Raw genomic sequence first — 55691 nt, 5'->3', positions numbered from 1 at the left:
TCAGGCCCGTCTCGCCGCCGTACGGGCGGAAGACGCCGTCGCCCGCGGCGGCCGCGCGCTTCTCGGCCGTGGCCGAGACGGTGTGCTCGGTGATGCCGATGCCCTGCTCGCGCAGTTCGCCGGCCTGCTGTCCGGTGAGGTAGAGCTCGACGGTGGCGGTGCCCTTGTCGGGCACCTGCTCGCTGAGTTCATGTCCGTCGGCGCCCGCCGCGAGGATCAGCGGAACCTGGGCCTTGGTGACTTTCGCGTGCCATACGGAGAGTCCGTCGTCGTCACCCCCCTGTTCCGCCTGGGCGATCGGCGCGGCCGCCAGTCCGGCCACCAGCAGTGAAGCCGCAGCGAGGATCGATCTCGCTCTGCGTCTCATGAGCCTCCCTTTTCTTTTGTGTGCCACGAAAGTGGACAGACGCCAGGCTCATGACACTTCATGATCATGTCAAGAGCATACAAATAGACATAACGCCGCTGTCGGCGCCGGGAAGGCGCCGACAGCGGTGGGTCGATCACAGTGCTGGACATTCAGCCGGAACTCCGTCGGGAATCAGGCGGGACTCAGCCGCGGCTCAGACGGGACTCAGCAGGGACTCAGCCGACGAGACCGTCGGCCATTTCCTCGGTCAGATTGGACTCCGTACCCGGAATGCCCAAGTCCTGGGCCCGCTTGTCGGCCATCGCGAGCAGCCGGCGGATACGGCCCGCGACCGCGTCCTTGGTCAGCGGCGGGTCGGCCAGTGCACCCAGCTCCTCGAGCGAAGCCTGCTTGTGCTCCATCCGCAGCCGGCCGGCCGCGGCGAGGTGCTCGGGCACCTCCTCGCCGAGGATCTCCAGCGCGCGCTGCACCCGGGCGCCCGCGGCGACCGCGGCGCGCGCCGAGCGGCGCAGATTGGCGTCGTCGAAGTTGGCGAGGCGGTTGGCGGTGGCGCGCACCTCGCGGCGCATCCGCCGCTCCTCCCAGGCCAGCACCGACTCGTGCGCCCCGAGGCGCGTCAGCAGCGCGCCGATCGCGTCACCGTCGCGCACGACGACGCGGTCCACGCCGCGTACCTCGCGCGCCTTGGCGGCGATGGAGAGCCGGCGGGCCGCGCCGACCAGAGCCAGAGCTGCTTCCGGGCCGGGGCAGGTGACCTCCAGCGAGGAGGAACGACCCGGCTCGGTGAGCGAGCCGTGTGCCAGGAACGCGCCGCGCCAGGCGGCCTCCGCGTCACAGGTGGCACCGGAGACGACCTGCGGGGGCAGCCCACGGATCGGGCGGCCCCGGCCGTCGACGAGACCGGTCTGGCGGGCCAGTTGGTCACCGCCGGCCACGACTCGTACGACATAGCGCGAGCCGCGGCGCAGCCCGCCGGGCGCCATCACCATCAGCTCGGAGCTGTGCCCGAAGATCTCCAGGATGTCTCGCTTCAGCCGGCGCGCCGCGATGCCGGTGTCCAGCTCCGCCTCGATCACGATGCGGCCGCTCACCAGGTGCAGCCCGCCCGCGAACCGAAGGATCGCCGAGACCTCCGCTTTTCTGCAGCAGGTCCGGGTGACGGGAAGCCGGGAGATTTCGTCCTTCACCGCTGCCGTCATCGCCATGGGCCGATCCTTCCATGCATCCGAAAAATACGGTCGTACGCGGCGGCCAACAGCTCCGGATCATGCTTCGGAACGCCGTCGGGCGAGGCCACGGGAGCCAGCTCGACCGCGGCGCCGAGCCGCGTGGCGGCATCGGCGAGGGACTCACGGTCGGGCACGGCGGCCTCGTCGGCCAGCACCACGTCCAGGGCGAGTTTAGGCGCGTGTCGTCCCAAAACCTCCAAATGACGCTGCGGTGAGAAGCCATCTGTTTCGCCGGGCTGCGGCGCGAGGTTGAGCGAGAGGACCCGGCGGGCCTTCGTCTCGATCAGCGCGTCCAGCAGTTCTGGCACGAGCAGATGCGGGATCACCGAGGAAAACCAGGAACCCGGGCCGAGCACCACCCAGTCGGCGTCAAGGACGGCGGCGACGGCCTCGGGGACGGCGGGCGGGTCGTGCGGGACGAGGTGCACCGACTGCACCTCACCGGGCGTGAGCGCGACGGTCGCCTGGCCGCGCACGGTCTCCACGTCGTTCGGGCGGGCTGGATCGTGGCCCCGGACAAGCGCCTGCAGCTCCAGCGGGACGGCGGACATCGGCAGCACCCTGCCGTGCGCGCCGAGCAGCTTGCCGACCAGGTCCAGGGCCAGAACATGGTCGCCGAGCTGCTCCCACAGCGCCACTATCAGCAGATTGCCGACCGCGTGTTCATGCAGGTCGCCCTTGGACTGGAAGCGGTGCTGGATCACCCGGGCCCAGGTCTGGCCCCAGTCGTCGTCGCCGCACAGCGCCGCCAGGGCCTTGCGCAGGTCACCGGGCGGCAGCACGCCGAGCTCGTCGCGGAGCCGGCCGCTGGAGCCGCCGTCGTCGGCGACGGTGACGACCGCGGTGAGGTCGCCGGTGATACGGCGCAGGGCCGTGAGCGACGCGGACAGGCCCATGCCGCCGCCGAGCGCGACCACCTTGGGCTGCGCGCCGCGCTTCCGCCCGGTCGGCGCGTGCGTGGACCTGCGCAGTCGCCGCAGACGGAGGTTACGTCCGGTCACTCGCGCCCCATGTCCCGGTGGACAACGACGGTCTCGATCCCCGCGGAGGAGAGCCTGGCGGCGAGCTTCTCGGACGTGGCGACGGAGCGGTGCTTACCGCCGGTGCAGCCGACCGCGATGGTCACGTACCGCTTGCCCTCGCGGCGGTAGCCCGCGGCGATCAGCTGGAGCAGCTCGGTGTAACGGTCGATGAACTCCTTGGCGCCGGGCTGGTTGAAGACGTAGTTCGACACCTCTTCGTTGAGGCCGGTGAACGGACGCAGCTCCGGGACCCAGTGCGGGTTCGGCAGGAAGCGCATGTCGACGACGAGGTCCGCGTCGACCGGCAGTCCGTACTTGAATCCGAACGACATCACCGTGGCCCGCAGCTCCGGCTCCTCGTCGCCCGCGAACTGGGCGTCCATCTTGGCGCGCAGCTCATGGACGTTGAGGCTGGAGGTGTCGATCACCAGGTCGGCGTCGCCGCGCAGCTCGCGCAGCAGGTCGCGCTCGGCGGCGATGCCGTCGACGATCCGGCCGTCGCCCTGGAGGGGGTGCGGCCTGCGGACCGACTCGAAGCGGCGGACCAGGGCGTCGTCGGAGGACTCGAGGAAGACGATCCGCCGGGTGACCTGCTTGGTGTCCAGGTCGGCGAGGGACTGGCGAAGGTTGTCGAAGAACCGCCGGCCGCGTACGTCTACGACGACGGCGATCCGGGCGACATTGCCCTGCGAGCGTGCGCCGAGCTCCACCATGGTGGGGATCAGCGCGGGCGGCAGGTTGTCGACGACGAACCAGCCGAGGTCCTCCAGACACTTCGCGGCCGTGCTGCGCCCGGCGCCCGACATTCCGGAGATGATCACCAGCTCGGGGATTGCCGCGTCCGCGGCCCCGCCGGGCTCGATCGTGGTGCCCGTACTCACGTTTGCTGCTCCGTCTCCATCGTGCTCAGTCATGTCCTGCTGCCCCCGTCGTTCTCTTCAATGATCTCTCCTGTTGCCGTATTCACGGCAGGAGCGGCCGGAGCCGCCTGGGCGAGGGCCACCGCGACGGACTCCGCCGTCTTGCGGCCCATGCCTGGAACCTCGCAGATCTGCTCGATTGTCGCCTGCTTCAGCCGCTTCACCGAGCCGAAATGCTTGATCAACGCCTGTTTCCGGGTTTCGCCGAGACCCGGGACCGCGTCCAGCGGGCTGGTCCTGATGCGCTTGGCCCGCTTGGAGCGCTGGTAGCGGATGGCGAAGTCGTGAGCAGTGTCGCGGACCCGCTGAAGGAGATACAGCCCCTCGCTGGAGCGCGGCAGGACCACCGGGTCGTCGTCGTGCGGCAGCCAGACCTCTTCGAGGCGCTTGGCCAGTCCGCACACGGCGACATCGTCGATGCCGAGCTCGTCGAGGGCGCGCTGGGCGGCGGCCACCTGCGGCTGTCCACCGTCCACGACGACGAGCTGGGGCGGATACGCGAAGCGCTTGGGCTTGCTGTCGTCCTCGGGGGTGTCGTCGCCGATCCACTCCCCCGTCCTGTCCTTCTCCGCCAGATAGCGCTTGAAGCGGCGGCTGATCACCTCGTGCATCGAGCGGACGTCGTCCTGGCCCTCGAAGCCCTTGATCTGGAAACGGCGGTACTCGCTCTTGCGCGCCAGGCCGTCCTCGAAGACGACCATGGAAGCCACCACGTCCTCGCCCTGGAGGTGCGAAATGTCGAAGCACTCGATCCGCAGCGGCGCCGAGTCCAGGCCAAGGGCCTCGGCGATCTCCTCCAGGGCGCGCGAGCGGGTGGTGAGATCGCTGGCGCGTTTGGTCTTGTGCAGGGCGAGGGCCTGCTGGGCATTGCGCTGGACCGTCTCCATCAGGTCCTTCTTGTCGCCGCGCTGAGGGATACGGAGCGAGACGTTCGAGCCGCGCCGGCCGCTCAGCCACAGACCGACCGCGTCGCTGTCCTCGGGGAGGGCCGGGACGAGGACCTCCTTGGGGACGGCGTCGCCGCGCTCCTCGCCGTACAGCTGCTGGAGTGCGTGCTCGACGAGGCCGGCGATGTCGACGGCCTCGACCTTGTCCGTGACCCAGCCACGCTGGCCGCGCACCCGGCCGCCCCGGACGTGGAAGATCTGCACCGCGGCTTCGAGCTCGTCCTCGGCGACGGCGATCAGATCGGCGTCGGTGGCGTCCGCGAGCACGACGGCGTTCTTCTCCAGGGCCCGCTTGAGGGCCCCTATGTCGTCACGCAGCCGGGCCGCCCTCTCGTACTCCATCTCCTCGGCGGCCGCCATCATCTGCTTCTCCAGACGGCGGATGTACGTGCCGGTGCGGCCGGCCATGAAGTCGCAGAACTCCTCGGCCAGTTCGCGGTGCTCCTCGGGGGTGACCCGGCCCACGCAGGGCGCGGAGCACTTGCCGATGTAGCCGAGCAGACAGGGGCGGCCCTTCTGCTGGTGATTCCTCAAGACCCCGGCCGAGCAGGTGCGTACGGGAAAGACCCGCAGCATCAGGTCGACGGTCTCGCGGATCGCCCAGGCGTGGCCGTACGGACCGAAGTAGCGCACGCCCTTCCTCTTGGCGCCGCGCATCACCTGGACCCGCGGGAAGTCCTCATTGAGGGTGACCGCGAGATACGGATAGCTCTTGTCGTCCCGGTACTTGACGTTGAACCGCGGGTCGAATTCCTTGATCCAGGAGTACTCCAGCTGGAGCGCCTCTACCTCGGTGGAGACCACCGTCCACTCCACCGAGGCCGCCGTGGTGACCATCGTGGCGGTGCGCGGGTGCAGATTCGCCACGTCCTGGAAGTAGTTGGCGAGGCGCTGGCGCAGGCTTTTGGCCTTCCCGACGTAGATCACCCGGCGGTGCTCGTCGCGGAATTTGTAGACCCCCGGCGAGTCGGGGATCTGTCCCGGCTTGGGGCGGTAGCTGGAGGGGTCTGCCATGTCGACCAGCCTACTGGCGCGCAGTGACAGTGCGGGCCGGGACCGGGCGCCCGGCACCGTGGGGAAGCCCCGGGCGCCCGGGGCTCGTCGGGGCTCCGCCCCGGACCCTCCCCCATAGCCCTTCGGGCATGGGAGGTGCCCCCACCCCCTACGCCTTGCGGGCGTGGGGGGACCCCCACCTCAAGCACCGGAGGGGCTGAAATTCAGCCCGCCCGGCGTTTGAGGGCACGACCGAAGGTCGTACCCGGTCCGGGGCGGAGCCCCGGCCGATCAGGCGCGGCGGCGCAGACGGACGGCCGTCAGCCCGCACAGGGCGAGGGCTGCGAGGGCGCCTGCTCCGACGGACGCCGAGGCGAAAGTGACGGCGCCGCTCCGGTCGTTCTCCTCATGCACGGCGTAGCCGCCCGCGCCGCCCTTCTCCGCGTACGCCGACCCCGGGAGCTTGCCCGCGTACGCGGCCCGGACGCGGGCCTGGTAGGCGGCGAGCGTCGTGCCGCGGCTGCCCACCGCCCGTATCGCGTCCTCGTCCAGCGGGAGGATCTTCGTGTCCTTGTTGACGTACCAGGCGTCGATCTGCGGCTCGTGGAAGACGGTGCCGCCGGGGAGCTTTCGGTCGCCGAGCCGCGCGTAGCGGAACTCGTCGTCGCCGGTGGCGATGTTCACCACCTGCCACCGACCGCCCTGTCGGGCCGTCCACAGCGAGGCCTGCTGTCCGTCCGACGAGACCGCCTGGCTGGCGAGGAACTCCACCTTCGCCACGGGAGCGCCCGCCTCTCCGGCCACGAACTCCGGCGCGAGCGTGTGGACGGTGACGGTCGCGCCTTCGACGCGGGGAGCCGCCGCCGCCTTGCTGACGGCACCGTCGCGGGCGAAGAAACGGGACAGGGTCTCCAGGGTTGCGGGTGCCGTGGCGGCGCTGCGGGCCGCGGCCCGGTCCGACGCCGAGGGGCCGGTGGAGGTGGCGGCGCCGGTGGCCGTGCCTGCGCCGACGGCAGTGCCCGCGGCTGTGGCCGTGCCGATCGCGCCAAGGGAGAGGCAGGCCGCGCAGGCGGCGGTGACGGCGGCTCGCGCGGTCGCTCGTGAGGTCCTCTTCATGGCGCTCACGCCCCGATCCGGTAGAGCGAGTGGGTCCAGGAGAAGGAGCTGTTGTTGACGTACCAAGCGTGGGAGGCCCAGTTGTAGCGGTCGCTGGAGGGCCATGGATCGCCCCAGTAGACCCAGCTGTTCGCGGTGTCGTAGCCGTAGATCACATGCATATGGCCGCCGCCGCTCGACCACTGGATACGGGTCTCGATGGGGCGGTCCGCGTCGATCTCCGTCTGCACGGTCGGGTAGCCCAGCCAGCCGGTGACGTACGAACCGGAGTTGATGCCCGCCCAGCGCAGACCGTTCTGCACATTGCCCAGCGTGGCCTGCGAGTTGGGGCACTCGCTGCCCTGCCGGCGGTTGAAGGCGGCGTTGCAGAACTGGTTCTGCGAGTAGTTCCTGCCGAAGTACGCGGCGATGGTGTTGCCGCCCGCTGCCCAGCACCAGTTGGTCTTCTGCTGAGCCTGCATGGCTATGTTCAGGCGCCTCCAGGCGAGGGCGGGCGAGTCGGACTGGTCGTCGGTCGGCGCGGCGGTCGCCGTCGACAGGGGCAGAGTGAACAGTGCGGCGAGAACGACGGCTGCGGCGGACAGCCGTCTGACTGCGGTGCTCTTTGGCTTGCGCTCTGTGCGCATCGCGTTCCTCCCAGTGGGGGTGGGGATGGAGGATCGCGTCCGGACGCTGCGGATGAGCATCAGTCCTTGTCGGAGGCGGGTCAACACGCTTCAATGCGGGGTGACACGGCGCTGTGAACGCTACGGCCGGGATGTGAACACCTCCGTCCCGCTCCACCTGGACGCCGGTCGCCGCCCACCCACAGCGGCTCGCCCCTGTCGTGAACGTTCACTCAATTCCCGCAAGTCGCTGGAGGAACCATGGGGCACACCGAGGCCGATCTGGCACAGGTGCTGCACACCGGCCCGTTCCATCTGGCGCTGCGGGCCGCCCTCGCGGTGCGTGGGCTGCCGCTCCAGCGCGTCCAGCACCATCTCGCGCACCGCGGGATAAAGGTGGGCGTGACCAGCCTCAGCTACTGGCAGCAGGGCGCGCGCCGCCCGCAGCGCCCCGAGTCGCTGCGCGCCGTGCGTGCTCTGGAGGACGTACTCGAACTGCCCGGGAACTCGCTGATCCGGCTGCTCGGCGTCGGCGAAGGCGGCGCGCGAACCGATTTCGAGCGCCCCGCCACGCGCTCCTACCGCTCACTGGTGGAGGCCTCGGGCACGGTGGAGCAGCTGCTTGCCGACCTGGAGTCGCCTGCGGACGGCGGGCTGCACACGGTGGGCCACCACGAGCGGGTACGGATCGGGGCGGGGCGCGAGCTGGTTGGGCGCGATTCGGCGCATGTCGTACGCGCCCACCGCGACGGCATCGACCGCTATCTGGCCATCCACCACGGCGATCCGGGCTGCGATCCCGCGCGGGTGGAGGTCAGCGCGCTGGAGAACTGCCGCACGGGGCGGGTGCGGTGGCACCGGGAGACCGGGGTGCTGATCGCGGAGCTGCTCTTCGACGCCCGGCTGCGCGCGGGTGAGACGTACCTCTTCGGCTACGGCTTCGAGGACGGGACCGGCGGGCCGAGCGAGGAGTACGTCCGCGGCTTCAGCTTCGCGGGCGGGCAGTACGTCCTGCAGGTGCGCTTCGACGAGGGTGCGCTGCCGGTGCGGTGCCGGCGGTTCTCGCAGGCCACGACGGGAGCGCCGCGCGGCGCCAGGACGGATCTGACGCTGAGCGGCCGGCACCGCACGGTCCATCTGGTGGAACAGGGCGTACGGCCGGGGATCCTGGGGATCGACTGGGACTGGGCCTGACGCGCGCCGGCGGGCTTTACGCCTCGGGGCCCGCGACGAGCTTGCCGCCCTCGGCCTTGATGGGGACCTCGGGGAGCGGCACGGTCGCCGGGCCCTGGAGCGCCTTGCCGGTCGTGACGTCGAAGCGGCTGCCGTGGCAGGGGCAGTTGCCTTCGGTGCCCTCGACCTTGTCGAGGACGCAGCCCGCGTGCGTGCACTGCGCGCTGAATGCCTTGTACTGGCCCTTGGCCGGGCAGCTCACGACCAGGCGCTGCTCGCGGTAGAGCTTGGCGCCGCCGACCGGGACGGCGTCGGCAGCGCCGAGATCGACGGGCGCGGTGGGGGTGGGGTTCTCGGCGTGGCCGAGCTTCGATTCGGTGGAGCAGGACGCGACCCCCAGCCCGGCTGCCCCGGCGAGGGCGGCGCCTTTCAGCACGGTACGGCGGGCGGCTGGCTGGCCGGACATGGAAACTCCACTGATCAGGGCGTCGGTGACAGACCCGACGATACCGGCGGAGATCGGCGGCCCTCCTGGCGGGCTCCCTGGTCGACCCCGCAAGCGATGGGCTACGTTCTCGCCGTGATCGTCGTCGCCGGAGAGTCCTTGATCGACCTGGTCCCGCAGGGGGTCGGCGACCCGCTGCCCATGCTGCTGCCGCGGCTCGGCGGCGGTCCGTACAACACGGCTGTCGCGCTCGGCCGGCTCGGCGCGACGGTCGGCTTCTGCTCCCGGGTGTCGACGGACGGCTTCGGCGAGGCGCTGCTGGCCGGGCTGCGTACGGCGGGGGTCGGGACGTCCCTCGTCCAGCGCGGGCCCGAGCCGACGACGCTGGCGGTCGCGAGCATAGGCGCGGACGGCTCCGCCGGATACCGCTTCTATGTGCAGGGCAGCGCGGACCGGCTCTTCGAACTGCCGCCCCAACTGCCGGACTCTGTACGGGCACTGGCCCTCGGGACCTGCTCGCTGGTGCTGGAGCCGGGCGCGAGTGCGTACGAAGCGCTGCTGCGACGGGAGGCGGGGCGCGGGGTCTTCACGCTGCTCGACCCGAACATCAGGGCCGGTCTGATCCCGGACGCGGACGCCTACCGGGCGCGCTTCGCCGGCTGGCTGCCGTATGTGTCGCTGCTGAAGCTGTCGGAGGACGACGCCCGGTGGCTCGGCGGCGTACCGGAGGGGCCCGCGGCGGTGGTGCTGACGCGGGGTGCGGCGGGGCTGTCGGTACGGACGCCGGGCGGGCTTGAGGTCTCGGTCCCGGCCACGGCGGTGACTGTCGCGGACACGATCGGCGCGGGCGACACGGTGAACGCGGCCCTGCTGCACGGCCTCGCGGCCCGGGACGCCCTGTCGGCGAACGCCCTGGCCGGTCTGGGCGCGGAGGGGTGGCACGCGGTGCTGCACTTCGCGTCCCGGGCGGCCGCGGTGACCTGCTCCCGCACGGGCGCGGAGCCGCCGTACGCGTGGGAGCTGTCCTAGCCCCTGCCCGCCCTCCCCCAGAGCTTCGCCTGGGTGGGGGTGCCCCCGGCGCAGCCAGGGGGAGTACCCCCATCCCGAAACTGGGGGCTTCGCCCCAGACCTCCAGTCCTCAATCTCCCCCAGACTTCGTCCGGGAGACCCCGGACGGGCTGAAAGATTCAGCCCGTCCGGCGGAGAATCAAGCCCCTCCGGGAATTGAGGTGGGGTCCCCCCACGCCCGCAAGGCGTAGGGGGTGGGGGTACCTTCCATGCCCGAAGGGCTATGGGGTGTGGGGGTACCCCATGCCCGAAGGGCTATGGGGGAGGGTCCGGGGCGGAGCCCCGGCCCGGGCTCAGGCCTTGCGGGCCCGGGCGGTCCTGGCCGTGGCCGTCGTCTTCACCGGTGCCGCCTTCGCGGCGACTGCGTTCTTCGCCGCGGCGGTCTTCTTGGCCGCCGCCTTCTTCGGCGCCTTGCGCGCCGCCGGCACCACCGCGTCACTGATCCGTTCGGCGTCCAGGATGTCCCGCAGGAACTTGCCGGTGTGGCTGGTCGGCACTCCCGCGACTTGCTCCGGGCTGCCCTCGGCGATGACCAGGCCTCCGCCGTTGCCACCCTCCGGGCCCATGTCGACGACCCAGTCCGCGGTCTTGATGACGTCCAGGTTGTGCTCGATCACGATGACCGTGTTGCCCTTGTCGACCAGGCCGGAGAGCACATTGATCAGCTTGCTGATGTCCTCGAAGTGCAGACCGGTCGTCGGCTCGTCCAGGACGTAGACCGTGCGGCCGGTGGAACGCTTCTGGAGCTCCGAGGCCAGCTTCACACGCTGGGCCTCGCCGCCCGAGAGCGTCGGCGCGGACTGGCCGAGCCGCACATAGCCGAGGCCCACCTCGTGGAGGGTCTTCAGATGACGGGCGATCGTCGGGACGGCCTCGAAGAAGTCCAGCGCCTCCTCGATCGGCATGTCCAGCACCTCGGCGATGGACTTGCCCTTGTAGTGGACCTCCAGGGTCTCCCGGTTGTAGCGCGCTCCGTGGCAGACCTCGCACGGGACGTACACATCCGGCAGGAAGTTCATCTCGATCTTGATGGTGCCGTCGCCCGAGCAGTTCTCGCAGCGGCCGCCCTTGACGTTGAAGGAGAACCGGCCGGGGAGGTAGCCCCGGACCTTGGCCTCCATCGTCTCCGCGAAGAGCCTGCGGACATGGTCGAAGACGCCGGTGTACGTCGCAGGGTTGGAGCGCGGCGTACGGCCGATGGGCGACTGGTCGACGTGCACCACCTTGTCGACGAGGTCGTCGCCGTCGACCCGGGTGTGGCGGCCCGGCACCGACTTGGCGCCGTTCAGCTCGCGGGCCAGGTGGGTGTAGAGGATGTCGTTGACCAGGGTCGACTTGCCGGAGCCCGAGACACCCGTGACCGCGGTGAGCACGCCGAGCGGGAACGAGACGTCGATGTCGCGCAGGTTGTTCTCACGGGCGCCGTGGACTGTGAGCTGACGGGTCGGATCCATGGGCCGGCGGATGTCGGGCGTCGGAATGGACCGCTTCCCGGCGAGGTACTGCCCGGTCACCGAGTCCTTGTTGGCGAGGAGATCCTTCAGCGAGCCGCTGTGCACGACCTTGCCGCCGTGCTCGCCGGCACCCGGGCCGATGTCGACGACCCAGTCGGCCACCTTGATGGTGTCCTCGTCGTGCTCGACGACGATGAGCGTGTTGCCCATGTCGCGCAGCCGGACAAGGGTCTCGATGAGCCGGTGGTTGTCGCGCTGGTGCAGGCCGATGGACGGCTCGTCCAGTACGTACAACACTCCGACCAGGCCGGAGCCGATCTGGGTGGCGAGCCGGATGCGCTGGGCCTCGCCGCCGGAGAGCGTGCCGGCCGCGCGGTTCAGCGAGAGGTAGTCGAGGCCGACGTCGACCAGGAACTTCAGCCGTTCGTTGACCTCCTTGAGCACCCGCTCTGCGATCTTCTTGTCGCGGGCGTTCAGCTTCAGCTCGCCGAGGAAGTCCGCGCACTGGCTGATCGACATCGCGGCGACGTCGGCGATGGACTTCTCCATCACCGTGACCGCGAGGACGATCGGCTTCAGCCGGGTGCCCTCACACGTCGGGCAAGGCACCTGGCGCATATAGCCCTCGAAGCGCTCCCTGCTGGAGTCGCTCTCGGCCTCGCTGTGCCGCCGCTTGACGAACTGGACTGCCCCCTCGAAGACGGGCGAGATGTACGCCCGCTCCCGTCCGTATCTGTTGCGGTAGCGGACCTCGACCTGGGTCTTGTGTCCGTACAGCAGGGCCTTCTTGGCACGCTGCGGCAGTCCGGCCCAGGGCATGTCGGTGGAGAAGCCGATGGCCTGGGCAAGACCGCCGATCAGCCGCCCGAAGTACTCCTTGGTGTGGCCGTGCGACCAGGGGTGGATCGCACCGTCGTCGAGGGACCTCTCCTCGTCCGGGACGATCAGCTCGGGGTCCACCTCCATGCGCGTGCCGATGCCGGTGCAGTCGGGGCAGGCGCCGAAGGGTGAATTGAAGGAGAAGGAGCGGGGCTCCAGCTCCTCGAAGGACAGGTCGTCGTACGGGCAGTAGAGATGCTCCGAGAACATCCGCTCGCGCTCGGGGTCGTCCTCGGCGAGGTCGACGAAGTCGAGGATGACCATGCCGCCGGAGAGCCCGAGCGCGGTCTCCACCGAGTCGGTCAGCCGGCGCTTGGCGCTGTCCTTGACGGTGAGGCGGTCGACGACCACCTCGATGGTGTGCTTCTCCTGCTTCTTCAGCGTGGGCGGCTCGGCCAGCTGGATCGTCTGTCCGTCGACCCGCGCCCTGCTGTATCCCTTGGTCTGGAGGTCGGCGAAGAGGTCGACGAACTCGCCCTTGCGCTCGCGCACGAGGGGCGAGAGGACCTGGAAGCGGCTGCCCTCGGGCAGCTCCAGCACCCTGTCGACGATGGCCTGCGGCGACTGGCGCGAGATGGGCCGGCCGCACTCGGGGCAGTGCGGCTTGCCGATACGGGCGAAGAGCAGCCGGAGGTAGTCGTAGACCTCGGTGATGGTGCCGACAGTCGAGCGCGGGTTGCGCGAGGTCGACTTCTGGTCGATGGAGACGGCCGGGGAGAGGCCCTCGATGAAGTCGACGTCCGGCTTGTCCATCTGGCCGAGGAACTGCCGGGCGTACGAGGAGAGCGATTCGACGTACCGGCGCTGCCCCTCGGCGAAGATCGTGTCGAACGCGAGGGACGACTTGCCCGACCCCGAGAGCCCGGTGAACACGATGAGGGAGTCACGCGGGAGGTCGAGCGAGACGTTCTTGAGGTTGTGCTCGCGAGCGCCACGAACGATGAGACGGTCGGCCACGCCGGTCCGCACCTTTCTTGAGAGAAGCGGGGGCACAGCCCCCGTCCCAGACTATGGGGGCCGCCGGATCGTTTGGATTCCAAGCTGTGAAATGCCTGCTGCAACCAGCATGCCTCCACTGAGCCTATAGCACGCGTATTCGAATTGCGGCCACGCGCTGCCACCTTCACCCGATCGAGTCCCAGGGCTATCGTCGGCCCCATGATCGATCCCTTGCGTGACCTGGCCTCTGTACGTGAAGCCACCGACCGGCTCCTCACCGCAGCCGCCGGTCTTGACGAGTCCGGGGCCGCCGCACCGTCCCGGCTCCCGGGCTGGAGCCGCGGCCATGTGCTGGCCCACCTCTCCCGTAACGCTGACGCGCTCGTAAATGTTCTCGAGGGCCGCCCGATGTATGTGAGCGCCGAGGCACGCGAGACGGACATCGAGCGGGACGCGCACCGCCCGCTCGCCGCCCAGCTCTCCGACGTACGCGAGAGCGCTGCCCGCTTCCAGTCCGCGGGCGCGGTCCCCGCCGACTGGAAGCGCACGGTCGAGCTGCGCAACGGCATCACGGACGCCGCGGCCCGCGTCCCCTTCCGCCGGCTCATCGAGGTCGAGCTGCACCACGTCGACCTGGACATCGGCTACGAGCTGGAGGACCTGCCCGAGGAGTTCACCGACCGGGAGATCGCCTTCCTCGCCCATCGCTTCTCCGGGCGCGTGGACGTCCCGCCGACCCGAATCGTCGCGGCCGGCAAGGGCTCCGGCGAGTGGCACACGGGCGGCACGGAGGGCGCCCCGGTGACGGTCGCCGGCCCCGCCCCCACCCTTCTCGGGTGGCTCGCCGGCCGCCGCGACGGGGCGGATCTGGACACCGCGGGAGGCCTGCTTCCGGCGCTGCCCCCGCTATAGGCTGACCCCATGACGTACAGCGGAGTGGTGAAGGTCGGCGGCGCTGCGGATGTGCATGAACTCCCAGACCTGATGATCTCCAAGGTCGCGGTCGGCCCGATGGACAACAATGCCTATCTGCTGCGCTGCCGGGCCACCGACGAGCAGTTGCTGATCGACGCGGCCAATGAACCCGAGACGCTGCTGACGCTGATCGGCGACGACTCCATCGCGTCCGTCGTCACCACCCACTGCCACGGCGACCACTGGCAGGCGCTGGCCGAAGTCGTCCGCGCGACCGGTGCCCGCACCTACGCCGGCCGGTACGACGCCGAGGGCATCCCCGTCCCGACCGACGTGCTCGTCGAAGACGGGGACACGATCCGGGTGGGCCGCGTCGAGCTGACCGCCCGTCATCTCGTGGGGCACACTCCCGGCTCGATCGCCCTGGTCTACGACGACCCGCACGGCCACGCGCACGTTTTCACGGGCGACTGCCTCTTCCCCGGCGGGGTGGGCAACACGCGCAAGGACCCCGAGGCCTTCGCGAGCCTGATCAACGACGTCGAGACGAAACTCTTCGCCGTGCTTCCGGACGAGACCTGGGTCTACCCGGGGCACGGCAAGGACACGACGCTGGGCGACGAGCGGCCGCATCTGCAGGAGTGGCGCAAGCGCGGCTGGTAGCACGCGCTCATTCCGCGCACTCGTTCGCGGACTTTCGCGCACTCGATTCGCGCGCTCATCCCGCGCTCTCGTTTCGCGCTCTCGTACGCCGCCGTCTCAACTGCCGTCCGCCGACGGGACGTCGCTCGGCCCGATGTCGCCGAGCCTGTCGAAGTCGTCGAAGCTGCCCGCCACCGCCGACGGCAGCGGTCCCAGCCGCAGGAGTCCGGTGACCAGGCGGGCGGTGAGCGCGTGCCAGACGCCGGCGCGGCGGAGCATGGCGTGGTCGCCGCCGGGCATCCGCAGCGCGCAGGACTCGGCGCCCGCCGCGCGTGCCGCGGCCGCGAGCTCCCAGGAGCCGCGCGGGTCGGTCACCCGGTCGCGGTCGCCGTGCAGCAGGACGACGCGCTTGCCCTCCAGATGTGCCACCGGCTCTCCGGCCGGGCACCACGGGGCGAGGCCGACGACGGCCTCGACGAGGGGGTGGCTCGCGGCCCGCAGGGCGGCCCGGCCGCCCATCGAGTGGCCGACCAGGACGACCGGAACCGGCCCGGTGAGAAAGGCCAGTTCGTCCAGCGCGCGCAGCGCGTCCCGCGCCGCGTCGGCTCGCACTCCGTTCCAGCCGCGGTGGCGGTAGCTGACTCTGCCGAGCACCACATCGTGGTCGACCGTGGCGCGCGCGATTGCCCGGGCGAAGGGGCGCATCCGGACGCCGGGCAGGTTCCACTGCGTCGGCGGCTCCAGGGCATCGGCAGTACCCCCGTGCAGCAGCAGAACGGCACCCTGCGGCGGCTCCGCGGCCCGGTCGAGCCGCAGAGCGGGGGCGGGCGGTCGCCCCTCTCCCTGTACGCGCATGGGTGTCACGTCCTTGCCGATTCGGGCCCGGCACCATTCGATGTCCTCGCTGACACTGCCCGGCTGCGCTCCCGATCATGACGGAGCCCAGCCCATCCGCCCAAACCGCCCCGTCGACTGACGTCAGGCCTCGACGCTGTCCTTCTCCGCGTTCCCGGCGTTCTCTGCGTTCCCGGCCTTCGCCGCCATCTCGACCGCTTCTCGTTCCGCCTTCTTCTTCGAGGCGATCAGGCTGGTGATCGTGGTGACGATCAGCACGCCGCAGATGACCGCCAGCGAGAACGGAATCGAGATCTCGGGGACATGCACCCCGCTCTCGTGCAGCGCGTGCAGCACCAGCTTGACGCCGATGAAGCCGAGGATCGCCGACAGGCCATAGCTGAGGTGGACCAGCTTCCTCAGCAGTCCGCCGATGAGGAAGTACAGCTGACGCAGGCCCATCAGCGCGAAGGCGTTCGCGGTGAAGACGATGTACGGGTCCTGGGTCAGGCCGAAGATCGCCGGGATGGAGTCGAGCGCGAAGAGCACATCCGTGGTGCCGATGGCGAGCATGACCACCATCAGCGGGGTCAGGACGCGCTTGCCGTTGTTGCGTATGAAGAGCTTGGTGCCGTGGTACTTGTCGGCGACGCCGAAGCGGTTCTCGATGGACTTGAGGAGGCGGTTCTCCTCGAACTCCTCTTCCTCCTCGTCGGAGCGCGCCTCCTGGATGAGCTTCCAGGCGGTGTAGATCAGGAACGCGCCGAAGATGTAGAAGACCCACGAGAAGCTGGCGATGATCGCGGCGCCGGCGGCGATGAAGATGGCGCGCAGGACCAGAGCGATCAGCACACCGACGAGCAGCACCCGCTGCTGGAGGTGGGACGGCACCGCGAACTTCGCCATGATCAGGACGAAGACGAAGAGATTGTCGACGCTCAGTGACTTCTCGGTGATGAAGCCCGCGAAGAACTCTCCCGACGCCTGGCTTTCGCCGAATATCAGCAGGCCGAGGCCGAAGAGAGCGGCCAGGACGATCCAGACGACGGTCCAGATTCCGGCTTCCTTGATCGACACGTCATGGGGTTTGCGCCCGATGAAGAAGTCGACTGCGATCAGGGCACACAGACCAAGAATGGTCAGCACCCACAGGGTCCATGAAACGTCCACTGCGCCTCCGGCGTCGTACGGCTACTGATCAGCGTCGTCGCTGCCGGAGGTCTCCTCCACCCGCCGAGCGGCTCTGCCGCCACGGGCCGGCGCCCCGGGACCGGTATCGGTCCGTATTGACGGGAACGCCGCAGCCGGGAGTACTCCCCTCCGCCCAAAGGAGCGTACAGGAATCCCCAAGGGAAGGTAAAGAGCTTGGTAAAGCGGGCTCCAAGTGTGCAGGTCAGCGACGCCAGGAGCGACGGGCTGCGGCCACCTGTTCCAGCACCTGGCGCAGCACGTCGCTGCCCTGCGGCACCGTGAGCGGCTCGTACGTCCAGGCGTGCCGGACCCACGGGTCGGCCAGATGGTCGTCCGGGACCGGGGTGATCCGCAGCAGCGAACGCCAGAGCGGGTCGAGTACCGGTCCGTACGCGCTCGCGTCCTCGCGGTCCGCCACCATCAGCAGATGGACGCCGACCGCCGGGCCCTCGTCGGCGAGGTAGCGCAGCAGGGTGACCGCGCGGTCGTCGAAGCCGTGCGGGAAGTCGTTGACTATCAGCAGCTGCTCCGCGGTGTCCAGGTCGGGCGGGAGCGAGTCGGCCGCGCCGCCGCGGACCGCCATCGTCACCAGGTCCACCCGCTGGGTGAGCTTGGCGAGCGTGTCGCTCACGCCCTGCGCGCCCGCCGCCGGCGGACCGGCGAGGACCCCGGAGCCGACCAGCGGGGCGAGCGAGGGGGCCGCGGTGCCCGCCGGGTCGATGACATGGACCGTGAATTCGCCCGGTGGATAGACCGCGAGCAGCCGGGCCGCGAGCGCGACCGCGCAGTCCAGGGCAAGCTTGCGCAGCTGTGCCTCGTCCAGCACCATCGCCGTCTCGGAACCGGAACGTCCGCTGTCCACCCACAGTCCCCGCTCCAGCGGCAGCCGCACCAGGAACGGAATGCGCAGCTCGGGGCTCTCGGGCAGCTGGAGATCGCCCAGGCGCAGCGCCATCGGGATCTCCATCGGGACGCGGTAGGCATGCCAGGCCGGATTGTCCCAGCGGGCGAAGGCGGGCGGCAGCGCGGGCTCGACGACCTCGGACTCGGCGGTGAGCTGGGCCAGGTCTCGGTCGAGGACCTCGCGGGCCCGGTCGGTCAGTTGCTCGCACTTGGCGCGAGCCGCCTCGCGCGCGGCGTCCCCGGCGCCGCCGATGCGGCTGCGCGGGTCGGAGAGCACCTGGTCGAGCTCCTGGTCCAGCCGGGTCTCGGCGAAGTCGACGGCGCTGCGGTACGCGGCGACGCTGCGGGCCAGGTCCTCGAACATGCCCCAGATCTGATTGTAGAGCCGCTCCTCCATGGACCAGCCGGTGGCGTCGCCCGCGACGGGCGGGGCCGGCTGACCGGGCTGGGCGGGATGGGCGGCCGGGGGCGGCGGCGGGGGCGCGACGGACTGGCGCCGCGGGTGCGCGTAGTTGATCGGCCCGCCCGTCGGCTGCGGGGCGTCGGGCGTGGGCGTCTGCTGGGAGCCCGCGGCGCCAGGCTGGGTGCCGGCGGCCGAAAGGCCGTCCGGAAGCGTCGCGTCCGGCCCCGGCGCAAGCGTCGCGTCCGGCCCGGGCGGCTGATTCGGCCTGGGCGGCTCATTCGACCCGGGCGGCTGATTCGGCCCTGGCGTCTGGTTCGGCCGCGGCACGGCCGGCCTGGTGTACGCGCCGTCGGCGCCGCTCGTACGCAGTTGTGCCGGCTCCGCCCGGGGTGTGCGCATGGCCGTCGTCTCCTGGATGCCGGCGGCGGTCTCGCGGGCTGGGTGCAACCCCTGGTCGGCCAGCAGCTCCGCGAGCCCGCCCGCGTACCCCTGACCCACCGCGCGCACCTTCCAGGCGCCCTGGCGGCGGTACAGCTCGACCGCGACGAGCGCGGTCTCGGCGTCAAGGCCGGTGATGGTGAAGCTCGCCAGCTCGGCCTCCTGGCCGACGACGGCGACAAAGGGGGCCGCGGAGGCGCCGAAGTGAGCCGGGCCGCCGGTGCCTTCGGGGAGGGCGAGCAGCACATTGACCTGATGCACCGCCTCGGGCACGGCGTCCAGGTCGACGGTGAACCGGGGCGCTTCTGTGGCCCGCCGGGGCACCTCGATGCCGGGCAGCATGGGTGCGCCGGGGTGGGCGATCCACTCGCCCCGCACGACCCCCTGCGGGTCGGAGCAGGTGGCGCAGGCCACGACCGGATGGCCTGCCGACACCCGAATCTCCAGGCGGGTGTGGGGCAAGGGGTGGTTCTGCCCCCGGACCAGCTCGGCCGTCATTGCTCTGTCCCCTCAGTGCTGTGCGGTGGTGGTAAGCCGTGCAGCTCCCGGCGGCCTGGTGCCTCCGGGAGCTGCGTGTCTTCCGTACGCTCCCCGCCTACAGGTGCGGCAGGATCGCCGGCATCAGGTCCTGGAAGGTACGGCCGTTGGCCGGGGTGCCGACGGCGGTCATCTGCCAGCCGCCGCCCACGCGGTGCACCTTCGCCATGATCTGAGCGGTGTACTGACCACCGCCGGTGAGCGTGTAGCGGGCGAGCTCCTGGCCGTTCGTCTCATCGACGATGCGACAGAACGCGTTCTGCACCTCTGCGAAGGTCTGCCCGGTGAAGGAGTTCACCGTGAAGACGATCTGGTCGATGTGGACCGGCACCCGCTGGAGGTCGACGAGGATGGCCTCGTCGTCGCCGCCCGACCCCGCTCCGCCGACCAGGTTGTCTCCGGTGTGCCGGACCGAGCCGTCGTCGCTGACGAGATGGCGGAAGAAGACCACGTCCACCGGCTGCTTGTCGGCGAACAGCACGGCCGACGCGTCGAGGTCGACCTCCCTCGTGCGCGACCCGAACAGTCCACGGCGAGGGGCCGCCTGCCAGCCCAGGCCCATCCGCACCGCACTCAGTTCGCCCCCGTCGGACTTCTGCAGGCTGATGCCCTGTCCCTTGGACAAGTTGACGCTCACGCGCTGTCCCCTCTCAGAACGTTCCCCTCGGCCGCCTGTCTGGGCGGTTGGACTGAAACCCTACGCAGTAGCGCCAACGGCGCAGCAGAATTGGCTCGTTTTTGTGTCGGTCTTGAAACACACCAGGTGCGCGGGGCTCAGGCGAGGCCTGCCTCCTTCATCTGGCGCAGCTCCCTCTTCAACTCACTCACCTCGTCGCGCAGCCGTGCGGCGATCTCGAACTGCAGGTCGGCGGCAGCGGCCCGCATCCGGTCGGTCATCTCCTCGATGATCCCGGCCAGTTCGGCAGCGGGCCGGTCGGTGAGCACCTCGCCCGTCTTTCCGCCCCGGCCGCCGAGCACCGGGACCGGCGCCTTGGCACCCTTGCCCGGCTTGTCCGCCTTCGCCTGGCGGTAGCCGGTGCCGAGCAGCTCCTCGGTGTCGACCTCCTCGCGCGCGATGGTCGCGACGATGTCGTTGATCTTCTTGCGGAGCGGCTGCGGGTCGAGGCCGCGCTCGGTGTTGTACGCGACCTGCTTCTCCCGGCGGCGGTTGGTCTCCTCGATGGCCTGGGCCATCGCCGGGGTGATGGTGTCCGCGTACATATGGACCTGGCCGGAGACATTGCGCGCCGCGCGGCCGATGGTCTGGATCAGTGAGGTGCCGGAGCGCAGGAAGCCCTGCTTGTCGGCGTCGAGGATGGCCACCAGTGACACCTCGGGGAGGTCGAGGCCCTCACGCAGCAGGTTGATGCCGACCAGCACGTCGTACTCACCGGCACGCAGTTCGCGCAGCAGCTCGACGCGGCGCAGAGTGTCGACGTCACTGTGCAGGTACCGGACCTGGATGCCCAGTTCGAGGAAGTAGTCGGTGAGGTCCTCGGCCATCTTCTTGGTGAGGGTGGTGACCAGGACACGCTCGTCCTTCTCGGTGCGCAGGCGGATCTCGTGCACCAGGTCGTCGATCTGGCCCTCGGTGGGCTTGACGACGACCTCCGGGTCGATCAGTCCGGTGGGGCGGATGATCTGCTCCACGAAGCCGTCGCCACGGGAGAGTTCGTACTTCCCCGGGGTCGCCGACAGATAGACGGTCTGGCCGATCCGCTGCTGGAACTCCTCCCACTTCAGCGGCCGGTTGTCGAGGGCTGACGGCAGCCGGAAGCCGTGGTCGACCAGGGTCCGCTTGCGCGAGGCGTCGCCCTCGTACATCGCGCCGATCTGCGGCACGGTGACATGCGACTCGTCGATGACGAGGAGGAAGTCCTCGGGGAAGTAGTCGAGGAGGGTGTTGGGCGCGGAGCCGGTGCTCCGGTCGTCGAAGTGCATCGAGTAGTTCTCGATGCCGGAGCAGGAGCCGATCTGGCGCATCATCTCGATGTCGTACGACGTGCGCATGCGCAGCCGCTGGGACTCCAGCAGCTTGCCCTGCTTGTCGAGCTCGGCGAGGCGCTGCTCCAGCTCCAGCTCGATGCCGTTGATCGCCTTCTCCATGCGCTCCGGGCCAGCCACATAGTGGCTGGCCGGGAAGACGTACAGCGATTCGTCCTCGGTGATGATCTCGCCGGTGAGCGGGTGGAGGGTGGAGAGCGCCTCGATCTCGTCGCCGAACATCTCGATGCGGACGGCGAGCTCCTCGTAGACCGGGAAGATCTCGATGGTGTCGCCGCGCACTCGGAAAGTGCCGCGCGCGAAGGCCACGTCGTTGCGCGTGTACTGGATGTCGACGAAGCGGCGCAGCAACTGGTCGCGGTCGATCTCATCGCCGACCTTGAGGGGCACCATCCGGTCGACGTACTCCTGCGGGGTGCCGAGGCCGTAGATGCACGAGACGGAGGCGACCACGATCACATCGCGACGGGTGAGCAGGGAGTTCGTCGCGGAGTGGCGCAGCCGCTCGACCTCTTCGTTGATCGAGGAGTCCTTCTCGATGTACGTGTCCGACTGCGGGACATACGCCTCGGGCTGGTAGTAGTCGTAGTACGAGACGAAGTACTCGACGGCGTTGTTCGGCAGGAGCTCGCGGAACTCGTTCGCCAGCTGGGCGGCCAGGGTTTTGTTCGGTGCCATCACCAGGGTGGGGCGCTGAAGCTTCTCGATCATCCAGGCGGTGGTCGCCGACTTGCCGGTGCCGGTCGCACCCAGCAGGACGACATCCTTCTCACCTGCGCGGATGCGCCGCTCCAGGTCGGTGATGGCAGTCGGCTGGTCGCCGCTGGGCTGGTAGGGACTGACGACCTCGAAGGGCGCCACCGTACGTTCGATCTTGGAAACGGGCCGCATGGATCCACCGTACGACCCACCACTGACAACCGGGGGCGATCCGCTGTGGCCTCAGGCACTCACCAGTCGCCGGACCGCGGCGAGCCCCGGCGAGGGGACCGGTCGGCGGCCCAGGCCGCGGGCTCTCCCTCCCGCTGCCCGGCGCGCTGCGCCGGCACTCCGGGGCGGGCGGGCACCCCCTGGGCGGCCCGCTGCCAGTCCGGCGCGCCCATGACGAGCAGCGGGTCGAACATCACCACCACTCCGGCGATGAGCAGAAAGACCACCGGGCCGATCAGCATGGGCGTGAGCAGGGTGGCGGCCGAGTCGCCGGTGCCGGCCGAGCCCGCCGCCCCGTGCAGATGGACGCTGACCGCCGCCATCCCGGTGTAGTGCATGCCGCTCACGGCGATGCCCATCACCAGGCTGGCGCCGAGGCTCGCCAGGAAGCCGTGGACCGATACGGCCGCCCAGAGTGCCGAGGTGGCGGCCACGACGGCGATGACCACGGAGAGAACGACGGTCAGGGTGTCGTACTCGAGGCGTCCCTGCAGTCGCATTCCGGCCATGCCGAGGTAGTGCATGGAGGCCACCCCCAGGCCGGTGATCGTGCCGCCGGTGACCAGTGCCATGGGGGTCGCGCCGCGGTATCCGACGATGAAGATCCCAATGCCGACCATGACTATGGCGACCGCCAGGCTGGCGAAGGTCGTCGGTCTGTCGTAGCCGATGGGGGCCTCCGCGACGGTGAAGCCCATCATCGCGATGAAGTGCATCGTCCAGATGCCTGAGCCGATGGCGGTCGCCCCCAGGGCGAGCCAGCCCGGCTTGAAGGAGCGCCCGTTGCGGATGGATCTGGTGGTGCAGCGCAGGCCGAGGGCCCCGCCGAGGCACGCCATCATGTAAGCCGCCACGGGTGTGACGAGGCCGTAACTGAATCCGTCGACAGTCCCCTGCATGCCGGTAAGCCCTTCGCTCCTTGTGATCCCCGCGATCCCTGACGGAACGTCTGGTCCGGGGGCGAGAGTAGGGCTCTCGCGACTGTAAGCAAACAATTGAACGGAGATTTATCGACACAGAAACTGTCACGTGATGCGTTCTGGGCGGATCCGTTCACGTTCCGGCCATACTTCGCCTGTTCCACGTTGGCCGTCAACTGCCACCCTCGGCCCGTCCGTGACCCGACGCCGTGAGGAGTCCAGGTGTACGTACGACCCGCCGCAGCAACGGCCGCCGCTGTCCTGGGAGTCAGCGCGCTGCTGCTTCCGGGCCCCGCGACCGAGGCCGCCGAGGCCGCGGCCCGGACCGCAGGCCGGCACGGTGAACCCCTTGTGATCGCCCACCGCGGCGCCTCCGCGTACGCGCCCGAGAACACCTTCGCGGCCATCGATCTCGCCGCCGACATGGGCTTCGCCTGGGTCGAGAACGACGTCCAGCGCACCAAGGACGGCGAACTGGTCGTCATCCACGACGACTCCCTGGCGCGTACCACCGACGTGGAGCAGCGCTTCCCCGGGCGCGCGCCGTGGAAGATCAAGGACTTCACGGCCGCTGAGATCGCCACGCTGGACGCGGGCAGCTGGTTCGGCCCGAAGTGGGCGGGTGCGCGAGTGCCGACGCTCAAGCAGTATCTGAACCGGGTCGACGACAACGGCCAGAAGTTGCTCCTGGAAATCAAGAGGCCCGAGGCCTACCCGGGCATCGAGAAGGACACCCTGCGGGTGCTGCGCGAGGAGGGCTGGCTCGACCGCCACCACGTCAAGCTCAGGCTGGTCATCCAGAGCTTCGGCGCGGACAGCGTGAAGGCCGTGCACCAGCAGCTGCCCGACATCACGACCGGCTTCCTCGGTACGCCCGCGGTCACCGATCTGCCGTCGTACGCGGCGTTCACCGACCAGATCAACCCGACGCACACGTCCATCTCGGCCGAGTACGTGGCCGCGGTGCACCGGCTCAAGGGCGCGCACGGCAAGCGGCTGTGGATCAGCACCTGGACCGTGAACGACGCGGCGGGGGCGGCGCGGGTGGACGGCTTCGGAGTGGACGGCATCATCACCAACAATCCGGACGTCGTACGGGACGCGGTGGACTGAACCGGCACTGTCAGTGCCCGGTCGTACGGTGGTTCGCATGAAGAGCTTCGAGTGGACCGTCGTGGGCACGGACATCGGGCCGCTGCTGCTCGCCGCGACCGAGGAGGGCCTGGTGAGCGTGATCTTCCATGCCGACGCGGCGATACGGGACAGGGCGCTCAAGCAGCTGGCGGGGCGGCTCGGCGCTGAGCCGGTTCAGGACGCGGCGGGCCTGCTGGCCGAGCCGATACGCCAGCTGGAGGCGTATTTCGCGGGCGGGCTGCGGGAGTTCGACCTGCGGCTGGACTGGTCGCTGTCCGGCGGGTTCAACCGGCAGGTGCTGCGGGAGCTGGCGGACGGCGTGCCGTTCGGCACGGTCGTCGGGTACGGCGACCTGGCGGCCCGGGTGGGCCAGCCGGGCGCCGCGCAGGCCGTGGGCGCGGCGATGGGCTCCAATCCGCTGCCGGTGGTGGTGCCGTGCCACCGCGTGGTGGAGACGGACGGCGGTCTGGGCGGGTTCGGGGGCGGCCTGGAGACCAAGCGGAAGCTGCTGGCGCTGGAGGGGGTACTGCCGGAGCCGCTGTTCTGATGGGGGCCGGTGCCGAGGCATCCGGTCCGGATGCAGAGGTATGCGGTTTCGTACGCGCGTACGGGCTGGCACACTGCGCCAGTGACCACCAGCCCTGACGCGCCTGACATATCCGATGCTCCTGCCGCGGTCGTTGCGGGAGCAGTCGCCCCTGCCGCGACCGCGGCCGCCGGGAGCCCGGCCGCCTTCGCGACCGCCTCAGTGGCCGGTCGTGCGGCCGCCTTCGCGACGGGTCTCGCGCCCGCCTCAGTGGCCGGTCTCGCGAGCGCCTTGGCGCCCGGCTGTGGAACGGCGTACGCGCGGTGACTTCTATCGACAAGGCCGCGGCTCCCGCCCCGGTGTCGGCCGACGAGCTGCCCGCGCTGCGGCGGCGGATCACCGCGGTGCTCATCGCCAGCCAGATCCTCGGCGGGCTCGGCGTCGCGACCGGGATCGCGCTCGCCACCGTGCTGGCGCAGCGGGTGAGCGGGACCGAGGCGCTGTCCGGTCTTGCGCCGACCGCCACCGTGGCCGGGACCGCGCTGCTGTCCATGCCGCTGGCCGCGCTGATGACGGCCCGCGGGCGGCGGCCAGGACTCGTACTCGCCTATCTGCTCGGCGCATTGGGCGCGGGCGTGGTCGTGCTGGCCGCGGTCGTCGAGAACTTTCCGCTGCTGCTCCTGGGCATGGCTCTCTTCGGCGCCGGGTCGTCGGCGAATCTGCAGGCGCGCTTCGCGGCAGCCGACCTTGCCGAGCCCGAGCAGCGCGGCCGGGCCATCTCCAATGTCGTGTGGGCGACCACGATCGGCGCGGTTCTCGGCCCCAATATCGCGGCGCCCGCGGGCCGCAGCGTGTCCGGGCTCGGGATACCGGCGGCCGCGGGCCCGTTCTTCTGGGCGGCCGGGGTGTTCCTCGTCTCCGGGGTCATGGTCCTCGTCCTGCTGCGCCCCGATCCGCTGCTGACCGCCCGCGCGCTGTCCCCTGCCGACCGCTCCCCCGAGGGGCGCTCGCTGCGCGCCGGGATGCGGGCCGTGCGTGAGTCGCCGATGGCCCGGCTGGCGCTGGTCACCGTCGCCGTCTCGCACACCGCGATGGTGTCGATCATGACGATGACGCCGGTCGCGCTCAGCCATCACGGCGCGGGCATCCAGCTGATCGGCCTGGTGATCAGCGGCCATATCGCGGGCATGTACGCCTTCTCACCGGTGATGGGCTGGCTGGTGGACCGGGTCGGCCGGCTGGCGGTGATCGGCCTCGCGGTCGGGCTGCTCTGCTCGGCCGCTCTGCTCGCCGGTACGGCGGGGGCGAGCCACGGGCAGACCGCCGCCGGGCTCTTCGTCCTCGGACTCGGCTGGTCCGCGGGCCTGGTGTCCGGCTCCACGCTGCTCACCGACTCCGTGCCGCAGCCCGCCCGGGCCGCCGTCCAGGGCCTGTCCGACCTGACGTCGAACACGGCGGCGGGCGTCGGCGGCGCGGCCGCCGGACTGATCGTTGCGCAGGCGAGCTACGGCTGGCTGAACGTGGTCGGCGCCTGCCTGCTGCTGCCGATGGCCGCACTCGCCGTACGCAGAGCGCTCAACTGACCGTTCCGCTCCCGCCTGCGCCGAAATTCACCGCCCGGAGATCTTTCGCCGATCAGCGTCCCCGCGGTCGGCGCATCCGTCTTTGGTAGGGCCAATGTTGCTCGCAGGGAGGGGGATGCACCCCCTGACCACCTGGGCGTGGATCGCGGGCGAGCAGCAGCCGACGCTGATGGTGTGGCGTACGGGACAGCCCGCGCCCGTCGCCGGGGTGCCGGGCGCCGCGGCCGCGGCGGAAGGGATCGACCAGCTGCGCATCAGCGGTGACCTGATCACCTGCCGTACGCCGGAGGCCGCCTACGCCCTCGATCTCCGCTCGGCGGCGTACTCCCGTATCACTCCTCGGTACGGCTACGCCCAGGCGAGGGGCGGCGAACTCGCGATCGCGCACAGCAGGGGCGATGCGGAGTCGGCCGGATCGCGATCGGTGATCCAGGTGGTGCGGACGGACCGGCCGCCCCGGCTGCCGCGGTGCGGCTGAGCGCTGTGGTTCGGGTTTGGGCGCGGCGCTCCCGTGCCAGGGATGGGACATGCTGCTGACCACGGAAGTGACGGAAGTATCCGCGGAAGTACAAGAAGCGCTCGCCGCGCACCGGCCCGTCGTGGCCCTGGAGTCGACGATCATCGCGCACGGGCTGCCACGTCCGCGCAATCTGGCCGTCGCCGAGGAGCTGGAGGCGATCGTACGGTCCGGGGGCGCCGTCCCCGCCACCATCGCGATACTGGACGGAAAGATCCACATCGGAATGGACAAGCGGCAGTTGGAGCGGATCGCCGAGGACGCCGGCGTACGCAAGCTCGGGCAGCGGGACCTCGCGCCCGCGCTGGCGGCCGGGGTGAGCGGGGCGACGACCGTGTCGGCGACGGCGTTCCTGGCGGCGCGAGCCGGGATCCGGGTCTTCGCGACCGGCGGACTCGGTGGGGTGCACCGCGAGTGGACCGGGACGCAGGACGAGTCGGCGGATCTGCGGGTGCTCGCGCAGACCCGGATCGCGGTGGTGTGCGCGGGCGTGAAGTCGGTCCTCGACGTGCCGGCGACACTCCAGCGGCTGGAGACGCTTGGGGTCGGGGTGCTCGGGTACGGCACCGACCGGTTCCCCGGCTTCTATCTGACCTCCTCCGGACAGCCGGTCGACTGGACGGTCCGTTCGCCGGAGGAGGTGGCGGAGGTGATCCGGGCGAAGGAGGCGCTGGGCGGGCCGGATTCGGCGCTGATCGTCGCGAATCCGGTCCCGGAGGCGAAGCAGCTGGATCCGGCGCTGCACGACCGCGTGCTCGGCGAGGCGCTGGACGAGTGCCGGGAGCGGGGAATCAGCGGCCAGGCCGTGACGCCGTTCCTGCTCGACCATCTGATGCGGCGGACGGAGGGGGCTTCGCTGGAGGCCAATGTGGCGGCGGTGCGCGGGAACGTGCGGCTGGCGGCGCGGATCGCGGCGGCGCTGTGACGGCCGCCGCCGGCGGGTTGCTGGTCATCGGCGATGTGGTCACCGATGTCGTGGCCCGGCACCGGGCTCCTCCCCCGGCCTTCGGCCGGGGGGACCCCCGTCTCACTTCGTTCGCCCGGGGGACGGACACGGCGGCCCGGATCCGCATCCTGCCGGGCGGGGCGGGGGCCAATGCGGCGTGCTGGGCGGCGCGTTGGGGATGCGCGGACGTGCGTCTCCTCGGCCGGGTCGGCCGCGACGAGGCGGGCTGGCACGAGGCGCGGCTGCGCGCCGCGGGCGTACGGCCGCTCCTCGTCGCGGACGCAGAGGCCCCGACGGCCACGGTCATCGCGCTGGTCGACGCGACCGCCGAGCGGACGTTCCTCACCGACAGCGGTGCGGTGCTGCGTATCTCCCCTGCCGACTGGTCGCCGTCGCTGCTGGACGGCGTCGGCCATCTGCACCTCTCCGGCTACCTCCTCTTCTCCCCCGCCGCCCGTCAACTGGCCCGGCTCGCCCTGGAGTCGGCGCGGACGCGCGCCGTCACGGTGAGCGTGGACCCGGCCTCTGCGGGCTTCATCGCGGAGCTGGGCGTGGACGGCGCGCTGGCAGCGCTCGCGGGCGCGGACGTGCTGTTCCCGAACGCCGACGAGGCCCGCCTTCTCACCGGCCTGCCCGACCCGGCCGACGCGGCAGCGAAGCTGAGCCGCCTTGTCCCGCTGACCGTCGTCACGCTGGGCTCGGACGGCGCGCTGGTCGCCGAGTCCGGCACGGTCACGGCGCGCGTCCCGCCGGTCCCGGCGGTCGCGGTGGACTCGACGGGCGCGGGCGACGCCTTCACCGGCGCGTTCCTCGCCGCCCGGCTGGCGGGGGCGGACGCGGCGACGGCCGCGGCGGATGGCTGCCGGGCAGGCGCGGAGGCGGTGACGCTGATCGGCGGCCGACCGCAGAGCCCGGGGGAGCCTGAGCGGAAGCAACCGCAGAACCCGGGCTGAGGCTCAGCGGAGGCCGCCCCACGCGGGGTGACGCGGATCATCGGCGCGTACGACCACATCGGCGGCCTCCGCCGGCCCCACCTCGTCCTCGTACCGCCCGAACGCGGGCAGTGTCCAGCGCTCGCTCTCCGGCGTACGCCGCCGCAGCGCCGCGGGCGACAGCCGCAGATGCACGCTCAGATCGAACGGGAACCAGTGTCCGAGCAGAAACGGCCCGTGCAGCAACAGCACACCGCCGGCCGGGAGTTCGACATGCGGACTGCGCGTCGCCCGATCGGTCACGGGATCCCACAGATCGGGCAGCACGCGCCCGCTGCCACCGGACTCCAGGGGCCCGAAGACCTCCCGCCACAGCGCGCCGGTGTCGAACCAGCCGCTGTAGTACGTATCGGGGTCCTCGCGCCCGTACTCGTACCGCAGCGAGGCGGGCCGCAGAAACCCACTCGTCCCGGCCACGAGCACGCTTCGCCCGCGCAGCCGCAGCGCCTCGGCCACCCGCTCGGCAAGCTCACCGGTCCGCGCGGCTGGAGCGCCGTCGACGCCGACCCGCAGCCAGGGGCTGCCGTCCTCGGCCTTGCCCGCCATGGCCCGGTCGGCGAGGGCCTCGGTCAGCCGCTCCCAGGTGATCGCTTCCAGTCGCACCCGTCCATCATGCTCCGGCGCAGGCCGGCGCGTCGGCGTCGATCGACAGCGGGCTGCCCTTGGGCAGCAGATAGGTCACGTAGAGCACCACGGGCTCGCTGCCGAGGTTGCGCCCGATGTGCCGGTGCTTCGGGCCGGAAGGCTCGATGAACGCCGTACCGGCAGGAGTCACTTCGACGGAACAGTCGTCCAGAGTCCGGGTCAGTGTCCCGGACTTGACGACGGCGAGGAGCTGCCCCGGGTGGGTGTGCCAGCCGGTGGAGCCGCCCGGGGCGATCGTGATCGTCCGTACGACCACATCCGTCTTCCCCCTGGCCTTCAGCTTGAGGGTCCCCTCCGAAACGCCCTGCGCGAGGACCGTGCCCGAAACGCCGCTGCCGGGTGTGGCGTTCGCCGCGGACGGCACCGTCGCGAGCGCCGCAAGGCATCCGACCAGGACCATCGCCGTACGCGTTCTGTCCTTGAACCCCATGGAACCCCTCCAACTCAGCGGCGTCGCGAAACCGCCTCAACGTACCGGATGAGAAGTCCGTTCCGGGCCGGAAACGGGAGCGGGCCCGGGGGCGTAGCCGGCCCCCGAGCCCTGTGATGCCACCCATGTCGCACGCCGGCACGCTTAAGAACCCGAGTCAGTCGTTATGTCGCCGCGTCCTGCCTTTGGACCACCGCACATCGAGCTGCGCGGGCCGGACTTGAACCGGCATTTCGACGCACCAGGGCCCGGGCCCGGTCGATCCGGCGATCGGCGGCGAATGCTGAGTCTGGAGCAATAGTCTGAGATTGATCGCGGTCTGCCTCTGCCGAGTTGGGCTACCGCGGCCCGTACGTACGGAAAGTGCCGCGGGGAGGACTCGAACCTCCACTGGAACCGCTCAGTCACGACAAGCTTCAGTTTCAGCTTGCGCTCCTCGCGCACCCCGTCCGCACAAGGGCGGACGGGGAATCTTTGAGGCTACCCGAACAGGTAGCCAAATACGGCGTCGCCCACCCGCTGGTCGGTGACCTCCGCGCCGTTCGCCTCCTCGCGGGCGAACTTCACGGCCTGCTGCAGCTTCTCCACCCGCTCCAGCAGCTCGTTCACCCGCCGGGCCGGCAGCGCACCGGAGAACTTCACGGTCGTCCAGTAACCGACAGGAATGTCCTCGTAGTACACCTCGACCTGCGCCGGGTGCTTCTCGGTCGCCTCCGCCTTCACATGGTTGCGGGGCACCTTCTTCGTGCGGAGAGTGCGTACCGACTCGGTCTTCCATGCGTCGGTCGACGGGTCCTGCGTCCACGACTCCGAGGCATCGAGCACCGGGAGCTTGCGCACAAAGGTGTTGATGTCCGTCAACTGCTTCTCGAGGAAGAGGAGATACGCCACCGGCACCTCGCTCACCAGGACGCGCCCGTCCACCGTCACATCGGCGCGCGCGGCGCAGTTGGCCCAGTCCTTGGTGGCGGTCACGTCGAACAGCCGGGTCAGCGTCTTCGCCGTCTCGCGCAGCACGTCCTCGGCCTTGACCTGGACCCGCGTGGACTCGGGCGGCAGCTGCTCGCCCTCCTCGTCCTTGGGCTGGTACGTACGCGAGATACCGGCCAGCAGCGCAGGCTTCTGCAGGCCGTGATGGGCCGCCGTCAGGTCCTGGTGCGCCTTGGACTTGACGCCTTTCTCGACTGCGATGATCTGATTGAGTTTCGCCACGTCGATCAAGCTAGCAAGACCTGCGACCCCCGCTCGAACGATTATTCAGATCCCTGTTTCAGATCCCTGTTTCAGATCCGCTGCTCAGATCCCTTGCTCAGACCGCTTGTTCAGATCCCCCGGGGAGTACGCACCATGGAGACAGCCGTCATCGCGGTCATAGGCACCCTGCTGGGCTCGATCGCCACCCACTTCTTCCAGCGCCAGGCCGCCGAGCGCAGCGCCGCCCTCGCTCGCGCCGAACAGCTGCGCCAGGAACGGATCTCCGCGTACAGCGCCTTCGCGGGCGCGCTCGTCGACTACCGGCGCGGCCAGAACGACCGCTGGCACCGGGCGAAGGAGTCGCCGGGCAGCGCGGCCGCCGAGGAGGCGCGCATCGACTCGTACCGGTTGCGCTCGGCGGCCCATCAGGCGCTGATCCGCGTCCAGTTGGTGTGTGACGACGTCCAGGCGCTGGAACTGGCCGCGTCCGCCTTCGAAGTGACGAACTGCATGCACGAGGCGCCGGACGAGACGGACCGGTCGCAGCGTTCGGAGCAGGCCCGCGAGACGCTGTCGGAGTTCATCGGGGCGGCTGCGCCGGGCGTGCGCTGAGCGTACGCATCGGCCAGCCGGCGAGATGCCCGGCGATGTCCTCGACTGCCTGCTGGAAGTACCCCCTCGTAGTTGCGCCGGGTGACATAGCCGAGGTGCGGCAGGCCGAGGAAGTTCGGCACGGTGCGCAGCGGGTCGTCGGCGGGCAGGGGCTCGGTCTCGAAGACGTCGGAGCCCGCCCCGGCGATCCAGCCGTCGTGCAGGGCCTGCGCGGAGGCGGAGCGCGCGGACTGGGCGGAGCGCGGGGCGGAGCGCTCCGGACTAGGCGCGGCGCCCCGACTCCTGGGCGGGCCGGAAGCGGCGGTAGAGCACGATGCCGCCGAGCAGCATCGCGGCACCGGCCGGCACGGCGTACGCGACCGGTCCGGCACCGGTGCGGGCGAGCGCCACCTCGGGGCCGGGTGGCTGCGGCGCGGGGGTGTGCGGCGTGGCGGCCTTCGGCGGGGTGGCGGGCCGCGGCCGGACCGGCGGCTTGCCGGGGGTGTTGGACGAGGAGTTGCCGACTGCTGCGTTCCCGATGCCGACGACGTTCACGGAGTTCCCGGTGACGTTGACGGGGATATCGATGGGGAGCTGGACGCTGTTGCCGGAAAGGAAGCCAGGGGAATCCTTTCCGCCACTTTCGGCGGTGGCGCCGGAGGATCCGGTCTGCGAACCACTGCCTCCCTGGCCGGAGTTGGCGCAGGAATTTCCGGCCGCCGGGTTGAGGAGTCCTACGGCATTGACCGTGTTGCCGCACACATTGACCGGGACGTTCACGGGAAGCTGCACCGTGTTGCCGGCCAGCAGTCCCGGCGAACGGGCCGCACCGCCGTCCGCGTTCGAGTCTGCGTGCGCGTAGCCCGAAATGGCGAGCGCACCACCCGTGAGCATCACCATGGCCAGACCCTTTCGGTGAACCTGCCTCATGGGTTCCCTGCCTTCAGAAGACGTTCACGGGCACTCGCCCGCACCGTAATAACGTCATGAGGCCAATAGGGTTATGGCACATTCACCTTTCACTCTTTCGAGTATGCGGCTTGTCGAACGGGCCGTCGTGGCCGCACACCGGTCCGCTAACCGTCGTAGTCCTGGATCCGGCTGCCCTTGCGGCGCTCGGTCAACGCGGGCAGCTGAGCGGTGAGTTCGGCAACGATCGCGGGTACGTCGAGGGTCAGCAGCCGACGGTCCCGCATCAGGATCCGCCCGTCGACGACGGTGGTCCGTACGTCACTGGAGCGCGCGCTGTGCACAAGGGTGGCGGCGATGTCGTGCAGCGGCTGGGTGTGCGGCCCGGTGAGATCCACCAGAATCAGATCGGCCCGCCGCCCGGGAGCGAGCGCGCCGATCTGCTCACCGAGCCCAATGGCCCACGCGCTCTGGGTGGTTGCGTGGTCGAGCGCCTGGCGGGCGGTCAGCCAGGTCGGGTCGCCCTCCACGGACTTCTGCACCAGTGCGGTGACCGCCATGCTCTCCCACACATCGAGGGTGCTGTTCGACGCGGCCCCGTCGGTGGCCAGACCGACGGGAATCCCCGCGGAGGCGAGCGCCCGGATCGGAGTGGTGTCCCAGGCGAACTTGAGGTACCCCTTGGGCGCACTGGCGACCGCGATCCGCCCGGCGCCCCGCCGCAGTACGGACAGGTCCTTCTCGGTGATCCCGGTGCCGTGCGCGATGAGCACATCCGCATCCAGCAGACCGGCCCTCTCGAGCACCTCGACGGGCGTACGGCCGCACCGCGCAAGGCTGTTCTCCGTCTGCGCCGCGTTCTCGGCCGCGTGGATGTGCACGAGCAGCCCATGCTCGCGAGCGAGCTCGGCAGTGGCCCCCAGATCGCCGTCGTCGACGGTGTACGGGGCGTGCGGAGCCAGCGATGTGGTGATCCGCCCACCGGCCGCGCCTCGCATCCGCAGCGCGAAGTCGAGGGAACGCTCCCGCCCTTCGGCGCCCTGGCTGGAGAAGTAGGCCCAGCCGAGATTGGCCCGCAGTCCGCAGTCCGCCACGGCGGCGGCCACCTTGTCCATCGAGAAGTAGTGATCGGCGAAGGCGGTGACCCCGCCCCGGATCATCTCGGCACAGGCCAGCTGGGCCCCGAGCTCGACGACCCGGTCGGTGAGGTTTGACTCGATGGGCCAGATCCAGTCGTTGAACCATTCTTCGAAGGGCATGTCCTCGGCGATTCCGCGCAGGGCGACCATCGGTGTGTGGGTATGGCAGTTGATCAGCCCGGGCATGGCGAGCTGCCCACGCCCGTCGATGCGCTCGACGGCCTGGACGCCGGCCACGGCATCGGCGGATGTCACGGCGTCGATGACTCCACCGCGTACGACGACGGCGGCGTTCTCGACGAAGTCGATCTCACCACGCTCACCGTGCACGAGGGCGGTGCACCCGTCCACGACGAGATCGGCGGGCCGGTCCATGTCCACAGCAGCCATCTGGTCCTCCTCCTGACGTCCTCGGCACCGAGTCTGTCGGTCCCGATCTGCCCGCGGACACATCGAGGGATGCGCTCGTGCGGGTGGTTTCCGGACGAATTCGGCGTCCCGGGGCACTGTTTCGTGGCCCGCTTGGTGGAGTCGCAACGCACGTGGTGGCCGCCCTGCGGCCCCCCGTTGGCCCGCGACGGCCCCCCGATGGAAGGACCCGCTCCCCGTGCCCACCTTGAAGCAGCGCTCTCTCCTTGCCGTCGCCGGTGCCGCCGCTGCCGTACTGGCAGTGGGTGCGCCCGCCTCCACCGCCGCGCTCGGCAGTGAACAGGCGAAGGCACCCAGGGTCTTGTCCGCACCCAGGGCCTCGTCCGCTGCGGCGCGTGGTGCGGCGTACATCGAGACGCGGCTCTTCTTCGGTACAGAGCGTCCGGACGGCGGACCCGATGTGACCGACCGGCAGTTCATGGCGTTCATCGACCGGAGTGTCACGCCGAGCTTCCCGTCCGGGCTGACGGTTCAGGACGGCCGCGGGCAGTGGCGGGACTCCAACGGCACGATCGAGCGGGAGCGTTCGTACGAGCTGATCCTGCTCTACCCGGCCGCGGAGGCACACGCACGCGACCCGCAGATCGAGCGGATCCGCGAGGCCTACGTCGCGGCGTACGCACAGGACTCGGTGGCCCGGCTGGACGAGCCGACGCTCGCCGACTTCTGAGGGAGTCCCTGGTTCAGTAGCGCACGGGCAGGGTGAGCAGCCCGCGGGCGCGCATCGAAGGACGCCATCGCAGTTCGCCGTACGGAACGTCGAGCTCCAGCCGCGGCAACCGCTCCAGCAGCGCGGCGAGAGCGATCTCGGTCTCCATCCTGGCCAGGGGGGCGCCCAGGCAGTAGTGGATGCCATGGCCCAGCGCGAGATGGCCGGTGACGTCGCGGCCGATGTCGAGACGGTCGGGGTCGGTGAAACGGTGCGGGTCGCGGTGGGCGGCCGCGAGCGAGAGCAGGACAGTCTCACCCGCCGGGATCGTGACGCCGCCGATGGTGATGTCCTCGGTGGGGAAGCGGCGGATGGCCAACGGTGCGGGGCCGTCGTAACGGGCCAACTCCCCGACGGCGCCGCCCAGTCGGCCAGGGTCGGCGCGCAGAGCGGCCAGTTGGTCAGGGTGGCTGAGCAGGGCCAGGGTGGCGTTGCCGATGAGGTGGACGGTGTTCTCGTATCCGGCGAACAGGACGAGGAAGGCCAGGGACACCAGCTCGTCCTCGCTCAGCCGGTCTTCCTCGTCGCGTACCGCGATCAGGGCGGAGAGCAGGTCGTCAGCCGGCTCTGCTCGCTTGCGGGCGATGAGCTGGGTGAAGAACGCCAGTATGCTGCCGACCGCTTCCTTCGCCCGTGACGGCTCCGCAGGGTCCGGGGCAACCAGAGCGTCGGTCCAGGCCCGGAAATCGCGCCGGTCTTCAGGGGCCACGCCGAGCAGGTCGCAGATGACGTTGATCGGCAGCGGCGCGGCGTACGAAGTGATCAGATCGGCGCGGCCGTGCGGGGCGATTGCGTCCAGCAGCTGATCGGCTGTTCTCCGGATCGGTTCGCGCAGCTGCGCGATGCGACGCGGGGTGAACGCCTGGGACACCAGACGCCGGATGCGGGTGTGGTCCGGCGGGTCCATGTTGAGCAGATTCGCGTCCAGCGCCGGCGGCAGCGCCATCCCCCGGTAGCCGCCGGGTGCCGCGTTGCGCTTGTCCAGGGAGAGCCGGGGATCGGCGAGTGCCTGGCGTACGTCGTCGTAGCGGGTGACCAGCCACGCCGGCAGCCCGTCCGTCCCGGCGATGCGGTGTACGGGCCCGGACTCGCGGAGCCGGGCGTACACGGCGTAGGGGTCGGCCATCAGCTCACTCGTCGGATCTTGGAGTGCCATGGCTCCACCCTAGACATTGGCGAGCAACACGGGCTCGGTCAGGCGGAGTTCTCGCTGAGGTACCGGGTAAGAACGTCGCTGGTACGGGACAGCTCTGCGGCCTGCTCGGAGACGCTGTTTCGCGGATCTCGCGGATCTTCGCCGGCACAACAGCGGGTGTCCGCTACCTCAACAGCTGAGCGGGCAGGACCGTTCCGGGGCTGTCGACGGCTGCCTGCCGTATTCCGGCTCCGCAATGGGCAGTTCTCCCCCATGACGGATCGCCCGCTGCTCCTGCTCGACGTCGACGGCCCTCTCAACCCGTACGCGGCGCGTCTGCCGCGCCTGCGCGGCTACGCGACACACCGCCTGCACCCCTCGTACTGGCTCTCCAACCAGCCCCCGGGCTCCCGCCGCCACCGCCGGGGCCTGCGCATCCATCTCAACCCGGCCCACGGCCCACGGCTGACGGGCCTTCCCTTCGAACTGGCCTGGGCCACCACCTGGATGCACGAGGCCAACACCATGATCGCCCCGGGCGTCGGCCTGCCCGCCGACCTGCCGGTGATCGAGTGGCCGGAACTCTTCGCGAAGGACCCGGACGGCCTGTACTGGAAGACCCGGCCGCTGCTGGAGTGGGCGGCCGGGCGCCCGTTCGCCTGGGTGGACGACATGATCACGGACCTGGACACAGCGCATGTCGCGGCGCATCACGACGCGCCTGCGCTGCTGTTGCGGATCCATCCGCGGCGGGGGCTGCGGGAGGCGGACTTCGCCACGCTGATCAGGTGGGCGGATGGCTTGTGACCCTGGCGGACCTGACCGCCGCGGGCACTACCGCACCGAGCGACCGCGGGCTGCCGGCCCGGCCTTCTCCTCACGGCGGGTGCGCAGCAGGAGCGCGACCCAACTGCGGTAGGGCGCCCAGTGATCGCTGATCCCGGCGAGCCGGCGCGCATCGGAGGCGTCGGGATCGCCGAGTCCGTAGGCATCGGCCATCGAAGCGTGAAGCCGGCGTTCATGGCGGGGGAAGACGTCGGGGTGTCCGGCGCCGCGGATGAGGATGAGCTCCGCGGAGAAGGGACCGATGCCGGGCAGGGTCCGCAGATGAGCGAGGGCGTCTTCCGCCGGCATCGCGCGCAGCCGGGCGGCGTCGAGATCACCGGCGAGAGCCGCGTCGGCGAGGACACGCAGCCGTTCGACCTTCGTCTCGGGCAGGCCCGGAACACGGCTGACTCCGCGCAGGACCAGCGGGGTGGGGAAGGCGTGCAGCGACTCCCCGGCGACGGTGACGCGCTGTCCGTGGTGCTCGGCGATGCGGGCCTTGATCGCGGCGGCCTGGACCATCCGGATGCGGTGGCCGATGACCGCCCAGGCAGCAGCCTCGTACGGCGAGTGAAAACAGACCGGCCGCAACCCCCGGTACGCCGCGATGAGCTGGGCCACTACGGGATCGGCCTCGGCGAGCAGTGGGAACCCGCTGCCGTCCACGTCGAGTGAGAGGATGCGGGCCAGTTGCGCCCGAACCGAGCTCATCCCATCCGAGCCCGCCGTTGCCGTGCCCATCCCGTCGTTGCCCGGATTCCCGGTGTGCACGGTGACATCCGCCTGTACGGTGCCCTCCGATCCCTCCGATCCCTCCCATCCCTCCGCCTGCCTCACCTCCGCGCTCACCGTCGAGTGGCCGTCGTCGGCGGGAAAGGCCAGGCGCAGCACCCTGCCGTCCGAGGCGTCGCGGTACCCGGCGGGTGTAAAGCCCTCCAGGAACCGCAGGCTCGCCGCAAGTGAGAACGGCCCGCGCGGGGTGATGACGATGGCGGTCAAGGTCAGCCTCCGTGCGTAGTGATGGCGTACCCCTCAGGGCCGACGAACGTGAACATCCTGCCGAACGGACCATCCTCGGGTGCCTTGACGATGGGGATCCCGGCGGCGTGGAGCCTGTCGTGCAGGGCCTGCGCGTCAGTGGTCCGGAACCACAGGGCGACCCCGAGGCCGGGCCGCTCGACGGCGTCGAGATCCACTCCCGGCAGCGGCTCGCGGACGGCGAACGGAACCGGCTCGGTGGCGAACACCACGGCGCCGGGCGGCGAGGCAGGCGCCCGGCGCAGCCCGAGGTGCTTCTCGTAGAAGGCGGCAGCCGCTTCGACATCGCGCACCTGCAAAGCGATGAAGTCCGGCCCGGTAGCGGTGACAGTCATAAGTACTCCTCGATCGTGTTGCATGTCAGGACTTTGACATAAGTGGAAGATAGACGGCACCGCGCTTACATGTCAAACTCCTGACATGCACGATGGGACTGCTTCCAGCCAGGCTCCGCGGGCCGCCGACGTGACCGAGCGCCTGGGATACCGCCTCAAGCGCGCCGCCGCGGCGCTGCGCAGCGCGATGGACAGAGCACTGCGTGAGTACGGCCTGACGGTGCCGCAGTACGCCTGCCTCGAACTCCTCGACCAGCGCCCCGGCCTGTCCAACGCCGAGTTGGCCCGCGGCACCTTCGTCACGCGGCAGTCCATGAACGTCGTCCTTCGCGGACTGCAGGACGCCGGCCTCATCACCCGGCCGGCCACCACCGACCGCGGTCGCGCTCTGCCCGCCCACCTCACCGAGGAGGGCCACCGTCGCCTAGCGGCGGCTCGCTCCGCCGTCTACGCCATCGACCAGCGCATGACCGACGCCGTCCCGGAGCAACGTCTCGCCGAGCTCCTCGCCGACCTCGACCACATGGCGGCGGCACTCGAGGGGTGAGAACGGCCGCGCGTCAAGGGCGATCGAGCACCAGACGGTCTTCAGGACGGGATCACTGCGGTCGATGCCCCAGTCGGCAGCGAGGGCGTCGACGAGAAGCAGGCCGCGACCGCCCTCGGAGTCGAGGGGTGCGGCCCCGAGGTCGGCCGGGGCGGGCAGCCCTCGGTCGCGGCGGGCATCGGCCACCTCCATACGGAGCGTGCCAGGAGGGGTGATGGTGAGCCCCAGCCGGAAATCCCGGCCGGGGACACGGCCATGCGTGATGGCATTCGCGGCGAGTTCAGCGGCCAGGAGGGCAGCGGTCTGGGAGGAGTCGGAGTCGTACGACCAGCCCCAGGCGTCGAGTTGCTGAGTGGCGAGCCGTCGGGCGAGGCGGGCGCTGCGGCGGGTCGCGCTCAGCCGGACCGTGAAGCGGTGGGTGGGGACGGAGAGTTCGGTGCTGACGGTTTCGTGATTCACATCACTCAGCGTGTCCGTACGTGCGTAACCTGAACAGGAGCGTTGTCGGTACGCAGCGTGATTGTCCAAGCTCGGAGGCGTGCTGTCCGGGTTGTCGGGCGTGACGCGGAGCGCAGGGCGGCGTTGGGCAGGGGCGCGGCGAAGGTGGGACGACATGGCGGATGAGGCGGAGCAGCAGCCGGACTGGGACGAGGGGACGGCGGAACTCCTCAAGACCGTCGGCAAACAGGTCCGACTGTGGCGGGAACGGGCCCACTTGACGCAGGCCGAGGTCGGCAAGGCGATCGGCTACACGGAGCACCAGGTCTCGGCGGTCGAGCGGGGGCGGCGCATCCCGAAACCGGAGTTCCTGGACAGGGCGGACGAGGCGCTTGGGGCGGCCGGGATTCTGGCGGCGTTCAAGGAGGATGTGGAACGCGCGCGGTATCCCAAGAAGGTGCGGGATCTCGCCAAGCTGGAGACGGACGCGGTCGAGCTGGGCGCGTACGCGAGCGCCGTTATTCACGGGCTGCTTCAGACCGAGAAGTATGCCCAGGCGCTGTACCGCATGCACCGGCCGATGCTGGACGAGGACGCCATCGAGCGGAATGTGGCCGCGCGTATGGCCCGCCGGGAGATCTTCGAGCGGCGGCCGGCGCCGTTCTTGAGTTTTGTCCAGGAAGAGGTGACGCTGCGCCGCCCTGTCGGTGGCAGGATGGTGATGCGCGGGCAGCTCGAACGGATGCTGGAGATCGGCCAGTTGCGGAACGTGGAGATTCAGGTGATGCCGACAGACCGCGAGGACCATGCGGGTCTCCCGGGATCGTTCCTGCTGCTGGATCCCAAGAACGGGCAGAAGGCAGCGCACTCGGAGGCCGCGTTCTCCAGTCACGTGACGGCTGAGCGGAATAAGGTCCGCGTCCTTGAGGCACGCTATGGGATCATCCGGGCGCAGGCTCTGACTCCACGGGAGTCACTGGCATTCATCGAGAAAGTGCTGGGAGAGACATGACCATCAAGCCCTCTGCCGACCGTGACGCCGGACTGAAGTGGTTCAAGAGCAGCTACAGCACAAGCGAAGGCCCCGAGTGCGTCGAGGTCGCCTCCGCCCCCGGCACCGTCCACGTCCGGGACTCCAAGGACAAGGCAGGCGCGCAACTCGCCTTCACAGACGGCTCCTGGGCGGCGTTCGTACCGTTCGCGGCCTCCCGCAGGTAGCACCCAAAGGCCCCCGGCTCAGCCGCGCCGGCTGCCGAAGTGGATGTTCCCGATCGTGCCCGACTGAATCACGGGACCGTGCTGCGTGCCGCCGCTGATCGTGTTGTGGACATCGTGCCGCTGCGGGGCGCTCCACTCCGGCCACAACTCGTCGAGCAGCGCGCGCAGTTCCGTCGCGGCCTCCGGGTCCGCTCGGAGTGTGCGGCGCATGCGGGAGCGCCATTCGGCCTGGATGTCGGCGGCTGCCTCCTCGTCGGCAGACTGCTGGGCGTCGACCAGTTCGGCGCGGGCGGTGTCCAGGTCGGCGGCGACGCTCTCGGGGGTGGTGGAGCCGCGGGAGAAGAAGCTCACTGCGCGCTCGCGCACCGAGGTCCAGGTGTCCGTGACCATCTGCTGGACGAGCGCGGTCGCTCCAGCCGTCGCCAGTGCCATCAACTCGGCTTCCACGAGGCCCCCTTCGGCCGATTGCAGCTCCTGGGCAGAAAGCCTAGTCGGTCACCTGCCCAGCAGTGCGGTGAGCGCGCCCACCGGGTCGGCGTCGGGGGTGCCGCGGGGCCACCAGTCCTCGCGGTCCGGGTCCGATTCGTAGCCGTACCAGAGACCGTCGCGCCCGAAGCGGAGTTGGAGGGAGCGCGTGGAGAGGTGGTTGCGCCAGGGGCGGAAGTGGGGGAAGTCGGCGGCGATCAGGGCCGGGCGGGCCCGGTCGAAGGGGCCCGCGGGCGGGTCCCAGGGCTCTTCGAGTACGGCTAGAGCCTCGCGGCCGCCCTGCCGCCAGGCGGCCACCGCGCGGGCCAGGTCGGTGGGGGTGTGGTCGGTGGCGGCGGCGAGGTCGCGGTAGAGGGCGCGGGTGGAGGCGGTCAGGCCCGAGCCGGGGTGGGCGGCGGCAAGCCGGACCGCGTCCTGCCATTGGGTCAGCTCTGCGGTGGGGTCGGCGCCGGTGGTGAGGAGGGTGTGGGCGCGGGCGGCCGCCTCGGTGGCGAGGAGGTCCAGGGCGAGGGGGTCGGGCGCGCCGGGCGTGTGGGGGTAGGCCGGGGGGCGGCCCGGGTGGCTGGGCGCGGGGAACGGGGGCGGGAGAGCCGGGAGCGAGCGCGGGACCAGCGCCTCGCCGGCCGGGATCGTCGGCGTGGGCGCGGCGGTCGCGGCGCTGGTCCGCTCGGCCGCCGACCGGGTCGCGTTGCGATGGGAGAGGTCGGCGAGAATCTCGCGTTCACCGCGGCCGCGCATCAGGAACAGCACGAACGGGTCCTCGTCGAGCAGCCTGGCCGTCTGGTAGCAGAGCGCGGCCGCGTGCTTGCAGGGGTAACCGTCGTCCGGGCAGGAGCAGTCGGGGATCAGGTCGCCGGGCGTGGGCAGGAGGTCCGCCACGGCTGCCAGCGCATGCGGTACGTCCTTGTCGAGCAGCGCCGCGATGTGGTCGGGGCGGGCCGCCGCCGCGGCCAGGAACTCGTCCCAGTCGTCGTCGGTGAGCGGACGGAGGCGGATCTCCGTGCGGTACGGGCGCGGTCTGGTGCCGTGGACGTACGCCATGACCCGGCCCGGCGTGACCGTGATCGCGTCGACATGGCCGCGGCCCGCGTACGCACGGCCCCGGGTCAGCCGTGCCCGGTCCAGGGCGGTGTCCTCCAGCGCCTCCACCCAGGCGTTGCCCCACCAACTGGACGCGAACTCCTCGCCCGCGAGGGGCTCCAGGGCCGGGAAGGTGCGCCGGCGGTCGTCGTAGCGGGAAGTCGTGCGCGGCGTCATGACGGCCTCCGCAGCGAGACGAGGTCGGCCAGCTCACGGTCGGTCAGCTCGGTCAGGGCCGCCTCGCCGGAGCCGAGGACCGCATCGGCCAGCGCCCGCTTGGACGCGAGCATGTCGGCGATCCGGTCCTCCACCGTGCCCTCCGCGATCAGCCGGTGGACCTGCACCGGCTGTGTCTGACCGATGCGGTACGCCCGGTCCGTCGCCTGCTCCTCCACCGCCGGATTCCACCAGCGGTCGAAGTGCACGACATGGCCCGCCCGGGTCAGATTCAGGCCGGTGCCGGCCGCCTTGAGGGAGAGCACGAAGACCGGGATCTCGCCGGACTGGAAGCGGTCCACCATGCGCTCGCGCTCCGCCACCGGCGTGCCGCCGTGGAGGAGTTGGGACCCGATCCCCCGGGACGTGAGGTGCGCGGAGAGCAGGCGGGCCATGGAGACGTACTGGGTGAAGATCAGGACCGAGCCGTCCTCGGACAGGATCGTCTCGAGGAGTTCGTCGAGGAGTGCGAGCTTGCCGGAGCGGCCGGCCAGCCGCGCGGCGCCGTCCCCCGCACTGTGCTCCTTCAGGCTGTGCTCCTTCAAATACTGCGCGGGGTGGTTACAGATCTGCTTGAGGCCGGTCAGCAGCTTCATCACCAGCCCGCGCCGCGCGATGCCCTCCGCGCTCTCGATCGCCGCCATCGTCTCCCGTACGACCGCCTCGTACAGCGACGCTTGTTCCCGGGTGAGCGCCACGGGATGGTCGGACTCCGTCTTCGGCGGCAGCTCGGGCACGATGCCCGGATCGGACTTCTTGCGACGCAGCAGGAAGGGGCGGACCAGTCGGGACAGCCGCTCGACGGCGTCGTCGTCCTCGCCGTTCTCCACGAGGCGTGCGTGGCGGGAGCGGAAGGCCTTCAGCGGGCCGAGCAGTCCTGGGGTCGTCCAGTCCAGCAGCGCCCACAGCTCGGAGAGGTTGTTCTCGACGGGCGTGCCGGTCAGCGCGACCCTGGCCGGGGTGGGGATGGTGCGCAGGGCTTTGGCGGTCGCCGAGAACGGGTTCTTGACGTGCTGCGCCTCGTCGGCGACGACCATCCCCCAGGTGTGCGCGGCCAGCCGGTCCGCGCTGGTGCGCATCGTGCCGTACGTGGTGAGGACGAAGCCGCCGTCGAGCTCGGGCAGGGTGCGGTCGGCGCCGTGGAAGCGGCGCACCGGCACGCCGGGGGCGAAGCGGATGACCTCCCGCTGCCAGTTGCCGAGCAGGGAGGCGGGGCAGACGACCAGCGTCGGGGCGGTGCGGTCGCGGTGGAGGTGGAGGGCGATCACCGTGACCGTTTTGCCGAGGCCCATGTCGTCCGCGAGGCAGCCGCCGAGACCGAGTGAGGTCATCAGGTCGAGCCAGGCAAGGCCCCGCAGCTGGTAGTCGCGCAGTGTGGCGGCGAGGGCGGGCGGGGGTGCGACCGGGGTGGAGGCCGCGGTGAGCCGGTCGCGAAGGGTCGCCAGCGCGCCCGTCGGCACCGCCTCCACCGTCTCGCCGCCCACGTCCGCCGTGCCGGTCAGCGCCACCGCGAGCGCGTCGACCGGCTGCAGCAGCCCCAACTCCCGCTTGCGCGCCTTGCGTACGAGATCGGGGTCGACCACCACCCACTGGTCCCGCAGCCGCACGATCGGGCGGTGCGACTCGGCCAGCGCGTCCATCTCGCGCTCGGTCAGCGGATCGCCGTCGAGCGCCAACTGCCAGTTGAACTTGAGCAGTTCCTCGCTGTCGAAGAAGGGGGTGCCGTCCGTCGCCGAGCCGGGCGCGGGCCGTACGACCGCGGCGGCCGAGAGCGTACGGGCCAGCTCCTTCGGCCAGTGCACGGCCACCCCGGCCGCCGCCAGCCGTGCCGCCCCCGGTCCCAGCAGCTCGTACAGCTCGTCCTCGGTGAGCGGCAGCACATCGGGCACGTCCCGCTCGAGGAGGCCGGCGAGCGGCGGCCAGACCCGGGCCGCGCGGCGCAGCGCCAGCACCGCGTCGATCCGGGCGCGCGGCCCGAAGTGCTCGTCCCCGTCACCCGCCCACAGCCGGGCCGCGTCGATGACGAGCGTCGGATCGGCGAGGCTGTGCACCTGGACGAGGGCCGCCCCGGCGTTGCGCTCCGCCCCGTCTTCCTGCTCCCCGATGTCGAAGAGCTCGAACGCGGACAGGTCGAGGCGCAGCGAGATCCGCACTCCCGCGTCCATGCCCGCCGCGGCCTCCGCCGCCCACTCCCGCGCGCCGGGCAGATGCTGGGCGGAGGCGGCGGCGAACGGCGCCCCCGCGGCGTACGCGGCGGCCGGCGTACGCGGCAGGGTGTCGGCCACCGCGTCGAAGAACGACCTCACCAGCGTCTCGGGGTCGGGCAACTGCAACGGCCGCAGATCGGGGACGGGGACCGGGACGGCATGCGCCTCGTACGGCATGGCGGCGGCGATGGCCCGCAGCTGGGCGATGTCGGCCGCGTCCAGAGGCCCCGCGCGCCACGCGTCATGATCGGCCGCGGTCAGTCCGGGCAGCAGCCTGCCGCGCGCCACCAGATGGACGGCGTGCAGTGCGGCGGCACCCCAGCAGGCCGCGGCGGGGTGCGCGGCCGGGTGGTGGCGGGCGCGGGTCAGGAGCGGTACGGCCTCGGCGACCGGCAGCAGCAGGGCGGGGACGGTGCGGCTGCGGACGCCTGTGCCAGTGCCTGTGTCTGTGCCGGTGCCTGTGTCGTCGCGGCCTACGACGGTGAGTTCGCCGGTCGCGCCCCGGAGCCGGTCGCCGTCCTGATCCCAGAAGGCGACCCGGCCCTCACGCGGCAGCGGCGCCGGAATGAAGACCGCGGCACAGGTGTGCAGCGTCTCCCGCAGGCGCAGCATGTCGTCGGACGTCACAGGGTCACCTCCCACCCACAGGACGTATGCGGAAGTACCGAAGTACTGGATCTACGACCTTACGGGTGGGGTCTGACAATGGACACCGACAGCCGCCCGAGCCCCCCGCGACCTGCGGCGACGGTGCTGCGACGGGTCAGGCCGCGGGCGGCACCGATGGCGGCGCGAGCGGCGGGACGGCCTGCGGCGGTGGCGGCGGCTCCGCGGGTGCCTCTGCGGGCTGTGACTGCGGTGACTGCGACTCCACTTGCGGCGGCTGTGACTCGGCCTGCGGATCCACGGCCTGTGAACCGGCGTGCGACTCCACCGCCTGCGGCTGCCCTGGCGGCTGAGCCGCCCGTTCCAGGAACCGCAGCAGCTCCACCGGGAAGGGCAGCACCAGGGTGGAGTTCTTCTCCGCGGCGACGGCTACCACGGTCTGGAGCAGCCGCAGCTGAAGCGCAGCGGGCTGTTCCGCCATCACCCCGGCCGCCTGCGCCAGCTTCTTGGATGCCTGCAACTCCGCGTCCGCGTTGATGACCCGGGCCCGCCGCTCACGGTCCGCCTCCGCCTGCCGTGCCATCGACCGCTTCATGGCCTCGGGCAGCGAGACGTCCTTGATCTCCACCCGGTCGATCTGAACGCCCCATCCGATCGCCGGACTGTCGATCATCAACTCCAGCCCCTGATTGAGCTTTTCTCGGTTCGACAGCAGATCGTCCAGATCGCTCTTGCCGATGATCGACCGCAACGACGTCTGCGCCATCTGCGAGACCGCGAACCGGTAGTCCTCCACCTGGACCACGGCATCGGCGGCGTCGACGACCTTGAAATAGATCACCGCGTCGACCCGCACCGTCACGTTGTCCCGTGTGATGCCGTCCTGCGCGGGCACCGGCATGGTCACGATCTGCAGATTGACCTTACGCAGCCGGTCCACGAAGGGCACGATCATGGTGAAGCCGGGTGCGCGCACGTCATTGCGCAACCGGCCGAGCCGGAAGACCACACCCCGCTCGTACTGCTTGATCACCTTGGCAGCCGCCATCACATACACCACACAGCCGGACGCGGCGACCACGGCCGCAGTCACCAGCTCCTCGACCATCAGGGCACCCCCTACCGTCCGAGCCGGATGTCAAATACCACGGTATGCCCGATATACCCCCTCGGGCGAGCCTCAAGCGCCAGCGGATCCGTGCCCTGCCGCGGCGGAACGGACCGTGCCAGGGCACGCGAGCCCGGCAAGATCGGCCGGACAGGGCCTAGAGGCGCTTGCGTACGAGAGTGACAAACTCCGCCGTGTGATTGCGCCGCACCCAGGCGATCCCACCGAAGACGACGAAGAGGATGACCGGCGTGATCGCGTACTGACCGTCGAACACCGTCACCTGAGTGATGAAAGCGCCGATCATCAGGCCCATGAAGGCGAGCGCCGAAAGCCCGGAGAGGATCGGGATCACCAGCGCGATCGCGCCGGCCAGCTCCAGACCGCCGGTGAGATACATGAACCAGTCGCCGAAGCCGATCTTGTCGAAGGACTCCGCCGCGGAGGAGTGGCCGATGAGTTTGGGCGCGGCGCTCGCGACGCCCATGAACACCGCGAGCACGATCTGGAGCGTACGCACGGCGAGGTGCGAGCGGCGGCCCAGGGTGGTTCCGGTGGTGGCGGTCGTTGCGGACATCGTGGTCTCCTCCGGTAAGCGTTCCGTAGTGCTTTCGCAGAGGTAGACCGAAAGGCGGCCCGGGACTCATCGCTCCCCCGGGCCCCGGCTTCAAAAACGTCGACTCCCCTTGCCCGGCACGGCGTTCAGAGCTCGAACCAGCCGTGACCGGAGTACCAGTGGCGGCCCGCCCGCAGATGGTCGCCGATCGCGCGCTCCAGCGTCGTGCGGCGCGGCAGCGCATCGAGCGGCAGTTCCGGATCGCCGAACACAAAGCCGACCGGAACGTCGTCCTCCGCCTCCTTCTTCTCATACGCGGAACGGAAGCGGTCCTGGAAGCGGACGATGTTGGAGTCCTTCGGCAGATACTCGGCGAGTTGCCGGTCGAGCAGCCATGAGTGGCAGGTGGCGACCCGATACGTCTCCTCGGGGAAATGCCGCGCGAAGAACTCCCTGGCCCGGGACAGGGACCGGTCGCACGCCGCGGGCGTGATCGGCCCGAGGAAGTCGGGGATGTGCACATTCAGCGCGAAGTCCCCCGGCCCCAGCGGCAGTCCGGCCGCCCGCACGGCCTCGCCGGTCCGCCCGCCGAGCCGGGACCGCTGGAACTGCAGCCGCCCCAACTGGTAGATCTCGCCCCGGAAGTGCAGACCCAGCCAGCCCGGTATCAACAGTCCGCCGGTGCCCCGGCGCCAGCGGTGAAGGGTCATATGGCGGCCGAGGTCGGCCAGCGTGTGACGGGAGACGTCGTCCGGCACGGATCGTTCCCGGTGGTACGCCCGTACGTACGGGAGGGCCGCGACGAAGACGTACACCGGGAAGCAGCGGGCAGGCGCGCCCGAGTCGTCGGGCATCCGCGGCAGTTCCCCGCCTCCGCCGATCCTGCCCATGTCCTGGAGCATCTCCTGGACGCCCGTCTCCAGCAGCCGGCGCAGCACGGGGTCCGCCGTGATCCGGCCCCGCAGCGCGAGGAGTTCGTTGATGTCCTCGTGCGGAACCGCCAGATCCAGAAGCGCCTCGGCCAGCTCGTCCGCCTCCGGCAGCTCCACCAACGCGGTTGTCACCAGCGACTCCTCCCCCTCACCGTCCCGAATATCCGCGGTATCCGGAATATCCGGCTCAGTTGTGCGGATATCGGTCGTACGGATGCACCGGCTCGCCGTACCCCACCGTGGCGTGCTCGGTCTGCAGGCTCAGATCGTCGGCCAGCTCGGCGATCACGCCCCGCCCCTCCGTCAACACCAGCCAGGATGCAGGCAGTTGCACATCGCCATACCGCACGCCGAGCAGATTGCCGCAGATGGCCCCGGTGGAGTCGCTGTCGCCCGAGTGGTTGACCGAAAACAGCAGGGCTTCGGTGACGTCGTTCGTACGGGCCAGGGCGCAGTAGACGGCGATGGCGAGGGCTTCCTCTGCGACCCAGCCCGCGCCCAGCGACTCGACCTTCTCGGCGGTCGGCCGGCCGCCCCGGGCGGCCAGGTCCACTGCCGCCCGGAGCGCCGCCGTGGTCTCCTCGTGCTGCTGGTAGCCGCGCAGCAGCTCCACGGCCCGCAGCACCGCGCCCTCGGCCGAATCGCCCTCCATCAGATGCGCGATGATCGCGGCGAACGCTCCGGCCGCGTAATAGCCGGTCGGGTGCCCATGGGTGATCTGCGCGCAGTGCGCGGCCAGCTCGAACGCCCGCCGGGGCTCCGCCCCGACCAGCCCGAACGGCGCCGAGCGCATGACGGTGCCGCAGCCCTTGGAGCCGGTGTTCACCGGACCCGGATCCCCCAACACGGCCGTCACATCGGGGACATACCGTTGAGCGAGCCCGGTCAGACAGGCGTTGCCGGGTGCCCGTCGCGCGTACAGGAAGGGCTGCCGCCTCAGCCATCCCGTCCTGACGTAGTCGCCCTCGGCCGGCTCGGGCGGAGCCGGGTAGTTCTGTGTGTCCAGCCAGCGCAGATAGGCGTTGCGCACGCAGGCCGTCTCGCCGCCGCCGATGCCCTTCCCGGCCGCTCTGGCCTGCGCACGGATCAGCCCTTCGGCCGTGAACAGCGTCATCTGAGTGTCGTCCGTGATCCGCCCCCTCGCGCCGTCGGAGTCCGGTACGAGTGAGGTCACACCCTGCTCGCCGTACATCCCGCGGATCGCGCCGAGGGAGAGGAACTCGACGGGATTGCCCAGGGCGTCCCCGATCGCCCCGCCGAGCAGGCATCCGCGGATCCTGGCCCGACGGACGGCCGTGCTCTCCCAAGACTGCTTGTCCACTGCTCGGCTCCTCGACGTCGACATCGGCTCGGCTTCGGTTACGGGAACGGGGAACGGATACGGGTGCATCCTGGAGTAGGAGATGCGATTGCCATGCGCACTGGGAGTGAACCGACAACTGCACGCAGTTCCCTGCGACTGCGGCTCTGGCTGAGTGTATGGGGCCTGATCTGGGCCGGGGCGGGCACGGCGGCATTCGCCCTCGCGGCGCGCCCCGGCTGGGCGGTGGCGTGCGGAGTGCTGCTGCTGATCGTCACCATTGACCTGTTCATGGTCCTGCGGCACATCCACCAGGGGCCGCACTACCAGCCGGGCCGCGACATCCCGCCGTACGAACCGGACCACGGCGGCCGAAGCCCGCGCCCCGGTCACGACCCGCGCCTCGGTCGCTAGACGCGCCCCGGTCGCTGGACGGCCAGTGGATTCTGTGAGATCAGGCCGCGAAAGTCGGGCCTCGGATGTCAGGCCTCCGCGTCGAAGCGCGCAGCCTTTACATACTCCGGCTTCGGGTCCAGCGCCGCCGCCAGGCGGAAGTGGCGCTTGGCCTGTTCCGGACGGCCGGCCCGCTCGAAGGTGCGGGCCAGTGCGAAGTGGGCGAAGGCGTTGTCCGGCTCGCGCTCCAGGACCAGCTCGAATTCGAGCTCGGCCGGGCGCAGTTGGGCCGCGGCAAAGAAGGCGCGGGCACGCAACAGCCGGGCCGCGGTGTTCTCGGGGTGGGCCGCTATCACCGAGTCCAGCAGTTTCACCGCGCCGCGCGGATCCCTCGCGGCCAGCAACTGCTCGGCCGCTCGGTAGTCGATGACGTGCGTCTCCGGATTGCTCTTGGGCACGGTCGCATCCTTCCCCTTGCTGCCCGGTTCCAACACCGTGTCCGGCAACGGTATTCCGATCAACTTCGCACGGGTCTACGGACACCTAACGGGAGCCGGGCTGCGCGGCGGCGCGCTGGGATAGCTCCGCCCAGACCTTCCGTACCTGCGGCTCCAGATTCTCCAGCGGTCCGTCGTTGTCGATGACCAGGTCGGCGATGGCTCGCCGCTGCTCGCGCGTGGCCTGGGCAGCCATCCGTGCCCGCGCCTCGGACTCCGCCATTGCGCGCAGCCGTACCAGCCGGTCCAGCTGCGTCTCGGGCGAGGCGTCGACGACGACCACCACGTCGTACAGCGGCGCCAGGTTGTTCTCGGTGAGCAGCGGTACGTCGTGGATCACGACGGCGTCCGGCCCTGCGCCCTTCTCCAGCTCCATGGATCGCGCCCCGACCAGCGGGTGAACGATCGAGTTGAGCGTCGCCAGGCGGTCGGAGTCCGCGAAGACGATCGAGCCGAGCTTGGGCCGGTCCAGGGTGCCGTCGGGGTTGAGGATGTCCGGGCCAAAGGCCTCGACGACGGCCGCGAGTCCGTGCGTACCGGGCGCGACGACCTCGCGAGCGATCTTGTCGGCGTCGATCAGCACCGCTCCGTACGACTCGAGCAGTCGGGAGACTTCGCTCTTGCCGGCACCGATTCCGCCGGTCAGGCCCACCTTCAGCATGGCCGCAGCCTACGCGAGCGGGCTATGCGTCACCCTCCCGCTCAGCGAGGAAGCGTTCGAAATCGCGGCCGATCTCGTCGGCGGACGGCAGGTCCACCGGCTCCGCGACCAGACTGCCCCTGGTCTCGGCGCCCGCCACCGCGTCGTACTGATGCTCAAGGCCCCGCACCAGCGCCACCAACTCCTCGTCACCCTCGCCGATCTGCCGCTCGATCTCGGTCTGGGTGCGGTGCGCCTCCGTGCGCAGCGAATGTGCGACGCCCGGCAGGACGAGGCCCGTCGCGGCGGTGATCGCCTCCAGGGCGGTCAGCGCGGCGTCGGGGTAGGAAGACCGTGCGACATAGTGCGGCACATGCGCGGCGACGCCGAGGACGTCGTGGCCCGACTCCACCAGGCGGTACTCGACCAGTGACTCCGCGCTGCCCGGCACCTGCGCCTCGTCGAAGGGGCTGCGGTGGCCCGGCATGAGGTCCGTGCGGTTGCCGTGCGGGGTGAGGCCGACAGGGCGGGTGTGCGGGACGCCCATCGGAATGCCGTGGAAGTTGACCGCGAGCCGCACGCCGAGCCGCTCGACGATCTGTCGGACGGCGGCGGCGAAACGCTCCCACTCGACGTCCGGCTCGGGGCCCGACAGCAGCAGGAACGGCGCGCCCGTGGCGTCCTGGACCAGCCGGACATCCAGCGTCGGGGTCTCGTAGGCGCTCCAGCGGTCGCGGCGGAAGGTCAGCAGCGGGCGGCGGGCGCGGTAGTCAACCAGCCGGTCGTGGTCGAATCGGGCCACCACCTGGTGGGGCAATGTGTCGAGCAGGTTGTCGACGATCTGCTCGCCGGTCTCACCCGCGTCGATGTATCCGTCGAAGTGATACAGCATGACCAGACCTGCCGATTCCTGGGCGAGCGCCATGTCGACGACAGCGAGGCCCTTCGGCTCCCATTCGTACAAACCCTGCGGATCAAGCACGATTACCGCTCCTCCTCGTGTTCGTACAGAAGAACGCCTGGTGACTCACGGGCATTCCCGCCTCACGCGATGAACACACCGAAGGGGAGGCTCTGTTCAGGGCCGCGGGTTTGCCGCGGGTTGCGGCGGGTCGCGGCGGGTTTGCCGCGAGCTGGCCCAGACCCTGACATGCCAGAGCTGCTCCCCGCCCTGCGCCATAGCGTCGCGCCATAACGCAGTAAGGCCCGCTCCCCAGGGGGAGCGGGCCTTACTTCAGCTAGTTACCAGCTGGGGTCAGAGCGTCAGCTCTGGCCGCCGGCCAGCTTCTCGCGCAGGGCAGCCAGGGCCTCGTCCGACGCCAGGGCGCCGGAGTTGTCGTCCGACTCCGAGGAGTACGAACCACCCGTGACACCCGCACCGGCGTTGCCACCGGCGGCCGGGGCGGCAGCGCCCTCGGCGGCAGCGGCCTCGTCGGCCTCGCGGGACTTGATGACCTGGGCCTGGTGCTGCTCGAAGCGCTGCTGCGCCTCGGCGTACTGGCCCTCCCACGCCTCGCGCTGGGTCTCGAAGCCCTCGAGCCAGTCGTTGGTCTCCGGGTCGAAGCCCTCGGGGTAGATGTAGTTCCCCTGGTCGTCGTACGACGCGGCCATGCCGTACAGCGTCGGGTCGAACTCGACCGAGGCCGGGTCGGCACCGAAGGACTCGTTGGCCTGCTTCAGCGAGAGGCTGATGCGACGGCGCTCGAGGTCGATGTCGATGACCTTGACGAAGATCTCGTCGTTGACCTGGACGACCTGCTCCGGGATCTCCACGTGGCGCTCGGCCAGCTCGGAGATGTGGACCAGACCCTCGATGCCCTCGTCGACGCGCACGAACGCACCGAACGGAACGAGCTTGGTGACCTTACCCGGGACGACCTGACCGATCTGGTGGGTCCGGGCGAACTGCTGCCACGGGTCTTCCTGCGTCGCCTTGAGCGAGAGGGAGACGCGCTCGCGGTCCATGTCGACGTCGAGAACCTCGACGGTGACTTCCTGACCGACCTCGACAACCTCGGAGGGGTGGTCGATGTGCTTCCAGGAGAGCTCGGAGACGTGGACGAGACCGTCGACGCCACCCAGGTCCACGAAGGCACCGAAGTTGACGATCGAGGAGACGACGCCGGAGCGGACCTGGCCCTTCTGCAGGGTGGTGAGGAACGTCTGGCGAACCTCGGACTGCGTCTGCTCGAGCCAGGCGCGGCGGGACAGGACCACGTTGTTGCGGTTCTTGTCCAGCTCGATGATCTTCGCCTCGAGCTCCTTGCCCACGTAGGGCTGGAGGTCGCGGACACGGCGCATCTCGACGAGAGATGCCGGCAGGAAGCCACGGAGGCCGATGTCGAGGATGAGACCACCCTTGACAACCTCGATGACGGTGCCGGTGACGATGCCGTCCTCTTCCTTGATCTTCTCGATGGTGCCCCAGGCACGCTCGTACTGGGCGCGCTTCTTCGAGAGGATCAGGCGGCCTTCCTTGTCCTCCTTCTGGAGAACAAGGGCCTCGATCTCGTCGCCGACCTTGACGACCTCATTCGGGTCGACGTCGTGCTTGATCGAGAGCTCGCGGCTCGGGATGACACCTTCGGTCTTGTAACCGATGTCGAGCAGGACCTCGTCCCGGTCGACCTTCACGATGACGCCGTCGACGATGTCGCCGTCGTTGAAGTACTTGATCGTCTCGTCGATCGCGGCGAGGAAGGCTTCCTCGTTACCGATGTCGTTGACCGCTACCTGCGGAGTGGTGGCGGTGGTCTCGGTGCTGCTCGTCATGTGGGAAAGGGCTCCGGTACGGACGGTGAGTCGTAGGTACTGCTACGCCGAGAGCCCGTATCGCAGCTGCAGAAGCCGGACAGCCTAGGACGCGCCGCCCGTGAGAAGGAGGCGCCTCGTGAACCGAGGGGACATACATACAGATGCGAGCGCGGCCTGCTCTGTCTGAGGCGCGCAGGCCCGCAGCGCAACTTGTAGCATACGGGCGCAGCCGGACACGGTCAATGCGCGAAGGCGCACACCCGGGGCGAATGCCCTATACCCGACACAACTAACCACGCGGCGGTAGCCGCATATTGGCGCCGCGCCGCGGCCACAATGGCCGCCATTGGCCGCGCTGAACGCAAACTACAACGACGGTGACGATGTTCCAAGATTTCGAGCCGGAAGCCACTCGCCGTAACGCCGGCGACTCGGAGAGCAGCCGCGCCAGCCGCGGCTGGTGGGACCGGAACGCCGATGAGTACCAGAGCGAACACGGTGCGTTCCTCGGCGACGACCGCTTCGTGTGGGGGCCGGAAGGGCTCGACGAGGCGGAGGCCGCGCTGCTGGGTCCGGCCGGTTCGCTCAAGGGGCTCGACGTCCTCGAGATCGGCGCGGGCGCCGCGCAGTGCTCGCGCTGGCTGGCCGCGCAGGGCGCGCGCCCGGTGGCCCTGGACCTCTCCCACCGGCAGCTCCAGCATGCGATGCGGATCGGCGATGACGTCCCTCTGGTCGAGGCGGACGCGGGGGCGCTGCCCTTCCTGGACGGCTCCTTCGACGTCGCGTGCTCGGCGTACGGGGCGGTGCCGTTCGTCGCGGACCCCGTGAAGGTCTTCCGCGAGGTACGGCGTGTGCTGCGGCCGGGCGGGCGGTGGGTCTTCTCGGTCACCCACCCGATCCGCTGGGCGTTCCCCGACGAGCCGGGTCCCGAGGGTCTTTCGGTGGCCGCCTCGTACTTCGACCGCACTCCCTACGTCGAGCAGGACGAGGCGGGTCGTGCGGTGTATGTGGAGCACCACCGGACGATCGGCGACCGCGTGCGGGACGTGGTGGCCGGCGGATTCCGGCTGGTGGATCTCGTCGAACCCGAGTGGCCCGACTGGAACAGCCACGAGTGGGGTGGCTGGTCCCCGCTGCGCGGGAATCTGATCCCCGGCACCGCGATCTTCGTCTGCGAGCGCGACTGAGGCGGCTTCGGCCTCAGGACTCTTGCGAGACTGGGGCGGTGATCCGCGACGAAGCACTCGGCAGCCTGCCCGTACGCTCCGCCCTGCCCGCCCTGGAGCGGGCGCTGGACGAGCACGGGTGCGCCGTGCTGTGCGCGCCGCCGGGAACCGGCAAGACCACCCTCGTACCGCTTGCCCTCGCCGAGCGCGGCGCACGCGTCGTGGTGGCCGAGCCGCGGCGGATCGCGGCTCGGGCCGCGGCCAGGCGGATGGCGTGGCTGCTGGGCGAGAAGGTCGGCGGGAAGGTCGGCTTCACCGTGCGCGGGGAGCGCGTGGTGGGGCGCGGGACGGTGGTGGAGGTGGTGACCACCGGTGTGCTGCTGCAGCGGCTGCAGCGCGACCAGGAACTGGCCGGGGTCGATGTGGTGATCCTCGACGAGTGTCATGAGCGGCATCTGGACGCGGACACGGTGGCCGCCTTTCTGCTGGATGTGCGCGCCGCGCTGCGCCCCGAGCTACGACTGGTGGCGGCCTCGGCGACCACCGACGCGCAGGGCTGGGCGCGGCTGCTCGGCGATGCGCCGGTGGTTCAGGCGCAGGGCGTGACGTATCCGGTGGAGGTGGTGTGGGCCCCTCCCGCGCGGCCGGTGCGGCCACCGCACGGGATGCGGGTCGATCCGGCGCTGCTGACCCATGTGGCCGCTGTGGTGCGCCGAGCGCTCGCCGAGCGCGCGGGCGATGTGCTGTGTTTTCTGCCCGGGGTCGGTGAAATCGCCCGGGTGGCGGGCCAGTTGGGGAACGTCGAGGCGGAGGTGCTCCAGGTCCACGGGCGCGCCCCCGCGGCGGTCCAGGACGCGGTGCTGTCCGGGGGCTCCGGGCGCCGGGTCGTGCTCGCGACGTCGGTCGCCGAGTCGTCGCTGACCGTGCCGGGCGTACGGGTCGTCGTGGACGCGGGTCTCGCGCGCGAGCCGCGCACCGATCACGCGCGAGGTCTGAGCGCGCTGACCACGGTGCGAGCTTCGCAGGCGGCGTCGCGGCAGCGGGCGGGACGAGCCGGCCGGGAGGCTCCGGGCACGGTGTACCGCTGCTGGTCCGAGGCGGAGGACGCCAGACTGGTGCGGTTTCCGTCGCCCGAGATCAAGGTCGCCGACCTGGCGGAGTTCGCCCTGCAGGCGGCGTGCTGGGGCGATCCGGCGGCCTCGTCTCTCGCGCTGCTCGACCCGCCCCCGGCCGGTGCGCTGGCCGCGGCGCGCTCGGTGCTGTCCGCCGTCGGCGCGGTGGACGCGGCGGGCCGGGCGACCGAACGGGGCATACGGATGGCCCGGTTGGGCCTGCATCCACGGCTGGCGCGGGCGCTCCTGGACGGTGCGCACGAGGTGGGTGCGCGCCGGGCCGCGGAGGTGGTGGCGCTGCTCAGCGAGGAGCCGCCGCGGGAGTACGGGGACGACCTGGCCGCGGCGTGGCGCTCGGCGCGACGGGGCGGTGACGCGTACGCCACGCGCTGGAGGGCGGAGGCGGGCCGGCTGGCGTCGTCGCTGTCGTCTGTTCCCCCAGACTTCGTCCGGGGGGACGCCCAACGGGCTGAAAATCCAG

General features: G+C 70.5%; 54 protein-coding genes and 2 pseudogenes (2 of these 56 running past the window's edge). 20 read left to right on the top strand and 36 right to left on the bottom strand.

The features are described from left to right. From ACH492_RS19410 to ACH492_RS19380, 7 genes are all read right to left on the bottom strand, one after another. On the bottom strand, positions 1-367 hold the start of the coding sequence (locus ACH492_RS19410; protein WP_398988087.1) for a M14 family zinc carboxypeptidase. It extends 2579 nt beyond the left edge of the window; 367 of the gene's 2946 nt are visible here — the first part of the coding sequence; its start codon is at positions 365-367; the stop codon falls past the left edge of the window. A 218-nt stretch (positions 368-585) separates the two neighbouring features. Then, positions 586-1575 carry a DNA-binding protein WhiA gene (whiA, locus tag ACH492_RS19405; RefSeq protein ID WP_215093490.1) on the bottom strand — a complete coding sequence of 330 codons (990 nt, stop codon included), beginning with the start codon at positions 1573-1575 and terminating at the stop codon, positions 586-588. Further along, entirely contained in the window at positions 1566-2600 is a 1035-nt protein-coding gene (gene yvcK, locus ACH492_RS19400; RefSeq protein WP_398988085.1) for a uridine diphosphate-N-acetylglucosamine-binding protein YvcK, read from the bottom strand. Before yvcK ends, whiA begins: the two co-directional genes overlap by 10 nt. Continuing rightward, entirely contained in the window at positions 2597-3535 is a 939-nt protein-coding gene (gene rapZ, locus ACH492_RS19395) for an RNase adapter RapZ (protein WP_398988083.1), read from the bottom strand. The genes yvcK and rapZ overlap by 4 nt, the downstream gene beginning before the upstream one ends. Next, the gene (gene uvrC / locus ACH492_RS19390) at positions 3532-5502 is read right to left on the bottom strand and encodes an excinuclease ABC subunit UvrC (protein WP_398988081.1); all 1971 of its coding nucleotides are present in this window, start codon (positions 5500-5502) and stop codon (positions 3532-3534) included. The genes rapZ and uvrC overlap by 4 nt, the downstream gene beginning before the upstream one ends. 270 nt (positions 5503-5772) lie before the next feature. After that, positions 5773-6597 (bottom strand): hypothetical protein, encoded by an 825-nt coding sequence (locus tag ACH492_RS19385; RefSeq protein WP_398988384.1) that lies wholly within the window; start codon positions 6595-6597, stop codon positions 5773-5775. Between the two features lie 5 nt (positions 6598-6602). Beyond that, positions 6603-7223 (bottom strand): papain-like cysteine protease family protein, encoded by a 621-nt coding sequence (locus tag ACH492_RS19380; protein WP_398988079.1) that lies wholly within the window; start codon positions 7221-7223, stop codon positions 6603-6605. A 240-nt stretch (positions 7224-7463) separates the two neighbouring features. On the opposite strand from ACH492_RS19380, the gene ACH492_RS19375 reads away from it, so the two are divergent. After that, positions 7464-8396, top strand: coding sequence for a hypothetical protein (locus ACH492_RS19375; RefSeq protein WP_398988077.1), 933 nt, complete (start codon positions 7464-7466; stop codon positions 8394-8396). A 16-nt stretch (positions 8397-8412) separates the two neighbouring features. Here ACH492_RS19375 and ACH492_RS19370 read toward each other — a convergent pair whose 3' ends face one another. Continuing rightward, positions 8413-8841, bottom strand: a complete 429-nt coding sequence (locus ACH492_RS19370; protein WP_398988075.1) for a Rieske (2Fe-2S) protein — start codon at positions 8839-8841, stop codon at positions 8413-8415. A gap of 114 nt (positions 8842-8955) precedes the next feature. Here ACH492_RS19370 and ACH492_RS19365 point away from each other — a divergent pair, with 114 nt between their 5' ends. After that, a complete protein-coding gene (locus ACH492_RS19365; RefSeq protein WP_398988382.1) occupies positions 8956-9849 on the top strand; it encodes a carbohydrate kinase in 894 nt (297 codons plus the stop codon). A gap of 332 nt (positions 9850-10181) precedes the next feature. On the opposite strand, the gene uvrA is transcribed toward ACH492_RS19365, so the two are convergent. Beyond that, positions 10182-13178 carry an excinuclease ABC subunit UvrA gene (uvrA, locus tag ACH492_RS19360; protein ID WP_398988073.1) on the bottom strand — a complete coding sequence of 999 codons (2997 nt, stop codon included), beginning with the start codon at positions 13176-13178 and terminating at the stop codon, positions 10182-10184. A 201-nt stretch (positions 13179-13379) separates the two neighbouring features. Between uvrA and ACH492_RS19355 the strand changes: the two genes are divergently transcribed. Both ACH492_RS19355 and ACH492_RS19350 read left to right on the top strand, forming a co-directional pair. Then, a complete protein-coding gene (locus ACH492_RS19355; RefSeq protein WP_398988071.1) occupies positions 13380-14072 on the top strand; it encodes a maleylpyruvate isomerase family mycothiol-dependent enzyme in 693 nt (230 codons plus the stop codon). 9 nt (positions 14073-14081) lie between these two features. Next, positions 14082-14738, top strand: a complete 657-nt coding sequence (locus tag ACH492_RS19350) for an MBL fold metallo-hydrolase (RefSeq protein ID WP_398988069.1) — start codon at positions 14082-14084, stop codon at positions 14736-14738. Positions 14739-14834: 96 nt separating this feature from the next. Here the strand turns inward: ACH492_RS19350 and ACH492_RS19345 are convergent, their stop codons facing one another. The 6 genes from ACH492_RS19345 to ACH492_RS19320 all read right to left on the bottom strand — a co-directional run bounded on the left by ACH492_RS19345 (position 14835) and on the right by ACH492_RS19320 (position 22856). Further along, entirely contained in the window at positions 14835-15572 is a 738-nt protein-coding gene (locus ACH492_RS19345; RefSeq protein WP_398988067.1) for an alpha/beta hydrolase, read from the bottom strand. Between the two features lie 123 nt (positions 15573-15695). Continuing rightward, complete coding sequence (locus tag ACH492_RS19340) at positions 15696-16721, bottom strand: TerC/Alx family metal homeostasis membrane protein (protein ID WP_398988065.1); 1026 nt, start codon at positions 16719-16721, stop codon at positions 15696-15698. Positions 16722-16944: 223 nt separating this feature from the next. Continuing rightward, complete coding sequence (locus tag ACH492_RS19335) at positions 16945-18984, bottom strand: TerD family protein (RefSeq protein ID WP_398988063.1); 2040 nt, start codon at positions 18982-18984, stop codon at positions 16945-16947. Positions 18985-19081: 97 nt separating this feature from the next. Continuing rightward, positions 19082-19660, bottom strand: coding sequence for a TerD family protein (locus ACH492_RS19330; RefSeq protein WP_215093514.1), 579 nt, complete (start codon positions 19658-19660; stop codon positions 19082-19084). Between the two features lie 137 nt (positions 19661-19797). Next, a complete protein-coding gene (gene uvrB / locus ACH492_RS19325; protein ID WP_398988061.1) occupies positions 19798-21918 on the bottom strand; it encodes an excinuclease ABC subunit UvrB in 2121 nt (706 codons plus the stop codon). Between the two features lie 59 nt (positions 21919-21977). Further along, positions 21978-22856 carry an MHYT domain-containing protein gene (locus tag ACH492_RS19320; RefSeq protein ID WP_398988059.1) on the bottom strand — a complete coding sequence of 293 codons (879 nt, stop codon included), beginning with the start codon at positions 22854-22856 and terminating at the stop codon, positions 21978-21980. A 243-nt stretch (positions 22857-23099) separates the two neighbouring features. Between ACH492_RS19320 and ACH492_RS19315 the strand changes: the two genes are divergently transcribed. The 7 genes from ACH492_RS19315 (at position 23100) to ACH492_RS19285 (ending at position 28536) form a co-directional block, all read left to right on the top strand. Further along, positions 23100-23990, top strand: a complete 891-nt coding sequence (locus tag ACH492_RS19315) for a glycerophosphodiester phosphodiesterase (protein ID WP_398988058.1) — start codon at positions 23100-23102, stop codon at positions 23988-23990. Between the two features lie 37 nt (positions 23991-24027). Beyond that, complete coding sequence (locus ACH492_RS19310; protein ID WP_398988056.1) at positions 24028-24558, top strand: methylated-DNA--[protein]-cysteine S-methyltransferase; 531 nt, start codon at positions 24028-24030, stop codon at positions 24556-24558. An 81-nt stretch (positions 24559-24639) separates the two neighbouring features. Further along, positions 24640-24864 (top strand): hypothetical protein, encoded by a 225-nt coding sequence (locus ACH492_RS19305; protein ID WP_398988054.1) that lies wholly within the window; start codon positions 24640-24642, stop codon positions 24862-24864. After that, complete coding sequence (locus ACH492_RS19300; RefSeq protein ID WP_398988052.1) at positions 24861-26120, top strand: MFS transporter; 1260 nt, start codon at positions 24861-24863, stop codon at positions 26118-26120. The genes ACH492_RS19305 and ACH492_RS19300 overlap by 4 nt, the downstream gene beginning before the upstream one ends. 115 nt (positions 26121-26235) lie before the next feature. Beyond that, on the top strand, positions 26236-26598 hold the full coding sequence (locus ACH492_RS19295; RefSeq protein ID WP_398988050.1) for a hypothetical protein: 363 nt from the start codon (positions 26236-26238) through the stop codon (positions 26596-26598). A gap of 49 nt (positions 26599-26647) precedes the next feature. Continuing rightward, complete coding sequence (locus ACH492_RS19290) at positions 26648-27562, top strand: pseudouridine-5'-phosphate glycosidase (protein ID WP_398988048.1); 915 nt, start codon at positions 26648-26650, stop codon at positions 27560-27562. Continuing rightward, positions 27559-28536 (top strand): carbohydrate kinase family protein, encoded by a 978-nt coding sequence (locus tag ACH492_RS19285; RefSeq protein ID WP_398988046.1) that lies wholly within the window; start codon positions 27559-27561, stop codon positions 28534-28536. The genes ACH492_RS19290 and ACH492_RS19285 overlap by 4 nt, the downstream gene beginning before the upstream one ends. A 3-nt stretch (positions 28537-28539) precedes the next feature. Here the strand turns inward: ACH492_RS19285 and ACH492_RS19280 are convergent, their stop codons facing one another. From ACH492_RS19280 to ACH492_RS19270, 3 genes are all read right to left on the bottom strand, one after another. Next, positions 28540-29178 (bottom strand): uridine kinase, encoded by a 639-nt coding sequence (locus tag ACH492_RS19280; RefSeq protein ID WP_398988045.1) that lies wholly within the window; start codon positions 29176-29178, stop codon positions 28540-28542. A gap of 7 nt (positions 29179-29185) precedes the next feature. Beyond that, positions 29186-29650 carry a cupin domain-containing protein gene (locus ACH492_RS19275; RefSeq protein WP_398988043.1) on the bottom strand — a complete coding sequence of 155 codons (465 nt, stop codon included), beginning with the start codon at positions 29648-29650 and terminating at the stop codon, positions 29186-29188. Between the two features lie 480 nt (positions 29651-30130). Continuing rightward, complete coding sequence (locus tag ACH492_RS19270; RefSeq protein WP_307664162.1) at positions 30131-30862, bottom strand: hypothetical protein; 732 nt, start codon at positions 30860-30862, stop codon at positions 30131-30133. Between the two features lie 135 nt (positions 30863-30997). Here ACH492_RS19270 and ACH492_RS19265 point away from each other — a divergent pair, with 135 nt between their 5' ends. After that, positions 30998-31456 carry a hypothetical protein gene (locus ACH492_RS19265; protein ID WP_398988041.1) on the top strand — a complete coding sequence of 153 codons (459 nt, stop codon included), beginning with the start codon at positions 30998-31000 and terminating at the stop codon, positions 31454-31456. Here the strand turns inward: ACH492_RS19265 and ACH492_RS19260 are convergent. The 3 genes and pseudogenes from ACH492_RS19260 to ACH492_RS19250 all read right to left on the bottom strand — a co-directional run. After that, positions 31425-31662, bottom strand: a pseudogene (locus ACH492_RS19260) (NAD(P)-dependent oxidoreductase); the annotation flags it as partial. The gene ACH492_RS19265 and the pseudogene ACH492_RS19260 sit on opposite strands and share 32 nt — an antisense overlap. A gap of 55 nt (positions 31663-31717) precedes the next feature. Continuing rightward, positions 31718-32329, bottom strand: a complete 612-nt coding sequence (locus tag ACH492_RS19255) for a chaplin (protein ID WP_398988380.1) — start codon at positions 32327-32329, stop codon at positions 31718-31720. A 182-nt stretch (positions 32330-32511) separates the two neighbouring features. Beyond that, a complete protein-coding gene (locus tag ACH492_RS19250) occupies positions 32512-33873 on the bottom strand; it encodes an amidohydrolase (RefSeq protein ID WP_398988039.1) in 1362 nt (453 codons plus the stop codon). Positions 33874-34090: 217 nt separating this feature from the next. On the opposite strand from ACH492_RS19250, the gene ACH492_RS19245 reads away from it, so the two are divergent. Then, positions 34091-34582 (top strand): DUF3574 domain-containing protein, encoded by a 492-nt coding sequence (locus tag ACH492_RS19245; protein ID WP_398988037.1) that lies wholly within the window; start codon positions 34091-34093, stop codon positions 34580-34582. A 13-nt stretch (positions 34583-34595) separates the two neighbouring features. Here the strand turns inward: ACH492_RS19245 and ACH492_RS19240 are convergent, their stop codons facing one another. Next, positions 34596-35777, bottom strand: a complete 1182-nt coding sequence (locus ACH492_RS19240; RefSeq protein WP_398988036.1) for a cytochrome P450 — start codon at positions 35775-35777, stop codon at positions 34596-34598. Positions 35778-36029: 252 nt separating this feature from the next. Here ACH492_RS19240 and ACH492_RS19235 point away from each other — a divergent pair, with 252 nt between their 5' ends. Beyond that, positions 36030-36563, top strand: a complete 534-nt coding sequence (locus tag ACH492_RS19235; RefSeq protein WP_398988035.1) for a hypothetical protein — start codon at positions 36030-36032, stop codon at positions 36561-36563. A gap of 27 nt (positions 36564-36590) precedes the next feature. Here the strand turns inward: ACH492_RS19235 and ACH492_RS19230 are convergent, their stop codons facing one another. Further along, positions 36591-37580 (bottom strand): DNA-3-methyladenine glycosylase family protein, encoded by a 990-nt coding sequence (locus ACH492_RS19230; protein WP_398988033.1) that lies wholly within the window; start codon positions 37578-37580, stop codon positions 36591-36593. Between the two features lie 2 nt (positions 37581-37582). Next, positions 37583-37954: a VOC family protein gene (locus ACH492_RS19225; protein ID WP_398988031.1), complete on the bottom strand. Its 372-nt coding sequence runs from the start codon at positions 37952-37954 to the stop codon at positions 37583-37585. A gap of 85 nt (positions 37955-38039) precedes the next feature. Here ACH492_RS19225 and ACH492_RS19220 point away from each other — a divergent pair, with 85 nt between their 5' ends. Further along, positions 38040-38501 (top strand): MarR family winged helix-turn-helix transcriptional regulator, encoded by a 462-nt coding sequence (locus ACH492_RS19220; protein WP_398988029.1) that lies wholly within the window; start codon positions 38040-38042, stop codon positions 38499-38501. Between the two features lie 42 nt (positions 38502-38543). On the opposite strand, the pseudogene ACH492_RS19215 reads toward ACH492_RS19220, so the two are convergent. Then, positions 38544-39116, bottom strand: a pseudogene (locus ACH492_RS19215) (ATP-binding protein); the annotation flags it as partial. On the opposite strand from ACH492_RS19215, the gene ACH492_RS19210 reads away from it, so the two are divergent. Together ACH492_RS19210 and ACH492_RS19205 are read left to right on the top strand one after the other, a co-directional pair. Then, positions 39115-39951, top strand: coding sequence for a Scr1 family TA system antitoxin-like transcriptional regulator (locus tag ACH492_RS19210; protein ID WP_398988027.1), 837 nt, complete (start codon positions 39115-39117; stop codon positions 39949-39951). The pseudogene ACH492_RS19215 and the gene ACH492_RS19210 overlap by 2 nt on opposite strands. After that, positions 39948-40157, top strand: coding sequence for a DUF397 domain-containing protein (locus ACH492_RS19205; RefSeq protein WP_398988025.1), 210 nt, complete (start codon positions 39948-39950; stop codon positions 40155-40157). Before ACH492_RS19210 ends, ACH492_RS19205 begins: the two co-directional genes overlap by 4 nt. 18 nt (positions 40158-40175) lie before the next feature. Here ACH492_RS19205 and ACH492_RS19200 read toward each other — a convergent pair whose 3' ends face one another. The 7 genes from ACH492_RS19200 to ACH492_RS19170 all read right to left on the bottom strand — a co-directional run bounded on the left by ACH492_RS19200 (position 40176) and on the right by ACH492_RS19170 (position 48693). Continuing rightward, positions 40176-40604 (bottom strand): hypothetical protein, encoded by a 429-nt coding sequence (locus ACH492_RS19200; protein ID WP_398988023.1) that lies wholly within the window; start codon positions 40602-40604, stop codon positions 40176-40178. Positions 40605-40652: 48 nt separating this feature from the next. Further along, a complete protein-coding gene (locus ACH492_RS19195; RefSeq protein WP_398988021.1) occupies positions 40653-41900 on the bottom strand; it encodes an SWIM zinc finger family protein in 1248 nt (415 codons plus the stop codon). Then, a complete protein-coding gene (locus tag ACH492_RS19190) occupies positions 41897-44758 on the bottom strand; it encodes a DEAD/DEAH box helicase (RefSeq protein WP_398988378.1) in 2862 nt (953 codons plus the stop codon). Before ACH492_RS19190 ends, ACH492_RS19195 begins: the two co-directional genes overlap by 4 nt. Positions 44759-44909: 151 nt before the next feature. Continuing rightward, a complete protein-coding gene (locus ACH492_RS19185; protein WP_398988019.1) occupies positions 44910-45860 on the bottom strand; it encodes a slipin family protein in 951 nt (316 codons plus the stop codon). Between the two features lie 157 nt (positions 45861-46017). Continuing rightward, on the bottom strand, positions 46018-46437 hold the full coding sequence (locus tag ACH492_RS19180; RefSeq protein WP_398988017.1) for a DoxX family protein: 420 nt from the start codon (positions 46435-46437) through the stop codon (positions 46018-46020). Positions 46438-46562: 125 nt separating this feature from the next. Next, a complete protein-coding gene (locus ACH492_RS19175; RefSeq protein ID WP_398988015.1) occupies positions 46563-47480 on the bottom strand; it encodes an acyltransferase domain-containing protein in 918 nt (305 codons plus the stop codon). Between the two features lie 55 nt (positions 47481-47535). Beyond that, positions 47536-48693, bottom strand: coding sequence for an ADP-ribosylglycohydrolase family protein (locus ACH492_RS19170; RefSeq protein WP_398988013.1), 1158 nt, complete (start codon positions 48691-48693; stop codon positions 47536-47538). A 69-nt stretch (positions 48694-48762) separates the two neighbouring features. Between ACH492_RS19170 and ACH492_RS19165 the strand changes: the two genes are divergently transcribed. Then, the gene (locus ACH492_RS19165) at positions 48763-49062 is read left to right on the top strand and encodes a DUF6343 family protein (protein ID WP_398988011.1); all 300 of its coding nucleotides are present in this window, start codon (positions 48763-48765) and stop codon (positions 49060-49062) included. A 68-nt stretch (positions 49063-49130) separates the two neighbouring features. On the opposite strand, the gene ACH492_RS19160 is transcribed toward ACH492_RS19165, so the two are convergent. From ACH492_RS19160 to rpsA, 4 genes are all read right to left on the bottom strand, one after another. Continuing rightward, a complete protein-coding gene (locus tag ACH492_RS19160) occupies positions 49131-49499 on the bottom strand; it encodes a tetratricopeptide repeat protein (protein WP_398988009.1) in 369 nt (122 codons plus the stop codon). 85 nt (positions 49500-49584) lie between these two features. Further along, a complete protein-coding gene (coaE, locus tag ACH492_RS19155) occupies positions 49585-50199 on the bottom strand; it encodes a dephospho-CoA kinase (RefSeq protein WP_398988007.1) in 615 nt (204 codons plus the stop codon). 22 nt (positions 50200-50221) lie between these two features. Then, a complete protein-coding gene (locus ACH492_RS19150; RefSeq protein ID WP_398988005.1) occupies positions 50222-51160 on the bottom strand; it encodes a PAC2 family protein in 939 nt (312 codons plus the stop codon). Positions 51161-51441: 281 nt separating this feature from the next. Next, positions 51442-52950: a 30S ribosomal protein S1 gene (rpsA, locus tag ACH492_RS19145; protein WP_398988003.1), complete on the bottom strand. Its 1509-nt coding sequence runs from the start codon at positions 52948-52950 to the stop codon at positions 51442-51444. Between the two features lie 365 nt (positions 52951-53315). Here rpsA and ACH492_RS19140 point away from each other — a divergent pair, with 365 nt between their 5' ends. Both ACH492_RS19140 and ACH492_RS19135 read left to right on the top strand, forming a co-directional pair. Beyond that, positions 53316-54119 (top strand): class I SAM-dependent methyltransferase, encoded by an 804-nt coding sequence (locus ACH492_RS19140; RefSeq protein ID WP_398988376.1) that lies wholly within the window; start codon positions 53316-53318, stop codon positions 54117-54119. Between the two features lie 38 nt (positions 54120-54157). Beyond that, positions 54158-55691: the 5' portion of an ATP-dependent RNA helicase gene (locus ACH492_RS19135; protein WP_398988001.1), read on the top strand. The gene runs 1094 nt beyond the window's last position; only the first 1534 of its 2628 coding nucleotides appear in the window; its start codon is at positions 54158-54160; its stop codon lies beyond the right edge, outside the window.

The sequence above is a fragment of the Streptomyces sp. NPDC019443 genome (assembly GCF_044389785.1).
Classification (GTDB): domain Bacteria; phylum Actinomycetota; class Actinomycetes; order Streptomycetales; family Streptomycetaceae; genus Streptomyces.
Note: the sequence above shows the minus strand (reverse complement) of the source record. Positions and strands in the feature narration are given on the sequence as shown.

What these genes read in the sequence shown, in the direction of transcription:
- ACH492_RS19210 (WP_398988027.1), top strand. Translation starts at nt 39,115, where the DNA reads ATGGCGGATGAGGCGGAGCAGCAGCCGGACTGGGACGAGGGGACGGCG.
- ACH492_RS19195 (WP_398988021.1), bottom strand. Translation starts at nt 41,900, where the DNA reads ATGACGCCGCGCACGACTTCCCGCTACGACGACCGCCGGCGCACCTTC.
- ACH492_RS19310 (WP_398988056.1), top strand. Translation starts at nt 24,028, where the DNA reads ATGAAGAGCTTCGAGTGGACCGTCGTGGGCACGGACATCGGGCCGCTG.
- ACH492_RS19355 (WP_398988071.1), top strand. Translation starts at nt 13,380, where the DNA reads ATGATCGATCCCTTGCGTGACCTGGCCTCTGTACGTGAAGCCACCGAC.
- ACH492_RS19240 (WP_398988036.1), bottom strand. Translation starts at nt 35,777, where the DNA reads ATGGCACTCCAAGATCCGACGAGTGAGCTGATGGCCGACCCCTACGCC.
- ACH492_RS19295 (WP_398988050.1), top strand. Translation starts at nt 26,236, where the DNA reads ATGCACCCCCTGACCACCTGGGCGTGGATCGCGGGCGAGCAGCAGCCG.
- ACH492_RS19225 (WP_398988031.1), bottom strand. Translation starts at nt 37,954, where the DNA reads ATGACTGTCACCGCTACCGGGCCGGACTTCATCGCTTTGCAGGTGCGC.
- ACH492_RS19375 (WP_398988077.1), top strand. Translation starts at nt 7,464, where the DNA reads ATGGGGCACACCGAGGCCGATCTGGCACAGGTGCTGCACACCGGCCCG.
- uvrC (WP_398988081.1), bottom strand. Translation starts at nt 5,502, where the DNA reads ATGGCAGACCCCTCCAGCTACCGCCCCAAGCCGGGACAGATCCCCGAC.
- whiA (WP_215093490.1), bottom strand. Translation starts at nt 1,575, where the DNA reads ATGGCGATGACGGCAGCGGTGAAGGACGAAATCTCCCGGCTTCCCGTC.
- ACH492_RS19250 (WP_398988039.1), bottom strand. Translation starts at nt 33,873, where the DNA reads ATGGCTGCTGTGGACATGGACCGGCCCGCCGATCTCGTCGTGGACGGG.
- ACH492_RS19235 (WP_398988035.1), top strand. Translation starts at nt 36,030, where the DNA reads ATGACGGATCGCCCGCTGCTCCTGCTCGACGTCGACGGCCCTCTCAAC.
- ACH492_RS19275 (WP_398988043.1), bottom strand. Translation starts at nt 29,650, where the DNA reads ATGGGGTTCAAGGACAGAACGCGTACGGCGATGGTCCTGGTCGGATGC.
- ACH492_RS19350 (WP_398988069.1), top strand. Translation starts at nt 14,082, where the DNA reads ATGACGTACAGCGGAGTGGTGAAGGTCGGCGGCGCTGCGGATGTGCAT.
- coaE (WP_398988007.1), bottom strand. Translation starts at nt 50,199, where the DNA reads ATGCTGAAGGTGGGCCTGACCGGCGGAATCGGTGCCGGCAAGAGCGAA.
- ACH492_RS19290 (WP_398988048.1), top strand. Translation starts at nt 26,648, where the DNA reads ATGCTGCTGACCACGGAAGTGACGGAAGTATCCGCGGAAGTACAAGAA.
- ACH492_RS19255 (WP_398988380.1), bottom strand. Translation starts at nt 32,329, where the DNA reads ATGCTCACGGGTGGTGCGCTCGCCATTTCGGGCTACGCGCACGCAGAC.
- ACH492_RS19140 (WP_398988376.1), top strand. Translation starts at nt 53,316, where the DNA reads ATGTTCCAAGATTTCGAGCCGGAAGCCACTCGCCGTAACGCCGGCGAC.
- ACH492_RS19370 (WP_398988075.1), bottom strand. Translation starts at nt 8,841, where the DNA reads ATGTCCGGCCAGCCAGCCGCCCGCCGTACCGTGCTGAAAGGCGCCGCC.
- ACH492_RS19385 (WP_398988384.1), bottom strand. Translation starts at nt 6,597, where the DNA reads ATGAAGAGGACCTCACGAGCGACCGCGCGAGCCGCCGTCACCGCCGCC.
- ACH492_RS19165 (WP_398988011.1), top strand. Translation starts at nt 48,763, where the DNA reads ATGCGCACTGGGAGTGAACCGACAACTGCACGCAGTTCCCTGCGACTG.
- rpsA (WP_398988003.1), bottom strand. Translation starts at nt 52,950, where the DNA reads ATGACGAGCAGCACCGAGACCACCGCCACCACTCCGCAGGTAGCGGTC.
- ACH492_RS19380 (WP_398988079.1), bottom strand. Translation starts at nt 7,223, where the DNA reads ATGCGCACAGAGCGCAAGCCAAAGAGCACCGCAGTCAGACGGCTGTCC.
- ACH492_RS19320 (WP_398988059.1), bottom strand. Translation starts at nt 22,856, where the DNA reads ATGCAGGGGACTGTCGACGGATTCAGTTACGGCCTCGTCACACCCGTG.
- ACH492_RS19205 (WP_398988025.1), top strand. Translation starts at nt 39,948, where the DNA reads ATGACCATCAAGCCCTCTGCCGACCGTGACGCCGGACTGAAGTGGTTC.
- ACH492_RS19335 (WP_398988063.1), bottom strand. Translation starts at nt 18,984, where the DNA reads ATGACGGCCGAGCTGGTCCGGGGGCAGAACCACCCCTTGCCCCACACC.
- ACH492_RS19185 (WP_398988019.1), bottom strand. Translation starts at nt 45,860, where the DNA reads ATGGTCGAGGAGCTGGTGACTGCGGCCGTGGTCGCCGCGTCCGGCTGT.
- ACH492_RS19190 (WP_398988378.1), bottom strand. Translation starts at nt 44,758, where the DNA reads ATGCTGCGCCTGCGGGAGACGCTGCACACCTGTGCCGCGGTCTTCATT.
- ACH492_RS19170 (WP_398988013.1), bottom strand. Translation starts at nt 48,693, where the DNA reads ATGTCGACGTCGAGGAGCCGAGCAGTGGACAAGCAGTCTTGGGAGAGC.
- ACH492_RS19180 (WP_398988017.1), bottom strand. Translation starts at nt 46,437, where the DNA reads ATGTCCGCAACGACCGCCACCACCGGAACCACCCTGGGCCGCCGCTCG.
- rapZ (WP_398988083.1), bottom strand. Translation starts at nt 3,535, where the DNA reads ATGACTGAGCACGATGGAGACGGAGCAGCAAACGTGAGTACGGGCACC.
- uvrB (WP_398988061.1), bottom strand. Translation starts at nt 21,918, where the DNA reads ATGCGGCCCGTTTCCAAGATCGAACGTACGGTGGCGCCCTTCGAGGTC.
- ACH492_RS19265 (WP_398988041.1), top strand. Translation starts at nt 30,998, where the DNA reads ATGGAGACAGCCGTCATCGCGGTCATAGGCACCCTGCTGGGCTCGATC.
- ACH492_RS19345 (WP_398988067.1), bottom strand. Translation starts at nt 15,572, where the DNA reads ATGCGCGTACAGGGAGAGGGGCGACCGCCCGCCCCCGCTCTGCGGCTC.
- ACH492_RS19220 (WP_398988029.1), top strand. Translation starts at nt 38,040, where the DNA reads ATGCACGATGGGACTGCTTCCAGCCAGGCTCCGCGGGCCGCCGACGTG.